This window comes from Novosphingobium sp., assembly GCF_032093395.1.
Classification (GTDB): domain Bacteria; phylum Pseudomonadota; class Alphaproteobacteria; order Sphingomonadales; family Sphingomonadaceae; genus Novosphingobium.
Window position 1 is genome coordinate 29707 of the sequence record NZ_DAMDBA010000013.1, and the last position, 54575, is coordinate 84281.

Consider the following 54575-nt stretch of genomic DNA (forward strand, 5'->3'; position numbering starts at 1 on the left):
CTTTCCGTGTCTCCCGTCACGGGTCGTTCCGGTTCGGAACTGTCGCCGGAACCGCTCTGCGAACCGTCTTCCGGCCCCTCGGATCCGGAGCCGGAATTTCCGTCATTGCCGCCGCCCCAGGGGCTCTGGCGTCCGCTCATGGCGAGACCGTGGGGCGAGTTTGCATCACCGATTGCTTTCATGGCTTTATCTATAGGTGCGGTATCCGCACAAAAACAGTGCCTCTCTTGCCCTTTTTCTCCGACTGCTTCACCTGAACCCCAAATTCTTCCTGAGGCGTGCCGGCATTTGGCACCGCCAGCTTTGGAAAAGGACGCGATGACCATTTCGGACGCCGATCGACTGAAAGCCCTCCTGCCGGCCGAGGTGGCGGGGCGGATCCAGTCGCTGCGGGTTGCCGACGGCAAGGTGAGCGTGGTGATCGATGCCACCGGCCTGTCCGTGCAGGATCGCGCGGGGCTGGAGCAGCTCGTCTCGGGCGCGCTCGATGGCCAGCCGGGCGTCGACGACGTGCGCGTGGCGGTCATGGCGGAGAAGCCGGTGCGGCGCATCCTGGCGGTGGGATCGGGCAAGGGCGGGGTCGGCAAGTCGACGCTGGCGGCCAATCTCGCCGTGGCGCTTTCGCGCATGGGGCGCAAGGTCGGGCTGGTCGATGCGGATATCTACGGACCCTCGCAGGCCCGCCTGCTCGGCACCGAGGGGCAGCGGCCGGTAGCGCACGAGAGCCGGCTGGTTCCGGTCGCCAGTGCTTTCGGCGTGCCGGTGCTGTCGATGGCCAACCTGCTGGAGCCGGGGCAGGCGATCGCCTGGCGTGGGCCGATGGTGGCGGGCGCGCTCACCAAGATGCTCGAAGGCCATTGGGACAATGCCGAAGTCGTCGTGGTGGACCTTCCGCCCGGCACCGGTGACGTGCAGCTGACCATGCTTCAGAAGTTCAAGCCGGCTGGCGCGGTCATCGTCTCCACGCCGCAGGATCTGGCGCTTATGGACGCCACGCGCGCGGTGGAGCTGTTCGAGAAGAGCGGCGTGCCGGTGGTGGGCGTCGTCGAGAACATGGCCGGCTATGCCTGCCCCCATTGCGGCGAGGTGAGCGATCCCTTCGGCATCGGCGGTGCCGAAGCGGCGGCGCGGGACATGGGGCAGACGTTCCTCGGCCGCATCCCGCTGGACATCGCCATTCGGCGCGACAGCGATGCCGGCAAGCCGCCCGCCGCCGGAGAAGGCCCTCAAGCCGAGGCTTTCGCCGCGCTTGCCGCTAAGGTTTCGGACTGGTTGGACAGCCACTGATGCCGCTTCCGCGCCCCTCCGTTTCCAGGAGGGGAATCCTGATCGGCGCGCTGGCGGGCGGCGGTCTTGCGGTGGGCTATCTGGTGCGTCCGCGCCGCTTTCCGCTTCCGCTCGAACCCGGCCGCGACGAATATGCCTTCGGCGCCTGGATCAAGATCGCGGCCGATGGCGTGGTCAGCGTCGCGGTGCCGCAAGTCGAGATGGGGCAGGGGGTGACCACGCTGCTGCCGCAGATCGTCGCCCACGAACTCGGCGCCGACTGGCGGCAGGTGGCGGTGGAGCCCGCCCCAGTCAGTGCGCTTTATGCCAACACCGTGCTGGCTGCGAAGTGGGCGCCGCTCTGGATGCCGTTCGCGTCCGGTCTTGCCGGGGCGCCCGAGGGCATGATCGCGCGGCGCTGGGCCGAGGATCGCCGCTTCAACGTCACGGCCGACGGGACTTCCGTCGCCGCCTATGAGGGACCGGCCCGCGCCGCCGCCGCTTCCGCGCGCGCGCTGTTGGTCCAGGCGGCAGCGGCGCGCTGGAACGTCGCGCCCGAGACGTGCGAAGTGGCCGCCGGGCTCGTCACGCATGGCGAAAAGCGGCTGAACTTCGGCCCGCTGGCAAGCGAGGCGGCAGGCTTCTCGCCGCCGGATCCGCCGCCGCTGCGTCCCGAGCCGATGGCCGAGAAGCCGGGCGAATTCGTCCCCGGCGCACCCTTGCGCTATCCCCGCCTGGACCTGCCCTCGAAAGTGGACGGATCGTGGACTTTCGCAGGCGACGTTCGCCTGCCGGACATGCTGCGCGCGGCGATCCGCCATGCGCCGCTCGGCAAGGCCAGTGTCTCGGGATACGACGGAAACGCCGGCAAGGGCCTGCGCGGCTTCGCGCGCTTCGTCCAGGGGCCGGACTGGGTGGCGGCGCTGGCGCAGGACTGGTGGACGGCGGAAACCGCACTCACCCGTGCCGCACCGCGCTTTCGCGTCGCGCGCGGCAGCGACAGCGGCGAGATCGACACGGCGCTGGACGAGGCCATGGCGCATGGCTCGCCCACGCGCATCCATCTGGCGGGAGACAAGGCCGCCGTCGAGGGCGCCATGCCCGTGCAGATCCGCTATGAAGTGGCCCCGGCCCTCCACGCGTCGATCGAGACCGCCTGCGCCACTGCGCGCTACAATGGCGGCCGCCTCGAACTCTGGATCGGCACCCAGGCGCCCGAAGCCGCCCGTACCGCCGCGGCAGAGGCGCTCGGGATCCATGCGGGCGACGTCGTGCTCTATCCCATGCCGATCGGCGGCAGTTTCGACCGGCGGCTGGAATGCGCCCACGCCGTGCAAGTCGCGATTCTGGCGAAGGAGGCGGGGCGTCCCGTGCAATTGACGGTTTCGCGACGGCAGGAGCACTTCGCCACCTTTCCCCGCGCGCCTGCGGTGGCCGTTATGGCCGCGCGGCCCGATCCCGAGGGAAGACCCCTCGCCTGGCGCGCCCGCATCGCCGCACCGGCTACCGCCCGCGAGTTCGGACGGCGCTTCTTCTTGGGCGATGCGCCGTTCGATGCGCTCGATGCCGTGGCCGAGGCCGACGATCCGATGGCGGTGGAAGGCGCGATTCCCGCCTATGCCGTGCCCAATCTGGCCGTCGATCACATCCCCGCCGCGATCGGCCTGCCGACCGCCCGGATGCGCGGCAATGCGCATGGTTACACCGCCTTCTTCAACGAGAGCTTCGTGGACGAACTGGCGCACCGGGCCGGGCGCGAGCCGCTCTCGTTCCGCATGGCGATGCTCGGCCACGATCCCCGCCTTGCCGAGTGCCTCCAGCGCGCGGCCAGTCTCTCGCAGTGGGGCGGAGGCGGCAACAACAGCGGCCAAGGCCTTGCTTGCCATGTCATCGGGGAAGCGCGCATCGCCGTGGTTGCCGGCGCCAGGCGGGACGAGAACGGGGTACGGGTGGACAAGCTGAGCGCCGTCGCCGACATCGGCCGCATCGTGAATCTGGACGTGGCGCGCCAGCAGATCGAGGGCGGCTTGGTCTTCGGGCTCGGGCTGGCGCTGGGGTGCAGTGCCAGTTACGCGGGCGGACGTCCGGACGGCGAGCGCCTGTCCGACCTTGCCCTGCCCACCCTGGCCGATTGCCCGGCGATCGAGGTGGAGTTCATCGACAGCACGGCCGATCCTGCTGACCCCGGCGAAATCGGGGTCGCGGTTGTCGCGCCCGCCGTCGCCAATGCGCTTTACTCGGCAACCGGGCTGCGTTTCCGCCGTTTGCCGCTTTTTGCCGAGGATATGTAATGTCTCCCAGTACTCAGCCGTCCCTGTCCGGCGGGATCGGCGTCCTTCTCGTGAACCTCGGCACGCCGGACGCGCCGACACCGTCCGCCGTCCGTCGCTATCTTGCCGAATTCCTCTCGGACCGCCGCGTCGTGGAGATCCCCGCGATCGCCTGGCAGCCGATCCTGCGCGGCGTCATCCTGCGGACCCGCCCTGCCAAGTCGGCCCACGCCTACAGGCAGGTCTGGACCGAGGAAGGCTCGCCGCTCGCCGCGATCACGCGGGCCCAGGGCGCACGCCTGCAAGAGCGCTTGGGCGCGCGGGCCAAGGTGGATTGGGCCATGCGCTACGGCAATCCTTCGATCCCCTCGCGGCTGGAGGCGATGACGCAGGCCGGGTGCGACCGCATCCTGGTGGCGCCGCTCTATCCGCAATATTCGGGCGCAACCACGGCTTCGGTGATGGACAAGCTGGGCGATGCGCTCGCCACGATGCGCGCGCAACCCGCGATCCGCACCCTGCCGCCCTATTTCAGCGATCCCGCCTATATCGGCGCGCTGGAAAGCGATCTCCTGCACCAGGTCGAGGCGCTGGACTTCGTGCCCGAGCTGCTGCTGCTTTCCTATCACGGCATGCCGCAGCGTACCGCCGACCTGGGCGATCCCTATCACCGGCATTGCCGGGAAACCTCGCGGCTGTTGAGCGAGCGCCTCGCGAAAGCCAGGCCGGACCTGCGCATCGAGACGAGCTTCCAGTCGCGTTTCGGCCGCGCCAAGTGGCTGGAGCCTTCGACCGAGGACGTCCTGGCGGCAGAAGCGAAAGCCGGGACGCGCCGTATCGCGGTGGCGGCGCCGGGATTCTCGGCCGACTGCGTGGAGACGCTGGAGGAATTGGCAATTCGGGGCCGGGAGGTTTTCGAGGAGGCCGGGGGGCAGAAGATCGCGGTGCTCGCCTGCCTGAACGATCATGCGGCCGGGATGGAGATGCTCGAAACACTGGTAACCCGCGAGATTTCGGGCTGGTAACAAGGTTTTAACCATCGATTGCGTTGACTTCGAAGGCCTACGTTATACCCCTGATGCAGTTGTCGAAGCAGGGGTGGGCGATCATGCAGGGCGCGGAAATCGCCGATTTCTCCTATGGAGTTTCATCCAGCGCGTCTGGTGCCAGGGCGGTGTCGCTGTCGATCTTCGTGGACAGGCCGCCCTTGCGTGCCACGATGCGGGAAGATGCGATCGCCGCCGGAGTGGAGGTCGCCCATGCGGCGCCGCTCAGGGAATTGATGGAGAACGAGGGGCGGCCGCTGGCCGATGTCGTTCTCCTCGATTGCCCGATCGTGGATGCGCAAGCCATGGCTGCGCTGGCGCGGCTGGACCTGCGGGCTGCCAGTGGCGAGACGCGGCTGATCGTGTCCACGTCGGTCGATGCGCTGGACGATGTCTTCGCCTGCATGGACATGTCGTCGCCGCTCCTTTTGGTTGACCCCAATCGTGCCGAGCGTGTCATGGCGCTGGGGCAGACGCTGGCAGGCTTCCCGGCCGCTCGCCTGAGAGAACTGTCCGACGACGATCGGCTGATGCTGCTGCGCCTTACCGAGCAGGTCGGGCAGATCGCGGGACACATCGACCGGCTGGCGCCGCGAGAGACGACGGCGGTCATGGAGCCGCGCAATTCGGTGGAGGGGCGGCCGGTGGAAAAGCGGGCCGTGCCGCTGGCAAAGTCTGCCAGCCTGCCTGAAGCGCGCCTGATTCGCCGCGTCATCCGCCAAAGGCAGTTGCGCGCGCGCTTCATCGAAGGCGAGTTTTTCGCCGATCCCGCCTGGGACATGTTGCTGGACCTTGCCGCCGCGCGCGTGGAAGGCAAGCGGGTTGCCGTAACCTCGCTTTGCATCGCCTCCGGCGTACCGCCGACCACGGCCTTGCGCTGGATCGGCGCCCTGGTTCAGGCCGGGCTGTTCCAACGCGTCTGCGATGAAAACGACCGTCGCCGGGCCTTCATCGAACTCACCGAAAACGCCGCAGACAGGATCGCCCGCTATTTCGACGAAATCTCCTCGCTAGGGGCGATCGTCCTTTAATCGTGACGTCAGGGTGTCGGAGAAAGGTGGACGGTGGTGCCGGCTACAGGATTCGAACCCGTGGCCCCCTGATTACAAATCAGGTGCTCTACCAACTGAGCTAAGCCGGCCCGGCGCATCGAAAGATCAAGATGCGCGAAACAAGTCCGGCGCCCTTACCGCGAGGGAGGGGCGCCGGTCCAGTTGCTTTTGTGAAATATCTACTCAGAAAATCGCGTGGGGCGCGTCTTCCTTCATCATTGCCTGGCGCACGAGCGGGATTGGCGGGCCGCCGTGGCTCAGGAACTGGTCGTGGAACGGCTTCCAGGCCGCGCGGCCTCCGCGTGAGGCGGTCCAGTCGTCGCGCAGCTTGCGGATCATCAACTTGCCGAGGGTATAGTTGAGGTAGGCCGGATCGTAAGTGCCGCGCGCGGCCTGCTGCTCTGCGGTGCCTTCGTCCTGATAGCATTCGTCCATGAACATGCGCTTGGACTGTTCCTGCGTCATGCCGCGCGCGTGGAGGCCGATGGCCGAGAGATAGCGGCAGTTGCGCAGCAGCGAGTTCGAAAGCTGGCCGACATGGACGCCCGCATCGCCGTTTCCGAGGCCTGCGTCCCACATCATCTCCTCGGCATAGTGCGCCCAGCCTTCCGCATAGGCATAGCCGACCCAGAGACGGCCCACCCAGGAAGGCGAGCGGTTCGAGTGGAGGAATTGCAGGAAGTGACCCGGCATGACCTCATGGACCGACGTGAACAGCAGGTCGTTCTTTCCGGGGATGTAATCCTGCTGCATCTGCTGCGACCAGGAGGGATCGGGCGGCGAGATATAGTAGACCGAGGGGATGCCCTTCTCCAGCGGCCCGGCGGGATCGATATAGGCCGAGTTCTGGCGGTTGTAGGGCGGGCTTTCCTCGACCAGCGCCTGCTCGGTGCCAGGGATCGTGGCGATGTCGTGCTGGCGCACGAAGGCGGTCAGCTCGGGGATCTGGAGGCGCGCGGCGGCGACGGGGCCGCCTTCCGGCTTGTCGGCGCGCATCTTGTCGAAGCAGCCCTGAATGTCCTTGCCGGGCGCATATTCGGCGCAGGCGGCCTTGAGCAGGTCCTGGTTGCGCTTGAGATCGGCGCGGCCCACGGCTTCGAGTTCGCCGAGCGGGGCATCGACGGCCTCGGTGGCGGCCAGCATGCGCGAGAAGCGCTCAGGCCCCATGGCGAAGTCCTGCGTCGGCGTGGCCTTGGCGAGCCAGTCCGAAAGGTCCTGCATGGCCTTGGCCGCGCTTTCCGAACTGGCCTTGAACTCGGCCTGGAGCTTCGCGTCCTTCACGTCGGCAAAAGCGGTGCGGGCATCGCCGCGATAATAATCGGCAAAGCCCGAGAATCCTGCGGTGCCGAGCTTGATGAAGCTGGCGGGCATGGCCGTCTTCAGATTGCCGCGAATCTGCGCGGCGGCGGTGGGCACGGCCTTGAAGAAGGCGATCATCGCCTTCATGCGCGTCGGCTTGTCGGCATAGGCGCGGCTGACGTAGACGTTCGGATCGAGGCCGCTCTCGATGTAGTAGCCGGGGTTGTTGTGCGGCTTGTCGGCGTCTTCCAGCCAGAACAGCTGGCCCTTGGCGACCTGGACGAGATAGTCGCGCTCGAACCCGTCCTCGGCGGAGAGGCCGGTGAAGGCCCCGGCGTCGGCGATCACTTTCTTCAGGAACGCGCCGCGTGCCTTGAGGCCGGCCGGGCTCCAGTCGGGCAGCTTGCCGTCGAACTGGTGCGCGCCCTGGTAGACGGCGAAGGAGGGATCCTGCGCCATCCAGGCTTCGATCGTACCGTTGACGAAGGCCTTCCACGGCGTGGCGGGCTTGCCGAGGGCGACCGATACGGCCGTAGGCGGTAAGGTGGCGGGCTTCGCTTGCGCGCTTTGGGTACCAAGACCGAGAGCAAGGCAGGCGATTCCTGCCAGCAACGCGTGTTTCATAGGCTGAATTGTCCCTGTCGATCATCTTGGGGGCACGTCGTTCATCGCCCCGATGGCGATGGTTCTGGGCTATGCCGCGCCGAAGGTCCAGCCCTCGGTCCGGGCCAGTTCGGGTGTCAGATCAAGGGGTTTCCACAGGTCCGCGCGCGGCGCGGCGGTGCGCATCCAGGCGGCGGTGAGCAGGGCGTCGGCGCTATGGTCGTCGATCGGGCCGGTGCCGCCGATCGCCGGGGCGCCCAGCACGGAAAGGGCGGCGTCGAGCGCCGCATGGTCGGTGATCTTGGCGCGGCTTGCAGTCCGTCCGGCGGCGACCGCGGCGAGGGTGGTATAGATCTCGGTCACCACCGATCCGCTTTCCGGTAGAGGATCGATCGGCCAGACCGGCAGCGCGCCGCCGAGCCGGTGCAGCAGCCGCATGCCGGTAAGGCTGGACTTGCCGACTTGCGCCGCGCCCACGAGGTTGAAGTTGGAGTAGGGCTTGCACCCTGCACGGGCCTGCGCTTCCTCGGTCACGCGCATGCGCCCGCGCCGGTGGAGCGCGGCGGGGAGATGGAAGCGGGCGCCTTCCCGGCCGCCGTGGCGGCGGAAGTAGGCGCTGAGTTCGGGGTGATCGACGAAGCTGGCGGCGGCCAAGTGCTCGTCCTGCGTGCAGACCGCATCGACCAGTGCCCAGAGCGCGCGGGCATCCGGCGGGCTGTCCGGCCAATCCGGGAAGAAGGCCCCGGCATCCGCGAAAGGCAGCGATATGCCGAGGTCGAGCCCGACCAGTGTATCTTCGGGCAATCCATCCAGCAGCAGGTGCAGCACATCCTCGCGCGACCAGTGGGGGTGGGTGGTCGGGCGAAGCAGGCGCGGGGCGCCGTCGAGGCTGCAAAGGGCGACGGCGATGCCCTTCTGGCGCGGGCCGAGCGCCCCCGACCAGTCGATCGCCATGAAATGCCGGAACCGGGGCATCGCTTCGCGCTATTCCTCGCGCCGCTCGGCCCGCTTGCGATCCCACCATTCGATGCGCTTGCGGATTTCCCGCTCGAAACCGCGTTCCACGGGGTCGTAGAAAGTCTGCGGGGTCATCTCCTCGGGCCAGTAGTCGTCGCCCGAGAAGCCGTCTGGCGCGTCGTGGTCGTAGGCGTAGTCCTTGCCGTAGCCGATATCCTTCATCAGCTTGGTCGGGGCATTGAGGATATTGGCGGGCGGCATGAGCGATCCCGTCTCTCGCGCGGAGCGGGTGGCGGCCTTGTACGCCATGTAGGCCGCATTCGATTTCGGCGCGGTGGCGACATAGAGGCAGGCCTGGGCGATCGCCAGTTCGCCTTCGGGTGAGCCGAGGAACTCGTAGGCCTGCTTGGCGGCAAGGCACTGGGCGAGCGCCTGCGGGTCGGCCAACCCGATGTCCTCGCTCGCCATGCGTACCAGGCGGCGCAGGAGGAACAGCGGTTCCTCCCCCGCGGTCAGCATGCGCGAGAGATAATAGAGCGCGGCCTGCGGGTCCGATCCGCGCACAGCCTTATGCAGGGCGGAGATCAGGTTGTAGTGGCCGTCGCGGTCCTTGTCGTAGACCGCGACGCGGCGTTGCAGGAACTGGCCGAGCCCTGCCGGGTCGAGCGGCTCTGCGATCCGCGCGGCATAGAGCGTCTCCGCCTGGTTGAGCAGAAAGCGTCCGTCGCCGTCTGCCGAGGCGACAAGCGCCGCGCGGGCATTGTCATCCAGCGGCAGCGGGCCTTCGAGGGCTTCGGCCTTGTCCAGCAGGCCGCCGAGCGCTTCCGGGCCGAGGCGATGCAGGATCAGCACTTGCGCACGGCTGAGCAGAGCGGCGTTGAGCGCGAAGCTGGGATTTTCCGTGGTCGCGCCGACCAGGGTGACAGTACCGCGCTCGACGAACGGCAGGAAGCCGTCCTGCTGGGCGCGGTTGAAGCGGTGGATCTCGTCCACGAAGAGCAGCGTGCGCTGCCCTGCGCGTGCCGCGAGATCGGCTTCGGCGAAAGCTTTCTTGAGATCGGCCACGCCCGAGAACACGGCCGACACGGCGGTGAAGCGCATGCCCACCGCGTCCGCCAGCAGGCGCGCGGTGCTGGTCTTGCCGGTGCCGGGCGGGCCCCAGAGGATCATCGAGGAGAGGCGGCCCGCTGCCACCATGCGCCCGATCGGGCCTTCCGGGCCGGTCAGGTGCTCCTGCCCTACCACGTCGTCCAGCGTGCGCGGGCGCAGGCGGTCCGCCAGCGGGGCATCCTCGCGCGGTTCGCCGGGGGCGGAGGAGGGCGGCAGGTCATCGGCAAAAAGGTCGGCCATGGCCACTATCTAGCTATTGTTCCGAGGAATTGCATCGGTTCCGGGGCAGGCGTATCCTGCAAGGCCGTAAACGGAAGGCAGGGAGGGTAAGCGATGGCCGGAACCTTGGGAGTGAGAACCCCACGGCATCTATGGATCGTCGGGGTGCTGGCGCTGGTGTGGAACGCCTTCGGATGCACCGATTTCTCGATGACCGTCACGCGCAATCCCGAATGGCTCGCACCCCTCTCGCCCGAGATGATCGACTGGCTGGACGCAGCGCCGAGCTGGACGATCGTCACCTGGGCGCTGGGCGTATGGGGCGGGCTGGCGGGTTCGCTGCTGCTACTCCTGCGTTCGCGCTGGCGGTGGCGGCCTTTACCATCTCGCTGCTGGGGCTGGCGGTGAACCAGATCTACCCGTTCGTATCGGAAGTACCGGCGATGCTGACCAGCCCGGCCAGCATCGGCATAACGCTGGTGATCTGGGCCGTGGCCTTGTTCCTGCTCTGGTATGCGGTGCGGCTGCGCAATGCAGGCGTACTGCGGTAAGGTAAGGCGCGCGGGGCCGGCCCATACCACCACGTCATCCTGAACTTGTTTCAGGATCCATCTTGCCGATCCCACCGCCGTCGATGGTCAGAAATGGATCCTGAAACAAGTTCAGGATGACGGCGTGTGGGATTGAAATGGTCTGGCGGCGAAGCTGCTTCAGCCCCGCGAACGCTGTCGGACGAGGCGCACATATGTGTCCGCCACAGCCTGGTTGATTCGATCCCAGCTGAAGTCGAGCGCGCGGGCTTCTCCAGCCAGGCCGTGCGCGGCGCGCAGTTCCGCGTTTTCGATGTAGGCCTTCAAGGCTTCGGCGAACTGGTGGATGGCGCCCGGAGGAATCAGGCGGCCGGAAACGTGGTCGTCGACCAGGCTCTGGCTGCCGGTGGCGGCGGCGGCGATCACAGGCAAGCGGCAGGCCATCGCTTCCAGCGTGACGTTGCCGAAGGTTTCGGTGACCGAGGGGTTGAACAGCATGTCCATGCTGGCCACCGCGCGGGCAAGCTCGGCGCCCTGCTGGAAGCCGACGAAGGCGGCCTGCGGCAGGCGAGCCTGGAACCATTCGCGCGCCGGTCCTTCGCCGACGACGAGCACGCGATGCGCAACACCCCGGCGGGTGAGGTCGTCCAGCGTGTCTGAAAAGACGTCGAGGCCTTTCTCCATGACCAGGCGGCCGAGGAAGCCCACGACCACTTCATGGTCGGAGATTCCCTGGGCGCGGCGCCAGGCGAGGTCGCGGCGGTCTGGGTGGAAGATTTCGCGATCGACGCCGCGCGACCAGATCGACACATCGTAGTTCATGCGCTGCTCGCGCAGAAGCTGGGCCATCGATTCCGAAGGCGCCACCAGCGCATCGCAACGACGGTAGAAGCGGCGCAGGATCGCCTCGATCACCGGCTCGCCCCAGGCCATGTTGTAATAGCGCAAGTAGGTCTCGAACCGGGTATGCACCGAAGCGAGCACCGGCAATCCGCGCGCGCGCGCCCAGGTCACGGCCTGGTGCCCGACCGGATCGGGCGAGGAGACGTGGACCACGTTCGGCGCGAAAGCCTTGAGATCGCGGCGCGCCTTCATCGAGATCGCCAGCGGAACGCGATATTCGGGACGGTTCGGGATCGGCAGCGAATGGATGCCGATCAGATCGCCGGTGGGTTCGAAGGCCGGGTTCTTCACTACGGGCGCATAGACCCGAACTTGCGCGCCCTGACGCAGAAGATAGCCGACAAGGCGATTGAGCGCCTGGTTGGCACCGTCACGGACATAGTTGTAGTTGCCCGAAAACAGGGCGATGCGCAGGTCGGCGGTTTGCATGGTGGGCGCCCCATAGCCTTCCCCGCCGCAAATGGCGAGTAGGCTTCATGGCCGGTTGCTGGTTCCTGCGGAAAACCGCCGATCGCAATGCTGTCCCCGGCGCGGGATAGCGCGCCGGGGAAGCCTGGTTAGCGGCGCCAGTCTCGACGACGGTCGTCCCGGCGCCGATCGTCGCGCCTGCGATCGTCGCGCCAGCGGTCACGACCGCGGTCCCAGCGGTCGCGGCCACGATCCCAACGGTTCCGGTCGCCCCTCCAGCCCCGGCGATCGTCCCGCCAGGCATGGCGGCCGTCGCGCCAGCGGTCGCGACCGTTCCAGCGGTCCCGATAGTAAGGCGCATAGTACCGGTCGTAGTAGCGATCCCGGTAGTACCGGTTAGGCGCGCCGTCATAGTAGTAGTAATAGCCGGGTCGGTCGCGAACGGTCACGTATCGGCGCGAATCGTAATACCCGCGATCGTAGTATCGGTCGTCGTCGCGATCGGCCAGAGCCGCGCCGAGAGCGAGGCCGATCACGCCCGCGCCGATGGCGATGGCCGCGTCGTTTCCGCCTCTGTCGTAGTAGTCTCGCGCCATGGCCGGCGCGGAAGCGGTCAGGGCCGAGGCCGCAAGCGCTGTCGCAAGCCCGAAGGACTTCCAGTTCAATTTGATCATATCGCACTCCTTTCCGGGCCAACCAAGTTACGGCGGAGTCGGTGGGCACGTTGGAGGTTCAAAATCCGCCCCTAGGGGTGAACTTGGCGTGAATTCGGCCTTTCCTGCGACGAACCGTCTATCGCATGAAAAATGCCGATGAAACAAAGACGCCCGGCCGTTAGGCCGGGCGTCTCCAGCAGGCCGGAGAGGGGTTTTTCCGGTCTGCCTCGGTGGTTCGTCTCGATCAGTAGCCGCGGCGGAAGTCACCGCGATCGCGGTCGTATCCACGGCGATAGTCGCCGCGCTGGTAACGGTCGTAGTCGTCGCGGTTATGGCGTCCGCCGTCGCGGTCCCAGTACCAGCCGTCGCGATACTGCCAGCTGCTGTCGTAGGCGGAGCCGTAGCTGCTCCCATAATAGCGATCGTCCCGATAGCGATCGCGGTTATTGTTCGAAGCGAGGATCGCGCCCAGGGCCACGCCGATCACCCCGGCGCCGATAGCGACGGCGGCTGTGTTGTCGTTGTTGCGATAGTGGTCGCGCGCCATCGCGGGGGTGGCGCTTGCCAGCGCCGTTGCGGCGAGGGCAGTGGCGATCGCGGTGTTGCGGAAGAATGTCATAGTCGAAACTCCTTGCTGGGCAGGGGCTCCGGTGGGGCCGGGGTCTCGTCCCTTGTTGAAGTTCTTCTACGCTGGTGAGGCTGAACCGGATCGAAGCGCGATGAGCAGATTTCGTTCAGGTTTGTATAGGATTGTATGAATGATCCTGCGTCGATCCTCCGCCTATCTGCTATTCGGCTTCGGTTCGTCGCAGAAAAGGAAACAAAATCCACTGGTTGAACTTCACGCAGAGCCAAGCATGAATTTGACAGGGATATTACCATGAAAACTGCCCGCCTTCTTTCGTCGGCAATCGGCCTTGCCGTTGCCGTCGTTGCGGTTCCGGCCATGGCGCAGGACGATACGGCGCCGATCGCCGTCGACACCCCCGCGCGCGACAGCCACTTCGACGGACCTTATGTTCAGGCATTCGGCGGCCTTTCGACGCGGGGCAACGACAGCGGAGACGGCCTGCGCTTCGATACCGACGGTGACGGTCGGTACGACAATACGGTGAACACCGCCGCAGGGGCGAATGCCTTCGCTCCCGGCTTCTGCAACGGACGCGCACTGGGCTCGACCCCTGACGGCGGTTGCCGCAGCGACAAGGACGGCGCCGAATACGGCGTACGCTTCGGTTACGACAAGCGCATGGGCAACTTCGTGCTCGGCGGCCTGGTGGAAGGCGTAAAGAGCGAGGCCAAGGATGCCACGTCCGGCTTCAGCAGCACGCCCGCCAGCTACGTCATCCAGCGCCAGCTCGACTACGGCCTCAATGCCCGCCTGCGCGCCGGCTACACCCCCGGCGGCGGCGCGCTGTTCTATGTGACGGGCGGCGGCGGTGTCGCCAAGATCGACCACACCTTCCTGACCACCAACACCGCCAACTCGTTCGATCCGCAGCGGAACAACAAGCTGGTCTGGGGCTGGCAGGCAGGCGGCGGCGGCGAAATCATGGTCGCCCGCAACGTCAGCCTGGGCCTCGAATACCTCTACAACCGCTACAACGACAACAAGTATAGCGTCGAAGTCGGTCCCGGCACGGCGCCGGCAACCAATCCATTCCTGATCGATTCGGGCTCGACGAGCATCAAGGGATCGAACAAGAACTTTTCGTATCACTCGCTGCGCGCGACGGTCGGCTTCCAGTTCTGATCCCGACCATACCCTGATTGGGAGAGGGCCAAAAACGGCTCCAGTACACGAGAAAGGGGCGGCAACCTTGTGGTTGCCGCCCCTTTTTTTATCCGGGCCCGTTTATCCGGATCGGCCGATGGCGCCGAAGCGCCGGAAGGATCAGTCCTTCTTGCGGCTCTGCTTCTTGCGCTCGTTCGGGTCGAGGAAGGCCTTGCGCAGACGGATCGACTGCGGGGTCACTTCGACCATTTCGTCGTCGTCGATATAGGCGATCGCCTGCTCCAGCGTCATGACGCGGGGCGGGGTGAGGCGGATGGCGTCGTCCTTGCCGGTCGAACGGAAGTTCGTCAGCTGCTTCGACTTCATCGGGTTCACTTCGAGATCGTCGGGCTTGGCGTTTTCGCCGATGATCATGCCCTCGTAGATCTTTTCCTGCGGCTTCACGAACAGGATGCCGCGGTCTTCGAGGCTGTTCAGCGCGTAGCCGACGGCTTCACCGGTGCCGTTCGAAATCAACACGCCGTTCTGGCGGCCTTCGATCGGACCCTTGTGCGCGTCGTACTTCTCGAACAGGCGGTTCATGATGCCGGTGCCGCGGGTGTCCGACAGGAACTCGCCGTGGTAGCCGATCAGGCCGCGCGAAGGGGCCGAGAAGGTGATGCGGGTCTTGCCGGCGCCCGAAGGACGCATGTCGGTAAGCTCGGCCTTGCGGCGCTGCATCTTCTCGACGACGGTGCCCGAGAATTCGTCGTCCACGTCGATCACGACGGTTTCGTACGGCTCGGTGCGGCCACCCTTCTCGTCGGTGCCGAACAGCACGCGCGGGCGGCTGATGCCCAGTTCGAAGCCTTCGCGGCGCATCGTTTCGATGACGACGCCCAGCTGAAGTTCGCCGCGACCGGCCACTTCGAAGCTGTCGCGGTCGGCCGATTCGGTGACGCGGATGGCAACGTTGGTTTCCGCTTCGCGCATCAGGCGGTCGCGGATCATGCGGCTGGTCACCTTGTCGCCTTCACGGCCCGCGAGCGGCGAGTCGTTGACGGCAAAGCGCATCGCCAGGGTCGGCGGATCGATCGGCTGGGCCTTGATCGGCACCGAAACCGAGGGATCGGCGATGGTGTTCGAAACGGTCGCCTTTTCGAGGCCGGCCAGCGCGATGATGTCACCGGCGCGGGCTTCTTCCACGGGAACGCGATCGAGGCCGCGGAACGACAGCACCTTGGTGGCACGGCCGACTTCGATCACCTTGCCGTCGGCGTCGATGGCGCGGATCGGGTCGTTGACCTTCAGCGTGCCGGTCTGGACGCGGCCGGTGAGGACGCGGCCCATGAAGTTGTCACGGTCGAGCAGGGTGGCAAGGAACGAGAACGGCGCGTCCTGGTCGAGGTTCGGCGCGGGGACGTGCTCGACGATCTTTTCGAACAGCGGGGTCAGGTTGCCTTCGCGGGCATCCGGATCGTAGCTGGCGTAGCCGTTGCGGCCCGAAGCGTAGAGGGTCGGGAAGTCGAGCTGCTCGTCGTTGGCGTCGAGGCTGACGAAGAGGTCGAACACTTCGTCCAGCACTTCGGCGTGACGGCCGTCGGGACGGTCGATCTTGTTGACGACGACGATCGGCTTCAGGCCGAGGCCGAGCGCCTTGCCGGTGACGAACTTGGTCTGCGGCATCGCGCCTTCCGACGAGTCGACCAGCAGGACGACGCCGTCGACCATCGAGAGGATGCGTTCCACTTCGGCGCCGAAGTCGGCGTGACCGGGTGTGTCGACGATGTTGATGCGGTAGCCGTTCCACTCGATCGAGGTCGGCTTCGCAAGGATGGTGATCCCGCGTTCCTTTTCGAGGTCGTTCGAGTCCATGGCGCGTTCTTCGATGCGCTGGTTTTCACGGAAGGTGCCGGACTGGCGGAAAAGCTGGTCGACGAGGGTGGTCTTGCCGTGGTCGACGTGCGCAATGATTGCGATATTGCGCAAGGGAAGCGGGGCTGACATGCAGTGCCTATCGGTTCGAGGAGTTGGCCAGCAGCGCATGCTGCGCCGCAAAATTGGCGCGCCCTTAACCGATCCCGGCAAATTCGGCAAGCGCGCAAGGCGTTCCGTGCAATTGTGGCACTTGTGTCACATCCGGAAGATGCTTTCGAATTAGCCGTTTGATTGCCTGCAAGAGTGATTGTTCCCCTCGCATTATTCTCTTAGTGTCGGCTGCGTAATCAAGGGCGAGACGGTGACTCGAGAAGTGCACCGCCGCCGGGAGAGGATGCTCAAGGCTTTTCCAACGGGTTTTCCCGTCGGTCGGCTTCGTCATCCACAGGATCGATATCCAGCTGCGCCGTCATGGTGCGGCGGCGCGTTACCGGCGCACAGCCGGAGCGCGACAATGCGGAGCCGGCGGCAGGGGAGGAGACGCAGGAACCGCAAACTTAGCCAGGGACGCGCAGGGTTTCCCGCGCGTCCCTTTTCCTTGCGCGTTTTCCTTGAAAAATGCCCCGCGGGGCATTTTAGAGCGGCACCGGCCCGCGCCCCCACCCTACCACCCGCAGGATAGTACCGTTGGGTGGTAGGGTGGGGGCGCCAGAAACCAATTGGGGCCGGTGCCGCAAAATTCGCCTGCGGCGAATTTCCAAACTGCTTTCGTCCCTTTTCCTTTTTCCCGTCTTGCCGGAACATTTCCGCGCCTTGCCCGCTTCGCTTCGCGGCCTATACTCGCGCCATCGAGCAAGGCATTGAGCAAGAGGGGAAAAGACGATGTTCGAATATATGATCCTGCCGTTCAAGCGCTACGCGGACTTCAAGGGGCGTTCGTTGCGGATCGAATACTGGGGTTTCGCCCTGCTGAACTTCATCGTTTTCGCGGTTATCCTGGGCATTTCGATGGCTTTGGGGCTTTCCTTCGGCGCATTCCAGCAGCTGGAACAAGGCGGTGATCCCTCGGCTCTGTTCGGCGCGGGCTTCTTCGTTCTCGTCGGTCTTGCGGGCATCTACAGCCTTGCCGTGTTCATTCCCAGCATCGCGGTGGCGGTGCGCCGCTTCCACGACCGCGACATGAGCGGCTGGTGGTATTTGGGCCTGATCGTCCTCGGCGTGATTCCCTTCGTCGGCTGGATCGCGACGATCGCCTCCTTCGTCATCACTTGCCTGCCCGGCACCCCCGGCCCCAACCGTTTCGGCATGGACCCGCGCGACCCCACCGGTGCGGAAGTCTTCGCTTAAGTTCCGGGCTTAGAGCGGTTTCCGATCCGGTGCACCGGATCAACCGCTCTAAGTTTCTGGTTTGCCGCATTTTCCGAGTCATCAGGTGATTCCACCTGATTAGAAAATGCTCTAAAGCTCCCGCAATGCCCTTGCCGGCTTCGCGCGCAACAGCGGCAGCGAACCGGCGAGGGCAAACGTCAGGATCAGCACGATCCCGGCGCCGAGCACGGCCAGGATGCGTGGCCAATCGGGCAACCAGTCGAACTCGAACAGCTTGACGATCACCGCCCAGGCCATGGCGCTGCCCGCGCCCAGCGCGACCAGGGCGAGCACCATGGCGATCAGCCCGTACTCCGCCACCTGAAGCAGCAGGAGCTGGCCCCGGCTGGCGCCCAGCACGCGCAAAATCACGTTGTCGTAAGTGCGGCTGGCGCGCGCCGCCGCGATCGCGCCGAACAGCACCGCAAGGCCCGCCAGCACGGCCACCGAGGCGGCAGCGAGAATGGCCAGAGTCATCTGGTCCAGCAGATCGCGCGCATCGCGCAGCACTGTGCCGGTTTCGATCACCGAGCTTGACGGGAAGGCGCGTGCGAGGCGCGGCAGCAGCCCACCTGAAGCCTTTCCGTCCGGACCCTCGATGGTCGCTGCCAGATTGTGCGGCGCATCCGCCAGCGCGCTGGGCGAGAACACCAGCACGAAGTTGAAGCCCAGCGTGTCCCAGTCGATCCGGCGCAGCGCGGCAATCCTTGCGGTGCGCTCCACCCCGAGCAGGCCGACCGTCAGGTAGTCTCCCACCTTCAGGCCCACCGTCTGCGCGAACTTTTCGTCCACCGAAACGAGCGCCTCTCCCCTGTGGTCGGCAGGCCACCAGCGGCCGGAGGTGACGGTGCTGCCTTCCGGCACCTTGGCCGAATAAGTCAGGCCACGCTCGCCCTTGAGGGCCCAGGCGTCCTCGGGAATTTCCTTCAGGTCCGATACGCGGGTCATGCGGTCCTTCGGGCCATAGGCGAGGATGCGGCCGCGCATGTTCGGCACCGTCCGCACGATCGCGCCGGGCATCTCGCGTCCGGCGATCTGGCGCAGTTCGCCGGCCTTGTCCTTCGGAACGTCGAGCAGGAAGAAGGCCGGGGCGCGGGCCGGCACGGTCTTGCGGATATTGGCATCAAGGCTCGTCTGGACGGCGGCGATCAGCACGAAGGCGGACAGGCCGAAGCCCAGCGCCGTCACCAAGGCGCCGGTTTGCGCGCCGGGACGATGGAGGTTGGCGAGGCCTGCGCGCAGCATGGGGTCGCGCGGGCGGGGCAGGCGCGCGGCAAGGTGACGGATGCCCAGCCCGATCAGCGCCAGCAAGGCGAGCATCAGCGCGGCGCCGGCCAGGAAGCCTAGTGTCACCAGCGGCTGGGCGGCGTTGAGCAGCGCCAGGGCGACCACGGCGGCGAGGCCGAGGCCCACGGGCAGCAGCCATGCCCGGCGTTTCGCGGCCAACGGCGCCACTTGCGCGCGCATCAGGGCCATGGCCGGGAAGCTGCGCGCCCTTGCAAGCGGCGGCGCCGCGAAGATCAGCGCCACCAGCAGTCCATAGGCCGCAGCCGTCGCCAGCGCGGCAGGGGATATCGTGAATCCCGTATCGACCGGAAGCAGCGATCCCAGCGCCTGCGCCAGCAGCGGCGTTACCAGCACGCCTGCCACGAGCCCGGCGACACTTCCGACAAGCGCCGCCGCGCCCACTTGCAGCAGATAGATCCGCGCGATGTCGCGGCTCGTGGCGCCGAGCACCTTGAGCGTCGCGATCGAGGTCCGCCGCGCTTCCAGATAAGACGATACCCCGCCGCCGATGCCGATCCCGGCGATGACCAGCGCCGCCAGGCCCACCAGCGCAAGGAACTGACCCATCCGGCCGACGAAGCGCTGCGTGGAAGGCGATGCCGCGTTGCGGGTGCGGGCGTCGAAGGCATCGTCGCCGAAGCGCTTCTTGAGCGCATCGACCACGGTCTCCGGATCGCGAACCGGATCGGCAAAGCGCACGCGGGTGGCGCTGCGATACATGGCGCCCGGCTGGGTCAGCCCCGCGCGCTCGGGCAAGTCGAGCGTCGAAATCGCGGTGTCGCCCAGCGCGAAGCCTTCGGAGAGCTTTTCCGGATCGCTGGCGATCACGCCGCCGACGCGCTGGTCCACGCCGCCGAGGGACACGGTATCGCCCGGTCTCACTTCCAGCCGCGCCGCCGTCCCTTCCGACAGCCAGACCACGCCTTGCGGTGGAGCGCCGACCCGGCGACCGTCCTTGAGTTCCAGGCGGCCATAAAGCGGCCAATGCACGTCCACCGCCTTCAGCGCCACGGGTGCCGTGAGGTCGCCCTTGCGCGCAATGGCCTGCAAGCGCAGTCCTGCCGAAACCTTGCCATAGCGGGCGAGCGCGGAGATTTCCTTTGCCGACAGGCTGCGTTGCCAAGTCTTGAGTTCGATGTCGCCGCCCAGCACCTCCCGCCCGCGAGTCGTCAATTCGCGCTCGATCGAGCCTGTCAGCGTACCGATGGCGGCCAGCGCGCCGACGCCCAGGAACAGGCAGACCAGCAGCAGGCGCAGGCCCTTGAACCGCGCCGAAAGATCGCGCCGGGCCAGTTTCCAGGCGGTACGCCAGGGAAGGGAGGCGCTGGGAAAGGAGCCGGCGGGAAGCGTCGAAGCAGGCGATTGCTCAGGCAAGTCGGTCGCTCGCGATCCGGCCATCGGCCAGGGTCACCACGCGCTCGCAGTGATGGGCAAGGCTTTCGTCATGGGTGATGATGAGCAGGGTCGCCCCCGCTTCTGCGCGGCGGGTGAACAGCAGGTCGACGATCGTGGCGCCGGTGGCGGCATCGAGATTGCCGGTCGGTTCGTCGGCGAAGACCAGCGAGGGGCGCGGCGCCAGCGCGCGGGCGATCGCCACGCGCTGCTGTTCGCCGCCGGAAAGCTGCGCGGGATAGTGCGAAAGGCGATGGCCGAGGCCCACGGCGGCCAGTTCCGCCTCGGCCCGCTCACGGGCGTCGGCCATTCCGGCCAGCTCCAGCGGGGTCGCCACGTTCTCGACCGCGGTCATCGTCGGCAGGAGATGGAATGCCTGGAGCACCACGCCGATCCGCCCGCGTCGCGCGCGGGCCAGCGCATCCTCGTCCATGGCCGCAAAATCTTCTCCGGCAACGCTCAGCGAGCCTGAACTCGCCCGCTCCAGTCCGGAAAGAACCGACATCAGCGAGGACTTGCCCGAGCCGGAGGGGCCGAGCAGCGCCACGGTCTGGCCCCGGGGCACGACGAGGTCGATCCCCTTGAGGATTTCGACCGCGCTGTCGCCGCTGCCGAGGGTGAGACGCAGGTCCTGCGCGAGAATTGACGGGGCGGGGGGCTGGGAAGGATCGTTCACAGGCCCCATATGGCGAGGCGAAACCCCGTTTTTCAAGGAGAAAGCCTTGCGCGCTCATGCGAAAGTCCTGCTGGTTCCCGCGCTGCTGCTGCCAGTCCTGCTCGGCGCCTGCGGCGGCAGTGAAAATGGGGGAGCAGATAGAGCGGCATCGACTGCCTCGGAGCAGACGCAGAACGCCGTCGATGCCCCGCCCGCGATTCCCGTCATGGGGCCGGAGCGGCCGATTCTGGCCTTCGGAGATTCCCTGCTGGCAGGCTACGGCCTCGACGACGGCGAAAGCTACCCCGACCGGCTCGAACAGGCGCTGAGAGCGCGCGGGGTGAATGCGAAGATCGCCAATGCCGGCGTTTCCGGAGATACCACGGCGGCGGGGTTGGAGCGGCTGGACTTCACGTTGAAGAGCCAGTCCCCGAAACCGGAGCTTGCGATCGTCAGCCTGGGCGGCAACGACATGCTGCGTTCGCTGCCGCCTGCGGAGACGCGCCGAAACCTGGAGGACGTGCTGAAGCGGCTGAAGGGCGATAACATTCGCATCGTCCTGCTGGGCATGATGGCTGCACCCAATCTGGGCAAGGACTATGCGGAAAAGTTTAATCCGATCTACCCCCAGCTCGCCCAGAAATACGGGGCAACGCTGGTGCCGTTCTTCCTTCAGCCGGTGATCGACAAGCCGGATCTGATGCAGCAGGACCACGTCCACCCGACCGCGCTGGGCATCGACGCGATCGTCAGCGCCACGGTGGACGACGTGGTGGAGGCGCTTCCTAACTTAAGCGGCGGACCGAACCCGAGCTGACCTCCCAGACGGCCGCCTCCTTGGCGATGGCATCGAACGGCGCAATTTCCGTGCCGGTCAGCCAGACTTGCGCCGAGCCTGCCCGCAGGCGATCGAACAGGGCCTCGCGTCGCAGCGGGTCGAGATGGGCGGCCACTTCGTCCAGCAGCAGCAGGCGCGGGCGCTGCTCCGCGCCGCCTTCCAGAAGCTGCGAGTGGGCCAGCGTGATCGCGATCAGCATCGCCTTCTGCTCGCCGGTCGAGCAGTCGGCGGCGGGCTGGCCCTTCCCTGACAGAGTGACGCGGATCTCGTCGCGATGCGGTCCGGTCAGGGTGCGCTGTGCTGCGCGCTCGCGCGCGCGGCCTTCGCGAAGCGCGCGGATGAGAGCCTCGGCTTCGATCGGCCCGCCCGGCTGATAGGCGAGCGAAGGCCGCGCGAACGGCGATTCCGGCAAGGCGGCAAGAGTGTGCTCCAGCTTTTCGACCAGATCGGCACGGGCCATGGCGACCATCGATCCGGCCTCGGCAAGTTGCATTTCGATCGCATCGAGCCAGCGGGGGTCGGGGGGCATGTCGTCCGAGAGCAGGCGATTGCGTTCGCGCAGCGCATTCTCCAGGCGCGTCGCATTGCCGGCGTGATCGGGGCGGACGGCCAGCACCAGCCGGTCCAGGAACCGGCGCCGCGCGCCGGCGCCCTCCACGAAGAGCCGGTCCATCGCCGGGGTCAGCCAGCCGATAGACATCCATTCCGCCAGCCGCACGGCGGGCGCTTCGGCTCCGTTGATCTGGACCAACCGCCGTCCCGGACGTTCGGGCAGAACGCCGGTGCCGAGTTGCACCGGCTCTTCACCCTCCACGAGAAGCGCGGCGCTGACCGCGAAGCCGCCGTCGAACTGTTGGCCCGGCATGTCGCCCAGCCCGGCGCGGCGCAGTCCCCGTCCGGGCGAAAGCAGCGATATGGCTTCGAGCACGTTCGTCTTGCCCGCGCCGTTTTCGCCGACCAGGAGATTGAACTGCGCCGTGCCGTCCACCGCAGTTTCGCGATGGTTGCGGAAACGGGACAGGAGGATGCGATCGAGCATGGTCGGCGCGGACCTAACGGGGTGGGCCGGTCATGCCAAGCCGAAGGCGCGGTTTATTCTTAAGTGGCAGCCGGTCTGCCCGTCTTCGCGAAAGGCGAGAAGTCCACGTTGCTGTCGAACACGTCCACGCCCTCGCGCCGCTTGAGCCAGCCGACGACGGCGTAAGTCAGGGGCGTAAGCACGACTTCCCATCCGGTCTTGATCAGCCATTGCGTCAACGCCAGCAGGGCGATCGAATGCGGCGTGAATCCGGCGACGCCAAGGAAGGCGAGCGGGTAGAACAGCGCGCTGTCCACGCCCTGGCCGAACACCGTCGACCCGATGGTGCGGGTCCACAAGTGCTTGCCGCGGGTCCAGACTTTCATCCGCGCCAGCACGAAGGAATTGATGAATTCGCCGGCCCAGAACGCGCAGACGGAAGCGAAGACGATACGCGGGGTCTGCCCGAAGATCGCATAGTAGGCGGCCTGGTTCGGCGCCGTCACCTGCTGGCCGGCGACCGTGTAGGTTGCCGAGGCGAGCGCCCATTCGGGATTGGCGGGAATCCCGACCACCACCACGCTCATCAGCACCATGAACAGCAGCGCGAAGAAGCCCACCCAGATGCAGCGGCGGGCGTTGGCATAGCCGTAGACCTCGGTCAGCACGTCGCCGATGATGTAGGAGACGGGGAAGAACAGCACCCCCGCGCCGAACGTGACCGGGCCGACCAGCGGAAAATCGACTTGCGCCTGCTTGGCCGCGCCGATCAGGTTGGAGAGCAGCAGGATGACGACAAAGGCGACCAGCATGTAGTCGAAATAGCGGAAGTGGCGTCGCGCACCGGCCAGGCCGTCGATGCGGGCAAGGCTGCCGGGAGTATCCGGCCCGGAAGAACCGGAGCCGGAAAAATCGGGGCCGATAAGGTCTGCTTCGCTCATCGGCTGTGCGTAACCCGTCGCCGCAACGCCGCAAAGCACAACTTGCGACGTCCATGCGGTTTGCGCGAGCGGCGAACCGCGCTATGGGAGGCGCGACGCGCGCCCGTAGCTCAGCTGGATAGAGCACGAGCCTTCTAAGCTTGGGGTCACAGGTTCGAACCCTGTCGGGCGCGCCACATCCTACTGTTCTTTCGGTTTTTGCATGGTCGCGGCTCGGTTGCGGGTTTTGCCGAGGAGCGCGAGAGCCTAAGGGAGGGCGCATGAATCGCTTTCTCGCCCGGCTGAACATCGATCCCTACCTCCTGATGCTGCTCGCGACCGTCGGATTGGCCTCCGTGCTGCCGGCGCGGGGGATATGGGCGGGACTCGCCGGCGGTGTGACCGACGCCGCCATCGCGCTGCTGTTTTTCCTGCACGGCGCAAAGCTTTCGCGTGAGGCGATCCTCGAAGGCGCGCGAGCGTGGAAGCTGCACCTGACGGTCGGCTGCCTGACCTTCGTGATCTTCCCCCTGCTGGGGCTTGGCATCAGGGCGATTCCCGGACTGGAGCCCTCGCTGGGCACGGGCATGTTGTTCCTCACCCTGCTGCCTTCCACCGTACAGTCCTCGATCGCCTTCACCGCGATAGCAGGCGGGAACGTGGCGGCGGCGGTGTGCAGCGCCTCGTTCTCCAACCTTGCCGGGATCTTCGTCACGCCCGTGCTGACGGCGCTGTTCATCACCGGCAGAGCGCAGGGCTTCTCGACCGATCCGATCGTTTCGATATCGCTGCAACTGCTGTTGCCTTTCGTGACCGGGCATCTGCTGCGGCCCTGGATCGGCGGCTTCGTGCAACGCCACAAGAAAGTGATCGGCTATACCGATCGCGGCTCGATCCTGCTGGTGGTCTATACGGCATTCGGCGCCGCCGTGCTGGAAGGGCTGTGGCAGAAGGTGACCCCGGCGGAGCTGGCGCTGATCGCGGTTCTTTCGCTTGCGCTGCTGGCTGCCATCATGGTGATCGGCAATGTGCTGGGCCGTCTGCTGGGCTTCCGCCACGAGGATCGTCTGGTGATCCTGTTCTGCGGCTCCAAAAAAAGCCTGGCCACCGGCGTCCCGCTGGCGGGCGTGCTGTTCCCGGCGGCGCAAGTTGGCGCCGTGATCCTGCCGCTGATGTTCTTCCACCAGATCCAGCTGATGGTCTGCGCCGTGCTGGCCAAACGACTGGCCCGGAAGCAGGATGAAGCGCCGGCTGTCGAAGGGGCGATTTAAGAGTTGATCAACCGGTTTGCTGCATAACCGGACCATGGACCGCCCCTTCCTCCAGCGCCGATCTCGCCGACAGCCGGTTTCGCTGGCGGCGCAATGCCGCACGGCCAGCGGCTTGCGCGATCGGGGCGAGATTTCCGACATCACCGCCGAAGGCTGCTGCCTCCACATGGCCGAGCCGTTCTTCCGCGTGGGCATGCGCGTGCTGATTCGCCCTCAAGGGCTGGAAGGCCTCACCGGCATCGTCCGCTGGATCAGCGGAGACTTCGCGGGCATCGAGTTCGACCGCCCGCTCTACGCGCCCGTGGTGGACCATCTCGTTCGGCTCCACGCGACGTTCACGCCGGATCGGCGGGCGGTCGGTTAGAGCCGATTTTCGAAATTCGCGGAATGCGAATTTCGCGGCACCAGCCCGCGCGCCCACCCGACCACCATTGGTAGTATCCTGCGGGTGGTCGGGTGGGGGCGTGGGCTGGTGCCGCAATGAAAATGCCGAAGGCATTTTTCAGACGAAGCGCTACTTCGCCCAGGCGTTATTTTCCGGTGTAGGGAGCAATAGTCTCGCACCCGGTCATCGGCCACGTATCCTCCCGGCAAAGACACGCACGGCGAAAAGCCGGCACTTCGCCATCCGGGAGAGAACCATGGCACATGCAGCCGGCGACACGCCGGATATTCCGAATCACCCTCTGGCCATTCGCATGGGTGTCATCGCCGGGGTGGCGCACAACCTGATCATCGGCACCATCATGGGATCCTTTGGGATCATGTTGGCTTCCGTAGAGCAGCGGCTCGGTGTCAGTGCGGAGGCTGCTGCTGCCGGTATCCCCCTGGTGCTGGTGGGTTCATCGATACTGGCTCCTTTCGTGGGCGTGCTGATCGCGAAAATATCCCTGCGGTTGCTGCTGCTGGCCGGATCGGTCCTGGCGGCGGGCGGATATGTCCTGTTGGCCTTCACCCAAAGCTACGCGCTTTATCTGGTTGCCTATGGGCTGTTCTTCGGACCTGCCCTGAGCCTCGCCGGATCGATCGGACCCGCCACGCTGGTAACGCGTTGGTTCCACGGCAATCGCGGGCTCGCGCTCGGCATCGTTCACCTGCCGGTGGTGATCGCGATCATGCCGTGGCTGCTGCATAGCATGCTGGATGGCATCGCGCCGACCACGCTCTACCTGACCATCGGCCTCGTCACCGCCGCGATCCTGATTCCGCTCAGCCTGATGGCAATCGACCATCCGCCCGGCAGGGAGACCGAAGCCCCGGTTTCCGCTGACCGGCGCACCTCGGACGGATCGCTCAGTGTCGCCCAATTGCTCGCCGCGCCCCGGTTTTGGGCACTCTGCCTGGCGGCGGTAGCCAGCATGACAAGTTCCATCATGCTTGGCTCGCTGTTGGTGCCCATGGGGGAATCCTGGGGCTTTACGCGCGCAGAATCGGCGCAGCTCCAGTCGATCATGTCGCTCGCCGGGTTTGCCGGGTCGATCATCTTCGGATGGTTGGCAGACAAGCTGGGCGGCGGTCGCTCGCTGGCGCTTATCGGTTTCAACTGCGCGATGCTCTGGGCGGTGTTGCTGCTTCATCCATCGTTTGCCGTTGCGGCCATCGTCGTGGGCCTGATCGGCATGCACGGTGTCGGTGCGATTCCCACGCTGGGTCGCGGTCTTTCGGACACCTTCGGGCAGGCCAGCTACAGCCGTGGCTTCGGGTTGAACACGTTGATCGGCCTGCCCTTCATCGCCTCGGCCGTGATCGGATCGGCCAAGGCCTTCACGCTCACCGGCAGCTACGACCCGGCGATCAAGGCGATGACGGTATTCTTCGTACTGGCTATCGTACTGGGCTTGTTCGCGGCGACCGGTCCCAAGTTGGAAGGGCCGGACGCCGTTCCCGAGCCGGAACCGGCCTGACCTGACCTTCCGGCCAAGGCCGATCGCGGATCAGCCGCGATCGGCCTTGGCCTTGAGCTGCCCGCGCACCGGATAGCCATGGCCATCCGGGATCAGCAGCCATTCCTCGCCATCGACCTTCTCGATCCGAGGATGGATGCGTTCCACCGGGTGACGGCGAATATCGGCAAGCGCCTCCTCGTGGCTGGCGAAGCGGGCAAGCCGCTCCAGATTGCGGCGCGTTGGAAAGATCACCGCAATCTCGCCCCGGTCCGCCATGTCGAGCGCCTGCGCGGCGCTGGTCCAGAACAGCCGGGTGTTTTCGGTGGCGTCCACGGTCACGTCCACGGCGCCGGTGCCCAGGTCGGCTACGAAGAACCGCGTATCGAACCCCTTGTCCCACGGTGGGCACCAATGGGCATAGAGCACAAGCCGTCCGGGCGCGAGCGTCCAGCCGAAATGCCCAAGCACCGGGGCGAGAGCACCCTGCTCCAGCAACATGAGGCGCGCGCGAGCCGCTTCCGCAGCGCTGACGGGCTGGTGGGTTGCTACCATCAGACCGGTTTCTTCCAGAGTCTCGCGAATGGCCGCTATCCTTGCGGCGGCCAGTTCGATGGGCTCATCCGGTAGGAGCGCGGCGGCCAGCTCACGATCGGCAGGATCGACGCGGCCGCCGGGAAAGACTGCCGCACCGCCCGCAAAGCGCATTTCACGGGCGCGTTGGACCATCAACAGTTCTGGAGGCCCACCGTCGGCAGCGTTGCGGAAGATCACGAGAGTGGCTGCGGGCACGACCTGCGGGCCGTCCGCGGGCATGGGATCGTTGCTGGGAGCGTAGAGGGTCATGGCGCGAGTTTGCGTGCCCCACCGGGAGAGGCAAGCGTAATCGTGCGTCTGGACGGAGCGATCCGCAACCTATCGCGCCTGTCGGTATGTTTTACAGTTTGGTGGGCGGAATGCTTGAGCGTCCTCGGAAAACCGCGAAATTTGGCGCTATCCCGCAATTGGCACGCCTCGTGCTTATAGGATAAACGTACCCTCGAGTATTCTCGATCGAGACGGGGCCGAATGTCTCCCGGCCCCGTCTCCCCGAGCCACTTCCATTCACGCCGTCACGAAAAAGCGCCCGAGGTTCCCCCCGGACGCTTCAGAATTGCCTGCGATGGAGCCGATCAGCCCTGGGTGGCAAGGCCGGTGTCGATGAAGAGCTGGTGCAGCTCGCCTGCTTCGTACATCTCCATCATGATGTCGCTGCCGCCAACGAATTCGCCCTTCACGTAGAGCTGGGGGATCGTGGGCCAATCCGAATATGCCTTGATGCCCTGGCGGATTTCCATGTCCTGAAGCACGTCTACGCTTTCATACGGCGCGCCAAGCTGTTCGAGGATGGCGATCGCACGGCTGGAGAAGCCGCACTGTGGGAACAGCGGGGTGCCCTTCATGAACAGGACGATGTCGTTGTTCTTTACAATCGCGTCGATACGGGCGTTGACGTCGGACATTTCGCTAAAACCTTCAGAATGTGCCGACATTAGTTGGGGACGGCGGTGGTGAGTTGCAAGGCGTGGAGCACGCCGCCCATGCGGCCGCCCAGCGCTTCGTAGACCATCTTGTGCTGGGCCACGCGAGGCTTGCCCGCGAAGGCGGCGCTGGTGACGCGCGCGGCATAGTGGTCGCCGTCTCCGGCAAGATCGGTGATCTCCACTTCCGCGTCGGGCAGCGCAGCGCGGATCATGGCTTCGATTTCACTGGCAGGCATCGCCATGGTGACGTTCCTTCCTAAATTCAGCCGAGGAAGGCGCGGCGCGCCTCGACCTGCTTTTGTTCAAGAGCGACGCGGATTTCGGGTTCCGAGGCATCGACGCCGGCCGCGATCAGGTCGCCCAGCAGCTTGCGGATCACGTCCTCGTCACCGGCTTCCTCGAAGTCGGCCTGAACCACCGCCTTGGCATAGGCTTCGGTTTCGGCCTGAGAAAGGCCCATGCGCGCGGCGGCCCATTCGCCCAGCAGACGGTTGCGGCGCGCCTGGATGCGGAACTGGGTGTCTGCATCATGCACGAACTTGGCCTCTTCGCCGCGTTCGCGATCCTGGAAACTCGTCATCGGATACCCTCGGATTAGGACTTCATCCTGCCGATAGGGGGCGAAGCGAGCGGGGGCAATGGAGATTTGTCCGTCGTCCCGGACTTGATCCGGGACCGCTGGCAGTTCTTGAGGCGGTAGCTTGCTTGAGAGCGCCCTGCCGCGAGGTGGACTGTTCACGGCCAGCGGTCCCGGATCAAGTCCGGGACGACGGGGTATCAGGATGGGTTTTCAGGCCGTCGCGGGTGTCTTTGCCAGGAACGGCAGGGCGTCGCGCGCCTTCGCTTCATGGGCCGCGATCGCATCGCCCTGGGCCATGGTCAGTCCCACTTCGTCCAGACCTCCCAGCAGGCAGTGCTTGCGGAAGGGGTCGATCTCGAAGCTGTAGCGATCCTGGAACCGGGTGGTGACGGTCTGCGTCTCCAGATCGATCTCGATCGGATCGGTCTGCGCCACTTCCATCAGACGGTCGATCGCGTCCTGCGGCAGCGCCACGGTAAGGATGCCGTTCTTGAAGGCGTTGCCCGAGAAGATGTCCGAGAAACTGGGCGCGATCACGCTGGTCACGCCCATGTCGAGGAGGGCCCAGGCGGCATGTTCGCGGCTGGAGCCGCAGCCGAAGTTGTCGCCCGCGATCAGGATCGGCGCGCCCGAGAACTCAGGGTTCTCGAACACGTTGCCCTCTTCCTTCTTCACCGCTTCGAACGCGCCCTTGCCGAGGCCTTCGCGGGTGATGGTCTTGAGCCAGTGCGCCGGGATGATGACGTCGGTGTCGACGTTCTTGCGGCCGAACGGGATGGCCCGTCCGGCAACGTGGGAGATCGCCTTCATCAGTCGGTCTCGGGCGCCTGTTCGGGGTGCAGCGGCTTTTCGTTCTGGCGCGCCTTGCGGCGCTTCACGAACAGCATCGCTGCGGCGATAGCGGCAGACCCGACGGCGGCGCCGGCGGCGAGGGCGGCCTTGCTGGCCAGGTTGTTTTCCGAATCGTTCGACATGTCGTGCTTATCCTACCAGTTCGCGCACATCGGTGAGCCTGCCGGTGACCGCGGCGGCGGCGGCCATGGCGGGGCTCATCAGGTGGGTTCGGCTGCCGGGGCCCTGGCGGCCGGTGAAGTTGCGGTTGCTGGTCGAGGCGCAGCGCTCCCCGGCCGGAACCTTGTCGGGATTCATGGCGAGGCAGGCCGAGCAGCCCGGTTCGCGCCATTCGAGGCCCGCTTCGACGATGATCTTGTCCAGCCCCTCGGCCTCGGCCTGCGCCTTGACCAGGCCCGAGCCGGGGACGACGATCGCCCATTTGACGTTATCGGCCTTGTGACGGCCCTTGAGCACGGCCGCGGCGGCGCGGATGTCCTCGATGCGGCTGTTGGTGCACGAGCCGATGAAGACGTTCTGCACTTCCACGTCGGTGAGGCGGGTGCCGGGCGTCAGGCCCATGTAGTCGAGGCTGACCTTGACCGCGTCGCGCTTGGAAGCGTCGGCGAAGTCTTCCGGCGCCGGGACCACGCCGCCGATCGCAGACGTGTCCTCGGGGCTGGTGCCCCAGGTGACGGTCGGCTGGATATCCTCGGCGCGGATCGAGACGGTCTTGTCGAACGTCGCGCCCTGGTCGGTCGCGAGGCTGTTCCACCAGGCCACGGCCTTGTCCCAGTCCTCGCCCCTGGGTGCATAAGGGCGGCCTTCGACATAGGCGATGGTGGTTTCGTCCGGGGCGATCAGGCCGGCGCGGGCGCCGCCTTCGATGGCCATGTTGCAGACGGTCAGACGGCCTTCTACGGACATCTCCTCGAAGACGTTGCCGCGGAACTCGATGACGTAGCCGGTGCCGCCGGCAGTGCCGATCACGCCGATGATGTGCAGGACCACGTCCTTGGGGGTAACCCCGGCGCCGAGCTGTCCATCGACGCGAACCTCGAAGCTCTTCGACTGCTTGAGCAGCAGGGTCTGCGTAGCGAGGACGTGTTCGACCTCGCTGGTGCCGATGCCGAAGGCCAGCGCGCCGATACCGCCGTGGCAGGCGGTGTGGCTGTCACCGCAGACGATCGTGGCGCCGGGCAGCGAGAAGCCCTGCTCGGGGCCGACGACGTGGACGATGCCCTGTTCGGCGTCGGTGGCGTCGATATAGCGCACGCCGAATTCCGGCGCGTTGCGCTTCAGCGCGGCCAGCTGCTGGGCGCTTTCGGGATCGGTGATGGGCAGGACGCGTCCTTCGGTGTCCTTGCGCGCGGTGGTCGGCAGGTTGTGGTCGGGAACCGCGAGGGTAAGATCGGGACGGCGCACCGGACGACCGGCCACGCGTAGGCTTTCGAAAGCCTGCGGGCTCGTCACTTCGTGCACGAGGTGACGGTCGATATAGATGAGGCTGGTTCCGTCGTCTCGCGTGTCGACGACGTGGGCGTCCCAGATCTTCTGGTAGAGGGTGCGCGGTTTCGTGGTCATGGTGAAAGGGCGATTAGGCGCGCCGGACCCGCAATTCAAGGGGAACCGGCGCGCCTTTTCGCGCAACATTATTCGCTATGCGGTCAACGGGAGCTTTCCGCGATCAGTCGCGTCGCCTGTCATGCCGCTATCAGCGGTGCGGGTTGTCATGCCGCTATCAGCGGCGCCCCGTTGTCGTGCCGCTATCAGCGGCGGTGGCCGTTGCGGTCGTTCCGCTCGGCGTGCAGCGCGGCGTGGACGCGGTCGATCCGGTTCTGAAGGGTCTGGACCTCGCGGCTGGTCAGTCCGCCCCGCGCATAAGTGGCATGGAGACGCTGGATTTGTGTCGCTTCGTTGCGCAGGCGTTGGGCTTCGCGCTGGCTGATAGTGCGGCGAGCGGCGGCGCGGTCGATCTGATTGCGCAAGCCTGAGATGTCGGCGCGGATGCGGGCTTCGCGATTCGGCGTGATGCGGGCAGCTTCGCGGTGAGGCGCAGCGGCTTCGGCAATGCCCGGCGCGACGGCCGAGAAGCCCAACGCAGCAACCAGAGCGGGAGCGATGAAACGGGCGATCTTGCGCATGGGACTTTTCCTTCTGTTTACCGGCGTTTGTTCCGTGCATTCAGATTTAGGAGGTCCAACATGAACGGCAGAAGACTCACAGGTCACAGTCCTGTCGGCATTTGTAACTAAGTGTCGCGAGGTGAAATCGGTAGATCGACCTTGCGACCCGACGGGAGAGGGCGCCTGAAAGATAAGAGGAATGCAGGGCAGCCGTGTACCACCCTGCGTCGTCACGGCTGCATCTGCATTCCCACTTTCGTGCCACGCGATCGATATGGCACTGACTGCCTGACATTTGCCGTCGAGGAGGCTAGAAGGCGTCCATGTCCTTCCTCTCCGCCGCCCTTGTTCCGGCCCTGATCGTGCTTGCCTCCGCCGCCGCCATGGAGTTCGTGGCCTGGGCCAGTCACAAGTATATCATGCATGGCTTCGGCTGGGCCTGGCATCGCGATCATCACGAGCCGCATAACAATCTCCTCGAAAAGAACGATCTCTACGCGCTGGTCGGCGCGGCGATTAGCATTTCGATGTTCGCGGTGGGCTCACCCTTGGTCATGGGCCCGGAAGCCTGGGAGCCGGGAACCTGGATCGGCCTGGGCGTGCTGCTCTATGGCGTCATCTATACGCTGATCCACGATGGTCTGGTCCACCAGCGCTACTTCAAGTGGGTGCCCAAGCGCGGCTATGCCAAGCGGCTGGTGCAGGCGCACCGGCTCCACCATGCGACGATCGGCAAGGAGGGCGGGGTGAGCTTCGGCTTCGTGGTCGCGCGCGATCCGGCGGTACTCAAGCGGGAACTGCGGCAGCAGCGGGAGCAGGGCATCGCCGTGCTGCGCGAGGCGGTGGAGTAGAACCTCGCCGGAGTAAAAGAGTTCGTCGTCCCGGACTTGATCCGGGACCGCTGGCAGTTCTTGAGGCGCGAGGTAGCGCTAGAGCGCCCTGCCGAGAGTTGGGTGATGCGAGGCCAGCGGTCCCGGATCAAGTCCGGGACGACGTTTTACTCCGCCCGCGCTACTCCGCCCGCGTCCATATCCACGGACCGATCGCTGCCAGCACGCCCACGGGGATCAGCACCCAGGGCCAGCCCACGGTGAACCAGGTGAAAGGTATCGAGGCGCTCATCGCCAGGATCGCGGAAACTTTGCCCTTGCGGCTGATCGCCCGCCGGTCGCGCCATTCGCGCAAGTTGTGGCCGTAATGAGGGTGGTTATAGAGCCGCTCCGCCCATTCCGGATGGCTCTTGCCGAAGCACCAGGCCGCCAGCAGGTAGAACACCACAGTGGGCATCACCGGCAGGAAGATGCCGATCGTACCGAGGGCGACGAAGAACAGCCCCGCCGCCATCCATGCGTGGCGGCTGAGGTGCTTCATGCGGTTCCTGCGGCCCCGGCGCTTCCCGCGCCTTGCGCATAACGCGCCGCCGTCTCGCGGATCAGCGCGATCATGTTCGGTACGCCCTGGGTGCGGTTGGACGAAAGCTGGTTCTTGAGGTCGAACGGCTCCAGCGCGGCGGCGATGTCGGTCCGTGCCACTTCGGCGGCGGGTTTGTCCTGCACGGCGGAGATCACCAGCGAGACGATGCCCTTGGTGATCGCCGCGTTGCTGTCTGCCAGGAAGTGCAGCGTGCCGTCGTCCTGCGCCATCGGATAGACCCAGACGCTGGCCGAGCAGCCGCGCACCTTGGTGGCGTCCGTCTTCAACGCGTCGGGCATGGGATCGAGTTCGGCGCCCAGGCCGATCAGCAGGCGATAGCGTTCATCGCCTTCGGAAAACTCGTATTCTTCGCGGATGTCGTCGAGGCTGCGCATGCCCATGCCATTTAAGCGCGGCGCGGGCGAGGGCAAGGGGAAGTTGCCGAGTGCGTTGCTTCTGGCATCCGATCCTGTCAGGGATTCGCCCATGAGCGCACATCCTTTCTTTTCCATGCACGAACATGGCTTCGTGCGGGTCGCCACGTCCACGCCCAAGGTCCGCACCGCCGATGTCGCCTTCAACCGCGACGCCGTGCTGGCAGAGGCGCGGCGCGCGCATGAGGCGCATGTAGACCTGCTGGTCTTCCCGGAACTGTGCCTCTCCTCCTACGCCATCGACGACCTGCACTTGCAGGCCGCCATGATCGAGGCGGTGGAAGCCGCCGTGGCCGAGATCGTGCGGGCGAGCGCGGATCTGTCGCCGGTGCTGCTGGTCGGCGCGGCGCTGCCGCACAAGGGCCGGCTCTACAACTGCGCGCTGGCCATAGCGCACGGGCGGCTGCTGGGGGTGGTGCCCAAGTCCTACCTGCCCAACTACCGCGAGTTCTACGAGAAGCGCTGGTTCGCCAGCGGCAAGGCGGTGAAGGGCCAGGCCATCCGCGTGAACGGGCAGGACGTGCCCTTCGGTGTCGATCTGGTCTTCGCTTCGGAAGTGCTGCCGAACTTCCGCTTCTTCGTCGAAATCTGCGAGGATATCTGGGCCGCGACGCCGCCCAGTTCGCTGGGCGCGCTCGCCGGGGCGACGGTGCTGTGCAACCTTTCGGCTTCCAACATCGTGATCGGCAAGTCGGACGAGCGCCACATGCTCTGCCGCTCGCAGTCGGCACGCGCCGCGGCCGCTTACGTCTACTCCGCCGCCGGACATGGCGAGAGCACGACCGACCTCGCCTGGGACGGGCAGGGCATGATCTACGAACTGGGCGACCTTCTGGCCGAATCGGAACGCTTTTCGCTCCATCCCGAACTCTGCGTGGCCGACGTGGACGTGGACCGCATCGTCATGGATCGCATGCGCCTGCCCACCTTCAACGACGCCGCGGAAGCTGCGGGCAAGCCGGAGGAGACGTTCCGCACCGTGCCGTTCCGTCATGCTCCGGCGGGCGGCGAGATCGGACTTGTCCGCCCGATCTCGCGCTTCCCTTTCGTGCCCTCGCGCGCCGACAAGCTCGATGCCGACTGCTACGAGGCGTTCAACATCCAGGTCGACGGCCTGATGCGCCGCATCGAGGCGACCGGGGCGAAGTCGATGGTGATCGGCATTTCGGGCGGGCTCGATTCGACCCACGCCCTGATCGTCGCGGCCCGTGCCTGCGACCGGCTGGGCCTGCCGCGCACCTTCATTCGCGGCTACACGATGCCCGGTTTCGCCACCAGCGAGGGTACCAAGGCCAACGCCTGGAAGCTGATGCGGGCGGTAGGGATCTTGGCGGAAGAAATCGACATCCGCCCCACGGCGACGACGATGCTCCAGGACATCGGCCACGCTTTCTCGAACGGCGAGCCGGTCTATGACGTGACCTTCGAGAACGTGCAGGCGGGCCTGCGCACCGATTACCTGTTCCGCCTCGCCAATCAGAACGACGGCTTCGTGATCGGCACCGGCGACTTGTCGGAACTCGCGCTCGGCTGGTGCACTTATGGTGTCGGCGACCAGATGAGCCACTACACGGTCAATGCGGGCGTGCCCAAAACGCTGATCCAGTACCTGATCCGCTGGTGCGCCACGACCGATCAGTTCGGCGCCGAGACCGAGCAGGTGCTGCTCGCCATCCTCGGCACCGAGATCTCGCCCGAACTGGTACCAGCCGGGGCGGACGGCGCGATCCAGAGCACCGAGGCGAAGATCGGGCCCTACGAGCTCAACGACTTCTTCCTGCACCACATCGTGCGGTTCGGGCAGAAGCCGTCCAAAGTGGCCTTCCTGGCGCTCCACGCCTGGCGCGAGACTGCGAAGGGCACCTGGCCTGCCGGTTTCCCCGAGGATCGCAAGAACGAATACGACCTCGCGACGATCCGTTCGTGGCTTGAGAAGTTCCTGCGCCGCTTCTTCGCCTTCAGTCAGTTCAAGCGCTCGGCGATCCCGAACGGCCCGAAGGTGTCTTCCGGTGGCGCGCTCAGCCCACGAGGAGACTGGCGCGCGCCGTCCGATGCCGGCGCGGCGGTGTGGCTGGCGGAACTGGATGCGCGGGTGCCGTAAAAGGCGGCCCGTGGATGCCGTCGTCCCGGACTTGATCCGGGACCGCTGGCAGTTCTTTAGGCGATAGCTTGCTTGGATGAGCCCTGCCGTGAAGTGGGCTGTTCTCGGCCAGCGGTCCCGGATCAGGTCCGGGACGACGTATATTCAATCCCGTAGCGCTTCGATCTCTCGCGCCAGATCCTTTTCGCGGCGTTCGTCGGTGGCGATGCGTTCGAGCACGGCGATGCGCTTGCGCAAATTCTCGATCTCGCCTTCAAGCTCGTGTTCGCGCTCGCCATGGCCTTCCAGGCGGAAGCCGGGCTTCTCGCCGCGCAGCTTCTGCGCGCGCAGCCAGGTTATCGAGGCGATCGCGAAGATAACGACGACGGCAGTCCAGAAACTCATTGCGTCACCTCATGACCTATTCCGTTGCGGGCCTCGCGCAGGCCCTCGATCTGGCGGGCTACATCATAACCCTGATCGGTGACAATCCGCTCCACGCTGGCGAGACGGTCCTTGATCGAGCCGATCTCGGCGCGAAGCTGCGCGTTTTCCTGAGTGAGCAGTTGCACGCGGGCATGGGCCTCGGCGTCTTCCTTGGGATAGACCGCCTTGCCCCAGGAATTCTCCAGCGGGTAGCCGTGGCGCATCCGCAGCCAGTTGTTGAAGATCCATCCGCCGATGCCGAGCGCCGTGGCGGTGACCAGCACGGGCGAGAGCACTTCCAGCGTCGCATAGTCGATGGCCATGTCAGTTCACCTTCGCCTGTTCGCCGGCTTCCACCTCGCGCGTGTCGCGCAGGGCCTCGATCTGGAGGGCGGTGTTATAGCCGCCATCGGTGATGATGCGTTCCAGCACGCGCACGCGCTCTTCGAGTTCGCGGGAGTGGGAGGCGTATTGCGCGGCCTTTTCGGCGGTGGCCTGAACCTGAAGTTCGGCCATGCGGCGCTGGTGCCGCGTCCAGATCGCGAAGCCCGCGATGATGAACGGCGCCAGCGGAATGAGAAGGGCGAGGTTTTCCATCGAGGTCGTGTCCCTGTTACCCGATTTGCGGATCAGCGCAGGCTGTCGATTTCCGCGGCGAGGCGCGAATTGCTGCTGGTGTAGTGGGCTTCCATTTCGGCGACGCGGCGGTCGATGTCCGAGAGTTCCCCGCGCAGGCGACCGGAACGGTTCGGTGCTGCACGCATCAGCCCGAAGCCCTGGCGCCCCGCTTGCCGTACGCGGCGACGCTCCATGCGGCGCAGCAGGCGCTCTTCCTCGGCTTCGCTGTAGAGGCTCATCGGCCGCTTGTCCGCCATGAGGGCGACCGCGATGTAGATCGGGATCGTCACGAAGGAGACGAAGAAGGTGAGCAGCACGGCCGCGATGCGGATCCAGAGCGTATCGACGCCGGTATAGTCGGCGATGCCGGAGCAGACGCCGGCCAGCTTGGCGTTCGACTTGTCGAGATAGAATTGTCCGCGTGACACTGGTTGTTCCCTTTCCCTGGGAACGCGCCGACCGAAGCCGGGCGTTTCTTTTCGACTGGTCGGATCGAGAGGATCCGCGTTCCCGGTCATGGCCCTTTGCGGGCGGCCTGCACCTGCCGGGATTTCAGGTGGGCCGCCGTTATTCCGATGCGTTCCTGTCCGCGTTCATGGCGCGCTTCATCTCGGCAAGTTCGGCATCGATCGTATCGCCGTCCTGAAGCGCGGCGATTTCCTCGGCGAGCGTCGGCTGGCGGCTGTCGCCCAGGCTCATCGCCTCGGCGCGGCCTTCGGCATAGTCGACGCGCCGCTCGAGCTGGTCGAAGCGTACCAGGGCCTCGTCCACGCGCTCGCTCGACAGCAGGGTGCGCAGTTTGACGCGATTCTCGGCGCTCTGCAAGCGAGCGGCGATCGAGGACTGGCGGCTGCGGGCTTCGCGCAGGCGGTTCTGCAGCTTCTCGATGTCCTCCTCGTAGGCACGTAGGGCGTCGTCGAGCACGGCGATCTCGGAGCGAAGCTGATCGGCCATGTCGGCCGCCTTCTTCTTTTCGAGCAGGGCGGCGCGGGCGAGGTCTTCGCGGTCTTTGCTGAGCGCGAGCTGGGCCTTGTCGCCCCAGTCGTGCTGAAGCTGGTCCAGCTTGCCCACGTGGCGGCGGAGTTCCTTCTGGTCGGCGATGGTACGCGCGCTGCTGGTGCGCACTTCGACCAGGGTTTCCTCCATCTCCAGGATGATGAGGCGGATCATCTTTCCGGGATCTTCGGCCTTGTCCAACATGTCGTTGAAGTTGGCGGCGATGATGTCGCGGGTGCGGGAGAAGATACCCATCCTGGCATTTCCTTTGATCGAGGAGGGATTGAACTTGCGGGCCTGGCTGAAGCGAAAGGTGCTTTCGTTCTGGCTGGCGGTAAACGGGCGGGCGCGGCCGCTCTGGAAGGGCGGGACATCCTGCGCCGACCCTTGCAGGATTTCGATTTCGGCGTCGAGCCTGCTCACTGGAGGGGCGCTCCGCAAACGGGAGCGGCGTGGGCCGGCGGCGCGATCCGGTCGCTCATGGCGACGAGGTTGAGCGTGCCCATCGCCAGCACGGCGGCGATGATCGCCCAGTCGAGCTTGCTGCGCTCGCGGGTCGCGCCGGGCTGCTTGGCCTGATGGCTGCTGGCTACGAAGCTGGCGTTCTGGAAGGACATCGTGGTGTTCCTCTGTCGGATCTCGTGAATTTGCCCAAGTCATCGCAAGGGCCGTGCCAAACAGCATAACTGGCAGTTTTCCGATGTTTCAGAGACTTGGGGGTCGCGTACTGAAAAGATGAATTGCCAATGAATGGGAAATTTCGCTAATATTTGGGAATGGAGAGAGATGTTCAGTTCATCGGTCAGTCCACGGCCTTTCTCGACGCGGTGGAGCGTGCCAGCCGCGCGGCTCCGGTGCGACGTCCGGTGTTGGTGATCGGCGAGCGTGGGACCGGCAAGGAATTGATCGCCCAGCGCCTCCATCACCTCTCGCCGCGTTGGGGGGAGCCGCTCATCACCATGAACTGTGCGGCCTTGCCCGAAACCCTGATCGAGGCGGAATTGTTCGGGCACGAGGCCGGGGCCTTTACGGGCGCGGTGCGGGCGCGGGCCGGACGGTTCGAGGAGGCGGACCGGGGCACGCTGTTCCTCGATGAGCTGGGCACGCTGTCGATGGCGGCGCAGGAGCGGCTGCTGCGCGCGATCGAATATGGCGAGATCGCGCGGATCGGTGCCTCCCGCCCGGTCCAGGTGGATGTGCGGGTGGTCGCGGCCACCAATGCCGACCTGCCCCGCATGGCGGATGAAGGCACCTTCCGCGCCGATCTGCTCGACCGGTTGAGCTTCGAAGTGATCAATCTCCCCCCGCTGCGGGCGCGGGAGGGGGACGTCTACGAGCTTGCCGATTACTACGGACGGCGCATGGCGACGGAACTGGAGTGGGACACCTGGCCGGGCTTCTCCCCCGAGGCTCTCCTGGTGCTGGAGGCGCACGACTGGCCGGGCAATGTCCGCGAATTGCGCAATGTCGTGGAGCGTGCCGTCTATCGCTGGGCCAACGAATATGCGCCGATTGCGGAGATCGTTTTCGATCCGTTCGAAAATCCGTGGCGGACGGCTGCGGCGCGGGAGGTGGCGGTGCCGGAGGTGGCGGCTCCGGCTTCCCCGTCCACGCCGATCCCGGCAGCGCAGTTTAAAGGCGCGGACCGAGAGGCAGGGGCGAGCCTGCGGGCGTCGGTGGACGCTTACGAGCGGCGACTTCTGCTGGAGTCGCTCGACCGGCACCGCTGGAACCAGCGCCGCGCGGCGGCCGCCATGGGGCTTTCCTATGATCAGCTACGGCATTGCATCAAGAAACACCGCCTGTCCGAAGGCAGCCGGGCTTCCGAGAACAGCTCTGCGTCCTAGTTCCCGCGATGGACAGTTGGTGAACGACAAGCATTAAGGGCTCACTCAGTATGTTCCCTTTGTGGTTATCCTTCGATTTTCCCTAGAGAGATTTGCCGTTATAGTGCACGGGAGGCGCTAATGAGGGCCGATGTGCAAGAGATAGCCGACATTTCCGAAGCGACAGGGTTGTTGGAAAACTTGACGCCGAAGCAGGTCGAAGTCCTCGACCGGCTGCTGATGCATCGCACCACCAAGGAAATCGCGCGCGAACTGGGTATTGCGCCCAACACCGTGGACCAGCGCATCAATGCCGTCCGCGACAAGTGGAACACGCAGAATCGCAAGGATACGGCCCGTCTTTACGGGCAGCTTCTGGAGCTATGTGGCAAACCCACATATGGCTTTTCCCGTATCGACGCCGCAGCCGGAGAAGGGGAAGACGGTGATCAGGATCTGACGGTCGATCCGGTCTTCGTTCTTTCCGATGCGCGCCCCATGGCACGGCACCCGGATTGGTTCGATGCCAGGATCGCCGAGCCGTCGGGCCTGGAGGCATTCGATGCGAAGTTCGGAAGGGCAGGGCGCGTAGCGGCGGTTTTCCTGCTGGCATTGACCATGGCGGTGACCCTTGCGGCCACCCTGGCCATTGCCGAGGCGCTGGGAAAACTGCTCTAGCGGTCCGCTCCTTTCATCCCGCGGATGCCTTCGATCTCTGATTTTCGGCGTCGGCTCGGTGAAGTCGCGCCGCTGAATGACCTGGAGGGCGAAAAGATGACACCCGATATCGTCGGAATGCGGATCACCCGGAGCATCCAGTCGGTCGAGAAGGACATGGACGAGCTTCTGGCCAAGGCCAGCGAGCTGATGGCGGAAATCGCCCGCGGCCGTGTCGCGATCGTCGATACGGCGCATAGCACCCAGCGGCCGATGGCGCGCGTGGCGGCCATGCAGCGGAGCCTGATCGAGGCGCGCTCGGAACTCGTTCGAGCCCATAGCGACCTGTCGAAGCTGGCCGAGACGATGGATATCCCGGTTCGCTGCCCCGACAAGGCGGTGCTGGTTGACGAGGATCTGGACGGGCAGCGTCTCGTCGAGGCCGCCTGACGGAGAAAACGATTTGGGCGTGCCGGAACAGACGGCTTTCTTCCTGCTGCTGATCGTCGCGGTATCGCTGGCGTTCTGGCGGGGCGGTGCCCCCGAACGCTGGGGCGCGGCGATCATCGTGGCGATGGTCCTGCTGCAAGTCGGCGGAGAGAGCCTGTTCCCCAGCGGTTTCACCAGTGTCGATCCGCTTTCGCTGATGACCGATGTGGTGGGGACGGTCGGATTCGGCGTCCTTGCTCTCCAGGCGCGAAGGGTATGGCCTCTATGGGCAACATCGTTGCAGCTCTTGAGTCTGAGCGCGCATTTCGCCCGCTGGGCGGATATCGACATCCCGCCGATCGTCTACGCGGTGATGCGGGGTACGCCCACGTTTCTGGCGCTTCTGGCGATCGTTGTCGGCACGATACTGCACGTCTCGCGCAGGCGGCGGCTTGGCAACGATCCCTCATGGCAGGACTGGTCCCGGGTTGCTGTCGCATCCGGCCGCTCTCCCGCCGCCTTCTAGAGACGCTGGTCACCCACCTGGGGTGTCTGAGATGTGAGGTAATGCTGGAACTGCCCTTCGACGCGGAGGGGCGCCTTGCTGGCCAAGTGGCCTGCACCACTGGCGGCGTGGCCGCGATACGGGCCGGATATCGGCCGCTTTTGCAACGTGCTCTAGAGCAGAAGGCAGCCGGCCTGGTGCTTGTGCACAACCATCCTTCCGGCGATCCGCAGCCCAGCAGGGCGGACGTGATCGCCACGCGCCGACTGTCCGCCTTGTGCGAAGCGGCGCGAATCGAGCTCCTCGACCACATCGTGGTCGGAGGACGCAGCGCGGTCTCCATGCGACGGGCCGGGCTGATGAGTCGCGCCGTGGCGTGACTCCGAACCTTTCCGGTGGGAGGCCCTCCCTCCGCCGGACGCAGGCCGGGCGAGCCCCCCCCCACCCGAACACTCGCCCGGCCTGCTTTTTTCTGGGCTTACGCCCAGGCAAAACGGCCCTCCGGCCGTTTTGAGCGGCACCGGCCCACGCCCCCACCCGACCTCCCACTCAGTGTATCCTAGATGGGAGGTCGGGTGGGGGCGTGGGCCGGTGCCGACAAGCCTTCGACGGATGTCGAAGGCGCACCCAACGAAGACTCTGGGCTGGTGCCGCACAAAAACGGGCGGACGCCCGTTTTTGCCCGACCGTGAGGTCGGACAAGGGACTCCGCAAAGCTCACAAGGGTTGTGGCGGACGCCTGAGCCGCCAACTCCGCCCTTTCGGTAACAACCCCCAACTCTCTCTCTTGCAATTTACCGGCGACAGGCCTATTTGCGCCTCATCCCGACATTGGTGAAACAAGGTTCGGGCTGGCGCCGGAAGGGGCCGGCACGAAACTGCGTTGCCAGAGGCTCGATTTTTACCGGAGAAACGGCTTGGCCGACATTGCGCGCATTACCGAAGTTATCGAACCCGAGGTCAAGGCCCTTGGATTCGATCTGGTGCGCGTGCGAATCTTCGGCAAGAGCGAAGTCGGCGACGATGAGATCGCGCTTCAGATCATGGCCGAAAATCCGGCAACCGGTCAGCTCGTGATCGAGGATTGCGTGAAGCTTTCCCACCGCATTTCCGATCGCATGGATGCTCTGGAAGAAGCCGGCGAAACGTTGATCGAAGAAGCCTATCGCCTGGAAGTCAGCTCGCCCGGCATCGACCGGCCTCTGACACGGTCGAAGGATTTCGCCAACTGGGCAGGGCACGAGATCAAAGTGAACCTCACCGCACCCGTGGACGGTAACCGCAAGGGCCTGACTGGTGAACTGGTGGGCATCGATGGCGATCAGATTACCGTCGACGACAAGAAATCCGGCCGAGTGACTTTCCCACTCGGCGACATTCATTCCGCAAGGCTGGTCCTCACGGACAAGCTGATCGCAGCAACCCGCCCGCTGGACGTCAGCGGGGCCGACGAGATTGTCGAGGAACAGGAAGACTAAGCCATGGCCAGTGCGATTTCCGCCAACCGCGCCGAGCTGCTCGCGATCGCGAACTCCGTCGCTTCGGAGAAGATGATCGACAAGTCGATCGTCATCGAGGCGATGGAAGAAGCCATCCAGAAGTCGGCCCGCAACCGTTACGGTGCGGAAAACGACATTCGCGCCAAGCTCGACCCGCGCACCGGCGATTTGCGCCTGTGGCGCGTCGTCGAAGTGGTCGAAGAAGTTGAGGACTATTTCAAGCAGGTTGACCTCAAGCAGGCCGACAAGCTTCAGAAGGGCGCGCAGCTCGGCGACTTCATCGTCGATCCGCTGCCGCCGGTGGACCTCGGTCGCATCGACGCGCAGTCGGCCAAGCAGGTGATCTTCCAGAAGGTCCGCGATGCCGAGCGCGATCGCCAGTACGAGGAATTCAAGGATCGCGCGGGTGAAGTGATCACCGGCGTGATCAAGTCGGTCGAATTCGGCCACGTCATCGTCAATCTCGGCCGCGCCGAGGGCGTGATCCGCCGCGACCAGCAGATTCCCCGCGAAGCCGCCCGCGTCGGCGAGCGCGTTCGCGCGCTGGTCCTGCGTGTCGAGCGCCAGAACCGCGGTCCGCAGATCTTCCTCAGCCGCGCGCATCCGGACTTCATGAAGAAGCTGTTCGCGCAGGAAGTGCCGGAAATCTACGACGGCGTGATCGAGATCAAGGCTGCTGCCCGCGATCCGGGCTCGCGCGCGAAGATCGGCGTGATCAGCCATGACAACTCGATCGACCCGGTCGGCGCCTGCGTGGGCATGAAGGGCAGCCGCGTGCAGGCCGTCGTGCAGGAAATGCAGGGCGAGAAGATCGACATCATTCCCTGGAGCGAGGACACCGCGACTTTCGTCGTCAACGCGCTCCAGCCTGCCACCGTCAGCCGCGTCGTCATCGACGAGGAAGAAAGCCGCATCGAAGTCGTCGTGCCCGATGACCAGCTTTCGCTGGCGATCGGCCGCCGCGGCCAGAACGTGCGCCTCGCCTCGCAGCTGACCGCCTCGCAGATCGACATCATGACCGAGGCCGAAGCTTCGGAAAAGCGCCAGAAGGAATTCACCGAGCGCTCGAAGATGTTCGAGGAAGAGCTGGACGTCGACGAGACGCTTTCGCAGCTGCTGGTGGCCGAAGGCTTCAGCGAGCTTGAGGAAGTCGCCTATATCGACGCGACCGAACTGGCCGCGATCGAAGGCTTCGACGAAGAACTCGCCGAGGAACTTCAGAGCCGCGCCCAGGAAGCGCTCGACCGCCGCGAGGAAGCGAGCCGCGAAGAACGTCGCGCCCTCGGCGTCGAGGATGCGCTGGCCGAACTGCCGCACCTTACCGAGGCGATGCTGGTGGTACTCGGCAAGGCAGGCATCAAGACGCTCGACGACCTGGCGGACCTCGCCACCGACGAGCTGATCGCCAAGAAGCGTACCGAACAGCGTCGCCGCGACGGTTCGGTGAACAAGCGCGCTCGTGACGAAGACAAGGGCGGCGTGCTCGGCGAGTACGGCCTGAACGAAGAGCAGGGTAACGAAATCATCATGGCCGCGCGTGCGCACTGGTTCGACGACCTCGAAGAGGCCGAGCCGCAGACCGAGGAGGCCGCCGATGCGGAATCCTCGCAATGAGCGCGTAAGCTCCGACATCGACGGCACCGGGCCGGAGAGGAAATGTATCCTCTCCGGAGAAACCGGTGCGCGTGAAGACTACATCCGTCTGGCGATCTCGCCGGACGGATTGGTCCTTCCCGACATCCACGCGCGTGCCCCCGGGCGCGGCGCGTGGATCGGCGTTTGTCGCAAGACACTTGAAAATGCGCTCGAGAAGGGCAAATTAAAGGGAGCGATGGCGCGCGCCTATAAAGGTGCGCAGCTTACGATCCCCGAAGACCTCACCGATCGGATCGAACAGGCGCTGATCCGCGCCCTGACCGACCGGATGGGCCTCGAACTGAAATCGGGTAAGCTTCTCATGGGTTCCGACCGGATCGCGCAGAACGCGCGTGAGGGCCGGGTCACATGGCTTGCCCATGCCGCCGATGCGAGCGAAGACGGCTCGCGCAAGCTCGACCAGGCCTGGAGAGTCGGGAGCGAGGCGGAAGGAAGCGGTCTGAAGGGCATACGCTTGCCTCTGGACCGGGAGACGCTGTCTGTGGCATTGGGCCGCGACAACGTCGTTCACCTGGCGCTTAACGATCGCGGCTCGGCCAATCGAGTCGCGGCGCAGTTGCAGCGCCTTTTGCATTTCCAGGGGCAACCCCGCGCCGAAATGGACGGGGACGGTATGGATGGTGGCACCGGGCCGGCGCATAGCGCGGCGCCCGCGGCGACGAATTGAGACTGAAGGGCACGACGAAAGATATGAGCGAGACCGACAACAAACCGACCCTGGGCCGCAAGCCATTGGGGCTTAAGCGTTCCGTGGAAGCCGGTGAGGTCAAGCAGACCTTCAGCCACGGCCGCACCAACAAGGTGGTGGTCGAAGTGAAGCGCCGCAAGGTGCTCGGCAAGCCGGGTTCGGAAGGCGCCGTCGAGGCTGCGCCCGCGACTCAGGCTGCCGAACCGGCACCCCAGGCAGCACCGGCTCAGCCGGTAGCCCAGCCCGCGCCGCCCCGCCCCGCCCCGCCGCCTCGCAAGCCGATTCCATCGAACGAGACGCCGCAGGAGCGAGTCGCCCGTCTTCAGCGCGAGGCCGAGGAAGCCCGTCTCGCCGCGCTTGAGGAAGCGAATCGCCGTGAGCACGAACAGAAGGTTCGTGCCATGGAAGAAGAAAAGCGTCGCGCCGAAGACAATCGCGCCCAGGAAAGCAAGCGCCTCGAAGAGGAAGCGGCCAAGGCTAGCGAGGCCGAAGTTCAGGTTGCACAGGAAACTGCTGCGCCCGCTCCGGTGCAGGACGCGTCGGCAGAAGCCCCGGTCCCGGTGGCCGAAGCTGCCGCACCCGCGCCCGAAGCACCGGCTGAGGAAACCGCTGCACCGGTCGCCAAGGCTGCCGAGCCTGCGAAGCCGGTACCTGCCGCGCCCGTGGCCGCCCCGGCGCCCGCGCCGCGTCGTTTCACGCCCGTTGCGCGTCCCCAGCCTATTCGCAAGCCCGAGCCTGCGGCCCCGGCACCTGCTGCCAGCGCAACCGGCAGCAACGCGCCTGCCGCGAATACCGGCGGTTCCGCTGCTGCGTCCGGCAGTGGCAACGCTGGCGGTAATGCGGCAGGTAATGCCGGTGGTTCGGGCGCGCCCAAGGCTCCGGCCGCTGCCAAGAAGGGCGCTCCGCCGCCGCGCAGCACGCCTGAGCGTGATCGCAAGGGTGGCGATCGCCGCCAGTCGGGCAAGCTGACGGTCAACCGTGCACTCAACGACGACGAGGGCGCTCGCGCCCGTTCGCTTGCCGCGCTCAAGCGTGCTCGCGAAAAGGAGCGCCGCGCACACTTCGGCGGCCAGTCGCAGCAGCGTGAGAAGCAGGTTCGCGACGTGATCGTCCCCGAGGCGATCACCGTGCAGGAATTGGCGAACCGCATGGCCGAAAAGGGCGCCGACCTGGTGAAGGCGATGTTCAAGATGGGCATGATGGTCACCGTCAACCAGACGATCGACCAGGACACTGCCGAACTGCTCGTCACCGAATTCGGTCACAACATCCAGCGCGTTTCGGAAAGCGACGTCGATATCGACACCTCGACCGACGTCGATGCACCCGAAACCCTGAAGCCGCGCCCCCCGGTCGTCGCCATCATGGGCCACGTCGACCACGGCAAGACCTCGCTGCTCGATGCCCTGCGCGGCACCGACGTGGTGAAGGGCGAAGCCGGCGGCATCACGCAGCACATGGGCGCCTACCAGATCAAGACCAAGGGCGGCGATCTCGTCACCTTCCTTGATACCCCAGGCCACGCCGCCTTCACGCAGATGCGTATGCGCGGTGCCAATGTGACCGACATCGTGATCCTGGTGGTGGCCGCGGACGACGGCATCATGCCGCAGACGATCGAGGCCATCAATCACACCAAGGCCGCCGGCGTGCCGATGATCGTGGCGATCAACAAGATCGACAAGCACGAAGCCAACGCCCAGCGCGTCCGCGAGCGTCTGCTGGAGCACGAAGTCGTCGTCGAGGCGATGTCGGGCGACGTGCAGGATGTCGAAATCTCGGCCAAGACCGGCGTCGGTCTCGACGAGCTGATCGAGAAGATCCTGCTTCAGGCCGAACTCATGGAACTGAAGGCCAACCCCGACCGCGAGGCCGAGGCGACCGTGATCGAAGCCAAGCTCGACAAGGGTAAGGGCCCGCTGGCGACCGTTCTGGTCAATCGCGGAACCCTGAAGGTCGGCGACATCCTGGTCGTCGGCACCGAGAGTGGCCGCGTGCGCGCCATGCTGGACGACAAGGGCCGCCAGGTGAAAACCGCTCCGCCCTCGATGCCGGTGGAAGTCCTCGGTATCGGTGGCGTGCCGATGGCCGGTGACAAGCTGACCGTCGTCGAAAGCGAGCAGCGTGCCCGCGAGGTTTCGTCCTACCGTCAGGAACAGGCGACCGCCAAGCGCACCGCGACGGCGCCCGCCAGCATCGACACGATGTTCTCGGCGCTGGCTGCCAAGCAGAACGTCATCGAGTACCCGATCGTGGTCAAGGCGGACGTGCAGGGTTCGGTGGAAGCGATCAACACCGCGCTCCACAACCTCTCGAACGACGAGATCAAGGTCCGCATCCTGCAGTCGGGCGTCGGTGCCATCACCGAGACCGACGTTGCCCTGGCTGCGGCTTCGGGCGCGCCGATCGTCGGCTTCAACGTCCGCCCGAACGCCAAGGCGCGCGAGCAGGTTGCGAAGACCAAGACGCCGATGATGTACTACGACGTCATCTACGAGCTGACCGCCGAGGTTGCGAAGCAGATGGCCGGCATCTGGGGTCCGGAGCGCATCGAAACCGTCGTCGGCCGCGCCGAGGTCAAGCAGGTCTTCCCGGCAGGCAAGCGCGACAAGGCCGCCGGTCTGCTGGTGGTCGAAGGCTTCATCCGCAAGGGTCTCAGCGCGCGTCTCACCCGCAACGATGTTATCGTTTCGGCCACGACGATCTCCTCGCTGCGTCGCTTCAAGGACGATATCGACGAAGTGCGCGCCGGTCTGGAATGCGGCGTGGTGCTGGCCGACACGAACGACATCAAGGCGGGCGACCACCTCGAAGTCTTCGAAGTCAGCCACCGCGAGCGTACCGTCGGCTAAGGCTGCCGCTCCAACACGAACGAAGGGCCATCGCCGGAGCAATCCGGCGGTGGCCTTCTTCGTTGATCAGATGTCACGAATTTAACCAGAATTCCGTGCGATCGCGCGTCTATGGCTTTCCCGTCGCAACGGCGACGGAAAGGACGGTGATGTCATGTGAGCACGGAAATCGTGGTAATGCTGGTTCTCGGCGCTGCGACCTTTCTGGTCGCGCTTCTGCAACTGGTCGTGAAGCTCATCGAGCTGAACCGCCGGTAAGACGCCGATAGTCGGTAAGGAGGCTGGCGCTGCAACGTCAGTCTCCGATAATGCCTAGACCGGAAGAAAACGGGCCCGGATGCTGCAACACCCAGGCCCGGACGGTGATGTGAAAACGTCTACCGTGGTAGGCCGATCATACTTCACCAGCCGGAATTTTCAAGATGACCCGCTATTGCGCCTTTTTCGAATCCATGACCGTCGGCGGCGATCGCCTGTCGATGGCGGACCTGCGCTACGCTTTCGAGCGCGAGGAACTGGAGAATGCCGAGACCGTGATCTCCAGCGGCAATGTCCTGTTCGACTACGAGGAGCGGCCGAGCGAGGGTTTGGAAGACCTGCTGGCATACCTGATGCGCGACCGGTTCGACATGAAGACGTTCGTGGCGGTCAGAACCCGTGAGGAAATCCGCGCCGCCGTGGAGGAGAATCCTTTCGCGGGCGAAAGCGGCGACACTTTCGTCCATACGGTGCTGCTGGGCAGCCAGCCTTCGGCGGAGCAGTTCGATCGGCTCGTGGCGGATCACGGGCGAGTGGGCATGGAAAGGCTGGCGCTCGGTACGCGGAGCCTCTTCGTCGATTTTGGCGCGCCCATGAGCGAGAGCGTGCTGACCATGGACTTCATCGAAAAGCGCCTGAGCTGCAGGGGCACGGCGCGCAACGTGCGGTCGCTCGCGCGGATCGTCCAGAAGATGTGAAAAAGGGTTAGGCGCCCCGCCAAGCGCCTCACCCTCTTCAGTCCGGCATCGACTTCAGCGGAACATGCCCGAGGTCACGGCGGCGACGATGCCGCTGGTCACGCCGACGAGCAGCATGTCGTTGCCCGAACGGACATAGCGATAGCCCTTAGGCGGTGCCTTCACATTGCGGTACTTGCGATAATCGACCACCTGATAGTGGGTGGCGCGGCTGCGGTCGAACTTCTCGCCCTTGCGGAACTGCGGCCCCTTGCCGGATTTTTGGTGCCCGGGCTGTTCTCGCCTGTCCGGAGAATGGCTCTGGCTTTGCGAATGGCCGGGTGCTGCCATGGCGGGCGTGGCGATCACGGGCGCGATCAGCGCGGCGGCGAGCAGGGTGGCGGTGAATTTCCTCATTCTCGAAGGCTCCTTGAAGCGTCTGTTGCTGGTTGGTTGCCGAGGCTAAACCACAGAAAGAGACGCCGGAGCCGTAATCAATTGTTGCAAATTGTCGTCGTCCGCCCACATGGACAAGCCATGGTACGCCAGCAAGTCACGCCCGAGCAGCACTCCGTCCGCCTTCTGAAGGTGGGCGAACAGGTGCGTCACGTCCTTTCCGAGGTCCTCACGCGCCAGCAGGTCCACGACGACACCTTGAGCGCCCATTCCGTTTCCGTGACCGAAGTGCGTATGAGCCCGGACTTGCGCATGGCCACGGTCTACGTGAAGCCGCTATTGGGCGAGGACGAGGAAGTCGTGCTCAAGGCGCTTCGCACGCATACGGCGTTCTTCCAGCGCGAAGTCGCCCAACGGCTGAAGCTGCGGTTCGCGGCCCGGATTCGCTTCCGCCCCGACGAGACTTTCGACGAGGCCAGCCGCATCGACGCTTTGCTCAGCGATCCGCGCGTGAAGCGCGACCTCGACGAGTAATCGGGGACGAGTAATCGGCCTCAACCTTCCTCGAAGGTCAGTGAGGCTCGATCCCACCTTCTGTTGGCCAGGTCTTCGGGGCTGATCCAGAACTGGTACAGGCCCATGTCGCCCCAGTTCCATTCCATCATGTCGTCATAGGCGAGTTGCAGCAGCAGGATGTCGCGGTGATGGTCCTCGCCCATGGCGCGGCGGTGGCCGCCGGGGCCGAAGATCTGGTGCTGGTGCAGGTTGGCGAGCCGATAGGCCGCATTGATGCGCGCCAGTTCCGCGTCGGAAATCTGCGCCAGCGCTTCCGGCGGGCCGGAAACGATCGCTCTGAGCGAGATTGCGGCCAGTTCCGCGAAGGTCTGCGGCACATGATGGCGCACCAGGTCCGCGCAGTCCCGATTGACATGCGCCAGCACATCCTCAAGCACCGTGCTTTCCTCGCTCGTCAGTGGCGCCCATGGATCGCGCTCTCGGGTGAACTCGTCCATCGCCTGGGCCACTTGCTCCAGGGCTGCATGCTGCATCCGGCAGGCGTAGAGCCGGGCGTCCTCGCGATCCACGGCGCGACGGGCGGCGTCCAGCCTCAGCGGCGTCGTATCCGGATCGGCGCCGAGCAGTTCGACGTCGTCACGGGCCCCACCGGTCCGGCTCTCGCGTCGGTCGATCTGGAGCGACGCTTCGTCGAGCGCGACATGGAACAGGTTGGCGAGATGGAGGGCGCCGTGCCACCAGATACGCTCGACCGGATCCTGCACCGTCAGCGGCCCGTTCCGCAGCGGATAGCGCTGGGCGAGCCGCTCGGTCATGGCCTGTTCGATGGCGGGCTCGTCCCCCGGTCGGTGAGGATCGTGCGACGCTTCCGGCAAGGCAAGGGACACGGCCTCCACCGGCCAAAACGGGAAGAAATCATGGCTCAGTCGCGAAGCGTGCCGGGGTAGCGGAAAGCCGCCTACCCCATGGGCAGGAGGCAGGTGCGCGGGGGGGCGGCTGAACTCGTGATCGCCGGCAGGCACCGGCACCACCGCGCCGGTGCCGACGAAGAACGCCAGCGATCCGGCTTCGGGCAGAGGGTTGCCGGGACAGGCGGCGGCGATCCGGGCAAGGTCGATCTGTGCGGCGAAGGGCAAAGGCGCGCCGTTGCGGTCACGCGGCCAGGGAATTCCGGCCAGCTTGGGAAGCCCGCCCAGCCAGCTGGTATCGTCGAACCAGTCCCGCGAGCGGGAGCGCGCCTTGCGTACCAGCACGACCGGACGGATCAGCAGGTCTTCGGGATCGACCATGGACGAATCCAAGCCGTGACGGCCGGACGCGACGCGATCGTTCCGCTCGGATGCCTGCTCCTCCGCCGATGGCTCGGGCCGCCATACCGGGCCTGGAAGCGACTCGCCATTCCGCTTCCCATCCGCTTTTCGCGCCACCAACAGCGTCAACCCGCAGAGCACCGCCCCCAGCAGCAGCGGGACGGCTATCGCGCCGCCGCGCCCCAGCAGCGAAACCAGCGCCGCCGCGGCACTATCGAGGAAGGTGGCGGTCTGGCGCCAGGGGCCGGTGGCGAATGGCGCGAAAGGTGCATCGATGACATATCCGGCAGCGGCTCCGGCGAGCGCGATGATCACGACCAGGGCGATCCATCTCTTCATGTCCATCTCCACGCCGCTCTGCCGGCATCCCCGTTCAGGACGCTCGGTACCGGCCAACGCGACACCAGTCGGAGAGGCCCTTCCACGGCTGTCCGGATTAGATAACGCCGCGCGGTTTCATTCAAGCGGGGACAATCGCCCAAGTCGCCGTGCGGGCCGGGGAAGGTCATGTTATCCCCAGTTCCGATGGCGAAACTCTATTTCTACTATGCCAGCATGAACGCCGGCAAATCGGCGACTTTGCTTCAGGCGAACTTCAACTACCACGAGCGCGGGATGCGCACGATGCTGTGGACCGCCGGGATCGACGATCGCAGCGATGCGCGAGGCCAGGATTTCGCGATCGAAAGCCGCATCGGCCTTCACGCGCCTGCGCATCGTTTCCAGCGCGATACCGATCTGGTGGCGCAAGTGCGGGCGGTCCATGCGGTGGAGCCGCTGTCCTGCGTTCTCGTCGACGAGGCGCAGTTTCTTACACCGGCGCAGGCCTGGCAGTGCGCGCATGTGGCGGACCGGGAGAACATCCCGGTACTCTGCTATGGGCTGCGCACCGATTTCCGGGGCGAGCTGTTTCCGGGGTCGGCGGTCCTCCTGGGAATTGCCGATGCGCTGATCGAGTTGAAGGCGGTGTGCCACTGCGGCAGGAAGGCGACGATGAACTTGCGCGTCGATGCAGCGGGAGCGGCCGTGCGCGAGGGCGCGCAGACCGAGATCGGCGGCAACGATCGCTACGTCGCGCTCTGCCGCAAGCATTTCGGGGAAGCCATGGAGCGGTAATGCACGCTTCTGCGCCTGCTCCATTGCGGCGGAGGTCGCCCACCCCTAGATCAGCGCCATGAACCAGACCCTGCTGCAAGCCGCGGCGCTCATCATTCCGCTCATCATCGCCATCGTCTTTCACGAGGTGGCGCACGGCTGGACGGCCCTGGCTCTGGGCGATCCGACCGCGCAGGAGCAGCGGCGCCTGTCGCTCAACCCGCTGCGCCATGTCGATCCCATGGGCACGATCGCGCTGCCGGGGTTCCTGGCGCTGACGGGTCTTCCGATCTTCGGATGGGCCAAGCCGGTGCCGGTCAACCGCTGGCGCCTGGCCGATCCGAAGCGCGGGATGATGGTGGTGGCCGCCGCAGGTCCGGGAACGAACCTCGTGCTGGCCGCGATCGGCGCCATGTTGCTCGGCCTGCTGGTGCGCTTCGCGGGCGAGGCGGAAGGGGCCGGTATTTCCTTCGCGGCAATGAACCTCAACAATTTCATCATGATCAACGTCTTCCTGGCGCTGTTCAACCTGCTGCCGATCCCGCCGTTCGACGGCTCGCATATCGTCGAGGGCCTGCTGCCGGAGAGGCTGGCGGAAGCCTATGCCCGGTTCCGGCCCTATGGCTTCCCGCTGCTGATCGTGCTGCTGCTGGTTGTGCCCTACTTCTTCCCGCAATGGGGCATCGTGCGGAAGCTGGTGCTGCCGCCGGTGATATGGGCGACCGACCATTACTACGCCCTGGCGCAGTTCGTGGCCGGGGCCTGAAGCTGCGGCGCCTGAAGTTGACATTTCCGCCGCGCGCGACTTGGGAAAACGTATGAATTCGACCGTTCCCGTTCGCCCGGCCCCGCATGGCTGGATCATCCTCGACAAACCGCTGGGCCTCGGCTCGACCCAGGCGGTCGCCGCCGTGAAGCGCAACTTGCGCGAGGCGGGCTACGGCAAGAAGGTGAAGGTCGGTCACGGCGGTACGCTCGATCCGCTGGCCACCGGCGTGCTGCCCGTCGCCCTGGGCGAGGCGACCAAGCTGGCCGGGCGGATGCTCGATGCCAGCAAGGTCTACGAGTTCACGGTTCGCTTCGGCGAGGAAACCGACACGCTCGATCTCGAGGGCAAGGTCATAGCCGCCAGCGAGGTGCGGCCAACGCTGGAGCAGGTGGAGGCGGTGCTTCCCCGGTTCACCGGCCCGATCGAACAGGTGCCGCCGATCTATTCCGCTCTGAAAGTGGACGGCGAGCGGGCCTACGATCTGGCGCGGGCCGGTCAGGACGTGGAGCTGAAGCCGCGCAATGTGACGATCCACGCGCTTTCCCCCCTCTCCTTCAGGGGAGGGGCCGGGGGTGGGGGCTCACCGGAAACGCAGCGTCTGGAGGATGTCCCCCACCCCAACCCCTCCCCTGGAGGGGAGGGGCTCGCGTTGACTGAAATCACTTTTCAGGCTCACGTTTCCAAGGGCACTTACATCCGTTCGCTCGCACGCGACATTGCGCAAGCCCTTGGAACCTGCGGAACCGTGACCATGTTGCGCCGCGTGAAGGCCGGCCCGTTCGACCTGTCACGGGCGATTTCGCTGGACAAATTGAACGAAATCGGCAAGGGCGCTGCGCTTGAACAGGTACTCTTGCCACTTGAGGTGGGGCTGGACGACATCCCGGCCATCGACCTCGATCCGGAGCAGGCAAGGGCGGTCCGCCAGGGCCGTGTTCTGACCGGATTGCCCCATGAAGACGGGCTCTGCTGGGCGCGGGAAGGGATCACTCCCGTCGCGCTCATGGAGCTTTCGGGCGGAGAAGCCCGCGTCGTCAGGGGATTCAACCTATCGGATGTCGCGGAGTAGAGTACATGTCGGTTACCGCTGAAAAGAAGCAGGACATCATTTCGGACAACGCACGCGTCACTGGCGACACGGGCAGCCCGGAAGTTCAGGTCGCGATCCTCACCGAGCGCATTCGCAACCTGACCGAGCACTTCAAGGCTCACCACAAGGACAACCACTCGCGTCGCGGTCTGCTGGCCATGGTCAACAAGCGCCGTTCGCTGCTGGACTACCTGAAGAAGAAGGACGTGGCGCGCTACAACGCCCTCATCCAGAAGCTCGGTCTGCGTAAGTAAGAACCGAGAAGACGGCCCGCTTCGGCGGGCCGTTTTGCATTTGTAACACTAGGCATGGTATGTGCCGCGCGTAATGGACACCCCGTCGTCCCGGACTTGATCCGGGACCGCTGGCAAGGTCACACAAGCTGTCGGCAGGGCGCTTTCACGCGAACGCGCTCCTAAAGATAGCCACCGGTCCCGGGTCACGTCCGGGACGACGAGTAACCGGGCATCTCCGCAATTCGGCAGGGAAGCCCAGGGGCGACGACAAAAGCCCCGCACCGGACCGGGACGGTATCCCCGGCAGTAAGCCCCGCATGGCAATAGGGCCTCGCGGGTCAAGGAAATCGAAAATGTTCGACGTCAAAACCGTAAGCATGGAGTGGGGCGGCAAGACCCTCACCCTCGAAACCGGCCGCGTGGCCCGTCAGGCCGACGGTGCGGTCCTCGCCACCTATGGCGAAACGGTCGTGCTCTGCGCGGTGACCGCCGCCAAGTCGGTGAAGGAAGGCCAGGACTTCTTCCCGCTGACCGTGCACTACCAGG

General features: G+C 65.6%; 60 protein-coding genes, 2 tRNA genes and 1 pseudogene (1 of these 63 running past the window's edge). 32 read left to right on the plus strand and 31 right to left on the minus strand.

The window, feature by feature from the left end:
• A pseudogene (locus tag RT424_RS07070) lies at window positions 1-182 on the minus strand (hypothetical protein); the annotation flags it as partial.
• Between the two features lie 136 nt (window positions 183-318).
• Between RT424_RS07070 and RT424_RS07075 the strand changes: the two are divergent.
• From RT424_RS07075 to RT424_RS07090, 4 genes are read left to right on the plus strand one after another with little or no spacing between them, the layout of a single operon-like run.
• Complete coding sequence (locus tag RT424_RS07075; protein ID WP_313435693.1) at window positions 319-1287, plus strand: Mrp/NBP35 family ATP-binding protein; 969 nt, start codon at window positions 319-321, stop codon at window positions 1285-1287.
• Window positions 1287-3557, plus strand: a complete 2271-nt coding sequence (locus RT424_RS07080; protein WP_313435695.1) for a molybdopterin cofactor-binding domain-containing protein — start codon at window positions 1287-1289, stop codon at window positions 3555-3557. The genes RT424_RS07075 and RT424_RS07080 overlap by 1 nt, the downstream gene beginning before the upstream one ends.
• A complete protein-coding gene (hemH, locus tag RT424_RS07085; protein WP_313435697.1) occupies window positions 3557-4561 on the plus strand; it encodes a ferrochelatase in 1005 nt (334 codons plus the stop codon). The genes RT424_RS07080 and hemH overlap by 1 nt, the downstream gene beginning before the upstream one ends.
• 53 nt (window positions 4562-4614) lie before the next feature.
• Entirely contained in the window at window positions 4615-5613 is a 999-nt protein-coding gene (locus tag RT424_RS07090) for a MarR family transcriptional regulator (RefSeq protein WP_313435699.1), read from the plus strand.
• A 34-nt stretch (window positions 5614-5647) separates the two neighbouring features.
• On the opposite strand, the gene RT424_RS07095 is transcribed toward RT424_RS07090, so the two are convergent.
• The 4 genes from RT424_RS07095 to RT424_RS07110 form a co-directional block, all read right to left on the minus strand.
• Window positions 5648-5723, minus strand: a tRNA-Thr gene (locus RT424_RS07095).
• Window positions 5724-5817: 94 nt separating this feature from the next.
• Window positions 5818-7557: a DUF885 domain-containing protein gene (locus RT424_RS07100; RefSeq protein WP_313435701.1), complete on the minus strand. Its 1740-nt coding sequence runs from the start codon at window positions 7555-7557 to the stop codon at window positions 5818-5820.
• Between the two features lie 69 nt (window positions 7558-7626).
• Complete coding sequence (locus tag RT424_RS07105) at window positions 7627-8511, minus strand: hypothetical protein (RefSeq protein WP_313435703.1); 885 nt, start codon at window positions 8509-8511, stop codon at window positions 7627-7629.
• A gap of 9 nt (window positions 8512-8520) precedes the next feature.
• On the minus strand, window positions 8521-9843 hold the full coding sequence (locus tag RT424_RS07110) for a replication-associated recombination protein A (RefSeq protein ID WP_313435705.1): 1323 nt from the start codon (window positions 9841-9843) through the stop codon (window positions 8521-8523).
• A 111-nt stretch (window positions 9844-9954) separates the two neighbouring features.
• Here RT424_RS07110 and RT424_RS07115 point away from each other — a divergent pair, with 111 nt between their 5' ends.
• Window positions 9955-10230, plus strand: coding sequence for a hypothetical protein (locus tag RT424_RS07115; protein ID WP_313435707.1), 276 nt, complete (start codon window positions 9955-9957; stop codon window positions 10228-10230).
• On the plus strand, window positions 10227-10373 hold the full coding sequence (locus RT424_RS07120) for a hypothetical protein (RefSeq protein WP_313435709.1): 147 nt from the start codon (window positions 10227-10229) through the stop codon (window positions 10371-10373). Before RT424_RS07115 ends, RT424_RS07120 begins: the two co-directional genes overlap by 4 nt.
• 159 nt (window positions 10374-10532) lie before the next feature.
• Here the strand turns inward: RT424_RS07120 and RT424_RS07125 are convergent, their stop codons facing one another.
• The 3 genes from RT424_RS07125 to RT424_RS07135 all read right to left on the minus strand — a co-directional run bounded on the left by RT424_RS07125 (window position 10533) and on the right by RT424_RS07135 (window position 12938).
• Window positions 10533-11684, minus strand: a complete 1152-nt coding sequence (locus RT424_RS07125; protein ID WP_313435711.1) for a glycosyltransferase family 1 protein — start codon at window positions 11682-11684, stop codon at window positions 10533-10535.
• 128 nt (window positions 11685-11812) lie between these two features.
• Window positions 11813-12337: a hypothetical protein gene (locus tag RT424_RS07130; RefSeq protein WP_313435713.1), complete on the minus strand. Its 525-nt coding sequence runs from the start codon at window positions 12335-12337 to the stop codon at window positions 11813-11815.
• Between the two features lie 226 nt (window positions 12338-12563).
• Window positions 12564-12938: a hypothetical protein gene (locus RT424_RS07135; protein WP_313435715.1), complete on the minus strand. Its 375-nt coding sequence runs from the start codon at window positions 12936-12938 to the stop codon at window positions 12564-12566.
• Window positions 12939-13199: 261 nt separating this feature from the next.
• On the opposite strand from RT424_RS07135, the gene RT424_RS07140 reads away from it, so the two are divergent.
• Window positions 13200-14072, plus strand: coding sequence for a hypothetical protein (locus RT424_RS07140; protein ID WP_313435717.1), 873 nt, complete (start codon window positions 13200-13202; stop codon window positions 14070-14072).
• Between the two features lie 141 nt (window positions 14073-14213).
• Here the strand turns inward: RT424_RS07140 and typA are convergent, their stop codons facing one another.
• Window positions 14214-16040: a translational GTPase TypA gene (gene typA, locus RT424_RS07145; protein ID WP_313435719.1), complete on the minus strand. Its 1827-nt coding sequence runs from the start codon at window positions 16038-16040 to the stop codon at window positions 14214-14216.
• Between the two features lie 753 nt (window positions 16041-16793).
• Here typA and RT424_RS07150 point away from each other — a divergent pair.
• Window positions 16794-17258 carry a DUF805 domain-containing protein gene (locus tag RT424_RS07150; RefSeq protein ID WP_313435721.1) on the plus strand — a complete coding sequence of 155 codons (465 nt, stop codon included), beginning with the start codon at window positions 16794-16796 and terminating at the stop codon, window positions 17256-17258.
• 111 nt (window positions 17259-17369) lie between these two features.
• Here RT424_RS07150 and RT424_RS07155 read toward each other — a convergent pair whose 3' ends face one another.
• Both RT424_RS07155 and RT424_RS07160 read right to left on the minus strand, forming a co-directional pair.
• The gene (locus tag RT424_RS07155) at window positions 17370-19964 is read right to left on the minus strand and encodes an FtsX-like permease family protein (RefSeq protein WP_313435723.1); all 2595 of its coding nucleotides are present in this window, start codon (window positions 19962-19964) and stop codon (window positions 17370-17372) included.
• Window positions 19933-20643 carry an ABC transporter ATP-binding protein gene (locus RT424_RS07160; RefSeq protein WP_404914642.1) on the minus strand — a complete coding sequence of 237 codons (711 nt, stop codon included), beginning with the start codon at window positions 20641-20643 and terminating at the stop codon, window positions 19933-19935. The genes RT424_RS07155 and RT424_RS07160 overlap by 32 nt, the downstream gene beginning before the upstream one ends.
• 37 nt (window positions 20644-20680) lie before the next feature.
• On the opposite strand from RT424_RS07160, the gene RT424_RS07165 reads away from it, so the two are divergent.
• Complete coding sequence (locus RT424_RS07165; protein WP_313435727.1) at window positions 20681-21430, plus strand: arylesterase; 750 nt, start codon at window positions 20681-20683, stop codon at window positions 21428-21430.
• On the opposite strand, the gene recF is transcribed toward RT424_RS07165, so the two are convergent.
• Both recF and RT424_RS07175 read right to left on the minus strand, forming a co-directional pair.
• Window positions 21399-22490, minus strand: coding sequence for a DNA replication/repair protein RecF (recF, locus tag RT424_RS07170; RefSeq protein ID WP_313435729.1), 1092 nt, complete (start codon window positions 22488-22490; stop codon window positions 21399-21401). The two genes, RT424_RS07165 and recF, sit on opposite strands and share 32 nt — an antisense overlap.
• Before the next feature lie 59 nt (window positions 22491-22549).
• Window positions 22550-23281, minus strand: a complete 732-nt coding sequence (locus RT424_RS07175) for a queuosine precursor transporter (RefSeq protein WP_409521450.1) — start codon at window positions 23279-23281, stop codon at window positions 22550-22552.
• A gap of 228 nt (window positions 23282-23509) precedes the next feature.
• Between RT424_RS07175 and RT424_RS07180 the strand changes: the two genes are divergently transcribed.
• From RT424_RS07180 to RT424_RS07195, 4 genes are all read left to right on the plus strand, one after another.
• A tRNA-Arg gene (locus tag RT424_RS07180) sits at window positions 23510-23586 on the plus strand.
• A gap of 84 nt (window positions 23587-23670) precedes the next feature.
• Entirely contained in the window at window positions 23671-24660 is a 990-nt protein-coding gene (locus RT424_RS07185; protein ID WP_313435733.1) for a bile acid:sodium symporter family protein, read from the plus strand.
• Window positions 24661-24694: 34 nt separating this feature from the next.
• On the plus strand, window positions 24695-25024 hold the full coding sequence (locus RT424_RS07190; protein WP_313435735.1) for a PilZ domain-containing protein: 330 nt from the start codon (window positions 24695-24697) through the stop codon (window positions 25022-25024).
• Between the two features lie 277 nt (window positions 25025-25301).
• On the plus strand, window positions 25302-26564 hold the full coding sequence (locus RT424_RS07195; RefSeq protein WP_313435737.1) for an MFS transporter: 1263 nt from the start codon (window positions 25302-25304) through the stop codon (window positions 26562-26564).
• A 30-nt stretch (window positions 26565-26594) separates the two neighbouring features.
• On the opposite strand, the gene RT424_RS07200 is transcribed toward RT424_RS07195, so the two are convergent.
• The 8 genes from RT424_RS07200 to RT424_RS07235 form a co-directional block, all read right to left on the minus strand.
• Entirely contained in the window at window positions 26595-27389 is a 795-nt protein-coding gene (locus RT424_RS07200; protein ID WP_313435739.1) for an NUDIX domain-containing protein, read from the minus strand.
• Window positions 27390-27715: 326 nt separating this feature from the next.
• Entirely contained in the window at window positions 27716-28045 is a 330-nt protein-coding gene (gene grxD / locus RT424_RS07205) for a Grx4 family monothiol glutaredoxin (protein WP_313435741.1), read from the minus strand.
• Between the two features lie 29 nt (window positions 28046-28074).
• Window positions 28075-28308 carry a BolA/IbaG family iron-sulfur metabolism protein gene (locus RT424_RS07210; RefSeq protein WP_086490235.1) on the minus strand — a complete coding sequence of 78 codons (234 nt, stop codon included), beginning with the start codon at window positions 28306-28308 and terminating at the stop codon, window positions 28075-28077.
• A 20-nt stretch (window positions 28309-28328) separates the two neighbouring features.
• The gene (locus tag RT424_RS07215) at window positions 28329-28646 is read right to left on the minus strand and encodes a DUF1476 domain-containing protein (protein ID WP_313435743.1); all 318 of its coding nucleotides are present in this window, start codon (window positions 28644-28646) and stop codon (window positions 28329-28331) included.
• 210 nt (window positions 28647-28856) lie between these two features.
• Entirely contained in the window at window positions 28857-29456 is a 600-nt protein-coding gene (gene leuD / locus RT424_RS07220) for a 3-isopropylmalate dehydratase small subunit (protein ID WP_313435745.1), read from the minus strand.
• Complete coding sequence (locus tag RT424_RS07225) at window positions 29456-29620, minus strand: hypothetical protein (RefSeq protein ID WP_313435747.1); 165 nt, start codon at window positions 29618-29620, stop codon at window positions 29456-29458. The genes leuD and RT424_RS07225 overlap by 1 nt, the downstream gene beginning before the upstream one ends.
• Window positions 29621-29627: 7 nt before the next feature.
• Window positions 29628-31061: a 3-isopropylmalate dehydratase large subunit gene (gene leuC / locus RT424_RS07230; RefSeq protein WP_313435749.1), complete on the minus strand. Its 1434-nt coding sequence runs from the start codon at window positions 31059-31061 to the stop codon at window positions 29628-29630.
• A 185-nt stretch (window positions 31062-31246) separates the two neighbouring features.
• Window positions 31247-31621 carry a hypothetical protein gene (locus RT424_RS07235; RefSeq protein WP_313435751.1) on the minus strand — a complete coding sequence of 125 codons (375 nt, stop codon included), beginning with the start codon at window positions 31619-31621 and terminating at the stop codon, window positions 31247-31249.
• 305 nt (window positions 31622-31926) lie between these two features.
• Here RT424_RS07235 and RT424_RS07240 point away from each other — a divergent pair, with 305 nt between their 5' ends.
• Window positions 31927-32454 carry a sterol desaturase family protein gene (locus RT424_RS07240; protein ID WP_313435753.1) on the plus strand — a complete coding sequence of 176 codons (528 nt, stop codon included), beginning with the start codon at window positions 31927-31929 and terminating at the stop codon, window positions 32452-32454.
• A 160-nt stretch (window positions 32455-32614) separates the two neighbouring features.
• On the opposite strand, the gene RT424_RS07245 is transcribed toward RT424_RS07240, so the two are convergent.
• Both RT424_RS07245 and RT424_RS07250 read right to left on the minus strand, forming a co-directional pair.
• Window positions 32615-32974 (minus strand): YbaN family protein, encoded by a 360-nt coding sequence (locus tag RT424_RS07245; protein ID WP_313435755.1) that lies wholly within the window; start codon window positions 32972-32974, stop codon window positions 32615-32617.
• Window positions 32971-33411 carry a SufE family protein gene (locus RT424_RS07250; protein WP_313435821.1) on the minus strand — a complete coding sequence of 147 codons (441 nt, stop codon included), beginning with the start codon at window positions 33409-33411 and terminating at the stop codon, window positions 32971-32973. Before RT424_RS07250 ends, RT424_RS07245 begins: the two co-directional genes overlap by 4 nt.
• Window positions 33412-33502: 91 nt before the next feature.
• Here RT424_RS07250 and RT424_RS07255 point away from each other — a divergent pair, with 91 nt between their 5' ends.
• The gene (locus tag RT424_RS07255) at window positions 33503-35551 is read left to right on the plus strand and encodes an NAD(+) synthase (RefSeq protein ID WP_313435757.1); all 2049 of its coding nucleotides are present in this window, start codon (window positions 33503-33505) and stop codon (window positions 35549-35551) included.
• Between the two features lie 144 nt (window positions 35552-35695).
• On the opposite strand, the gene RT424_RS07260 is transcribed toward RT424_RS07255, so the two are convergent.
• From RT424_RS07260 to RT424_RS07285, 6 genes are all read right to left on the minus strand, one after another.
• Complete coding sequence (locus RT424_RS07260; protein WP_313435759.1) at window positions 35696-35935, minus strand: hypothetical protein; 240 nt, start codon at window positions 35933-35935, stop codon at window positions 35696-35698.
• On the minus strand, window positions 35932-36279 hold the full coding sequence (locus tag RT424_RS07265; RefSeq protein WP_313435760.1) for a hypothetical protein: 348 nt from the start codon (window positions 36277-36279) through the stop codon (window positions 35932-35934). The genes RT424_RS07260 and RT424_RS07265 overlap by 4 nt, the downstream gene beginning before the upstream one ends.
• A gap of 1 nt (window position 36280) precedes the next feature.
• A complete protein-coding gene (locus RT424_RS07270; RefSeq protein ID WP_313435762.1) occupies window positions 36281-36553 on the minus strand; it encodes a hypothetical protein in 273 nt (90 codons plus the stop codon).
• A gap of 32 nt (window positions 36554-36585) precedes the next feature.
• Complete coding sequence (locus RT424_RS07275; RefSeq protein ID WP_313435764.1) at window positions 36586-37002, minus strand: PspC domain-containing protein; 417 nt, start codon at window positions 37000-37002, stop codon at window positions 36586-36588.
• 139 nt (window positions 37003-37141) lie between these two features.
• The gene (gene pspA, locus RT424_RS07280) at window positions 37142-37993 is read right to left on the minus strand and encodes a phage shock protein PspA (protein WP_313435766.1); all 852 of its coding nucleotides are present in this window, start codon (window positions 37991-37993) and stop codon (window positions 37142-37144) included.
• Entirely contained in the window at window positions 37990-38187 is a 198-nt protein-coding gene (locus RT424_RS07285; protein WP_313435768.1) for a hypothetical protein, read from the minus strand. The genes pspA and RT424_RS07285 overlap by 4 nt, the downstream gene beginning before the upstream one ends.
• A gap of 159 nt (window positions 38188-38346) precedes the next feature.
• Between RT424_RS07285 and pspF the strand changes: the two genes are divergently transcribed.
• The 11 genes from pspF to RT424_RS07335 all read left to right on the plus strand — a co-directional run bounded on the left by pspF (window position 38347) and on the right by RT424_RS07335 (window position 48638).
• The gene (pspF, locus tag RT424_RS07290; protein ID WP_313435770.1) at window positions 38347-39417 is read left to right on the plus strand and encodes a phage shock protein operon transcriptional activator; all 1071 of its coding nucleotides are present in this window, start codon (window positions 38347-38349) and stop codon (window positions 39415-39417) included.
• A 180-nt stretch (window positions 39418-39597) separates the two neighbouring features.
• Window positions 39598-40074 carry a LuxR C-terminal-related transcriptional regulator gene (locus RT424_RS07295; protein WP_313435772.1) on the plus strand — a complete coding sequence of 159 codons (477 nt, stop codon included), beginning with the start codon at window positions 39598-39600 and terminating at the stop codon, window positions 40072-40074.
• Window positions 40075-40170: 96 nt separating this feature from the next.
• Window positions 40171-40503, plus strand: a complete 333-nt coding sequence (locus RT424_RS07300) for a hypothetical protein (RefSeq protein WP_313435774.1) — start codon at window positions 40171-40173, stop codon at window positions 40501-40503.
• 19 nt (window positions 40504-40522) lie between these two features.
• A complete protein-coding gene (locus RT424_RS07305; protein ID WP_313435776.1) occupies window positions 40523-41008 on the plus strand; it encodes a hypothetical protein in 486 nt (161 codons plus the stop codon).
• Between the two features lie 41 nt (window positions 41009-41049).
• The gene (locus RT424_RS07310) at window positions 41050-41367 is read left to right on the plus strand and encodes a JAB domain-containing protein (protein ID WP_313435778.1); all 318 of its coding nucleotides are present in this window, start codon (window positions 41050-41052) and stop codon (window positions 41365-41367) included.
• Between the two features lie 537 nt (window positions 41368-41904).
• Window positions 41905-42465: a ribosome maturation protein RimP gene (gene rimP / locus RT424_RS07315; protein WP_313435780.1), complete on the plus strand. Its 561-nt coding sequence runs from the start codon at window positions 41905-41907 to the stop codon at window positions 42463-42465.
• A 3-nt stretch (window positions 42466-42468) separates the two neighbouring features.
• Window positions 42469-44100, plus strand: a complete 1632-nt coding sequence (gene nusA / locus RT424_RS07320) for a transcription termination factor NusA (RefSeq protein WP_313435782.1) — start codon at window positions 42469-42471, stop codon at window positions 44098-44100.
• A complete protein-coding gene (locus RT424_RS07325; RefSeq protein ID WP_313435784.1) occupies window positions 44081-44809 on the plus strand; it encodes a DUF448 domain-containing protein in 729 nt (242 codons plus the stop codon). Before nusA ends, RT424_RS07325 begins: the two co-directional genes overlap by 20 nt.
• Before the next feature lie 23 nt (window positions 44810-44832).
• Window positions 44833-47682 carry a translation initiation factor IF-2 gene (gene infB, locus RT424_RS07330; protein WP_313435786.1) on the plus strand — a complete coding sequence of 950 codons (2850 nt, stop codon included), beginning with the start codon at window positions 44833-44835 and terminating at the stop codon, window positions 47680-47682.
• 156 nt (window positions 47683-47838) lie between these two features.
• The gene (locus RT424_RS24520; protein WP_346426700.1) at window positions 47839-47940 is read left to right on the plus strand and encodes a putative holin-like toxin; all 102 of its coding nucleotides are present in this window, start codon (window positions 47839-47841) and stop codon (window positions 47938-47940) included.
• 164 nt (window positions 47941-48104) lie between these two features.
• The gene (locus RT424_RS07335; protein ID WP_313435788.1) at window positions 48105-48638 is read left to right on the plus strand and encodes a DUF1697 domain-containing protein; all 534 of its coding nucleotides are present in this window, start codon (window positions 48105-48107) and stop codon (window positions 48636-48638) included.
• Between the two features lie 54 nt (window positions 48639-48692).
• On the opposite strand, the gene RT424_RS07340 is transcribed toward RT424_RS07335, so the two are convergent.
• Window positions 48693-49034 carry an RcnB family protein gene (locus tag RT424_RS07340; RefSeq protein WP_313435790.1) on the minus strand — a complete coding sequence of 114 codons (342 nt, stop codon included), beginning with the start codon at window positions 49032-49034 and terminating at the stop codon, window positions 48693-48695.
• A gap of 120 nt (window positions 49035-49154) precedes the next feature.
• Between RT424_RS07340 and rbfA the strand changes: the two genes are divergently transcribed.
• Window positions 49155-49547 (plus strand): 30S ribosome-binding factor RbfA, encoded by a 393-nt coding sequence (rbfA, locus tag RT424_RS07345; protein ID WP_313435792.1) that lies wholly within the window; start codon window positions 49155-49157, stop codon window positions 49545-49547.
• A gap of 20 nt (window positions 49548-49567) precedes the next feature.
• Here the strand turns inward: rbfA and RT424_RS07350 are convergent, their stop codons facing one another.
• Window positions 49568-51178, minus strand: a complete 1611-nt coding sequence (locus RT424_RS07350) for a DUF1963 domain-containing protein (RefSeq protein WP_313435794.1) — start codon at window positions 51176-51178, stop codon at window positions 49568-49570.
• Window positions 51179-51364: 186 nt separating this feature from the next.
• Between RT424_RS07350 and RT424_RS07355 the strand changes: the two genes are divergently transcribed.
• From RT424_RS07355 to pnp, 5 genes are all read left to right on the plus strand, one after another.
• A complete protein-coding gene (locus tag RT424_RS07355) occupies window positions 51365-51955 on the plus strand; it encodes a thymidine kinase (RefSeq protein ID WP_313435796.1) in 591 nt (196 codons plus the stop codon).
• 58 nt (window positions 51956-52013) lie between these two features.
• Window positions 52014-52700: a site-2 protease family protein gene (locus tag RT424_RS07360; RefSeq protein WP_313435798.1), complete on the plus strand. Its 687-nt coding sequence runs from the start codon at window positions 52014-52016 to the stop codon at window positions 52698-52700.
• 52 nt (window positions 52701-52752) lie between these two features.
• A complete protein-coding gene (truB, locus tag RT424_RS07365; RefSeq protein WP_313435800.1) occupies window positions 52753-53772 on the plus strand; it encodes a tRNA pseudouridine(55) synthase TruB in 1020 nt (339 codons plus the stop codon).
• Window positions 53773-53777: 5 nt separating this feature from the next.
• Entirely contained in the window at window positions 53778-54047 is a 270-nt protein-coding gene (gene rpsO / locus RT424_RS07370; protein WP_313435802.1) for a 30S ribosomal protein S15, read from the plus strand.
• Between the two features lie 335 nt (window positions 54048-54382).
• On the plus strand, window positions 54383-54575 hold the beginning of the coding sequence (gene pnp, locus RT424_RS07375; RefSeq protein ID WP_313435804.1) for a polyribonucleotide nucleotidyltransferase. Its footprint extends 2132 nt past the window's final position; only the first 193 of its 2325 coding nucleotides appear in the window; the start codon lies at window positions 54383-54385; its stop codon lies off the right edge, out of view.

Excerpts from the sequence above, each read along its gene's own strand:
- RT424_RS07355 (WP_313435796.1), top strand. The coding sequence starts at position 51,365 with ATGGCGAAACTCTATTTCTACTATGCCAGCATGAACGCCGGCAAATCG.
- rpsO (WP_313435802.1), top strand. The coding sequence starts at position 53,778 with ATGTCGGTTACCGCTGAAAAGAAGCAGGACATCATTTCGGACAACGCA.
- RT424_RS07310 (WP_313435778.1), top strand. The coding sequence starts at position 41,050 with ATGCTGGAACTGCCCTTCGACGCGGAGGGGCGCCTTGCTGGCCAAGTG.
- RT424_RS07240 (WP_313435753.1), top strand. The coding sequence starts at position 31,927 with ATGTCCTTCCTCTCCGCCGCCCTTGTTCCGGCCCTGATCGTGCTTGCC.
- RT424_RS07195 (WP_313435737.1), top strand. The coding sequence starts at position 25,302 with ATGGCACATGCAGCCGGCGACACGCCGGATATTCCGAATCACCCTCTG.
- leuD (WP_313435745.1), bottom strand. The coding sequence starts at position 29,456 with ATGAAGGCGATCTCCCACGTTGCCGGACGGGCCATCCCGTTCGGCCGC.
- RT424_RS07150 (WP_313435721.1), top strand. The coding sequence starts at position 16,794 with ATGTTCGAATATATGATCCTGCCGTTCAAGCGCTACGCGGACTTCAAG.
- RT424_RS07225 (WP_313435747.1), bottom strand. The coding sequence starts at position 29,620 with ATGTCGAACGATTCGGAAAACAACCTGGCCAGCAAGGCCGCCCTCGCC.
- RT424_RS07250 (WP_313435821.1), bottom strand. The coding sequence starts at position 33,411 with ATGCGCAGCCTCGACGACATCCGCGAAGAATACGAGTTTTCCGAAGGC.
- RT424_RS07160 (WP_404914642.1), bottom strand. The coding sequence starts at position 20,643 with ATGGGGCCTGTGAACGATCCTTCCCAGCCCCCCGCCCCGTCAATTCTC.
- RT424_RS07110 (WP_313435705.1), bottom strand. The coding sequence starts at position 9,843 with ATGGCCGACCTTTTTGCCGATGACCTGCCGCCCTCCTCCGCCCCCGGC.
- RT424_RS07105 (WP_313435703.1), bottom strand. The coding sequence starts at position 8,511 with ATGCCCCGGTTCCGGCATTTCATGGCGATCGACTGGTCGGGGGCGCTC.
- RT424_RS07260 (WP_313435759.1), bottom strand. The coding sequence starts at position 35,935 with ATGAGTTTCTGGACTGCCGTCGTCGTTATCTTCGCGATCGCCTCGATA.
- RT424_RS07090 (WP_313435699.1), top strand. The coding sequence starts at position 4,615 with ATGCAGTTGTCGAAGCAGGGGTGGGCGATCATGCAGGGCGCGGAAATC.
- RT424_RS07075 (WP_313435693.1), top strand. The coding sequence starts at position 319 with ATGACCATTTCGGACGCCGATCGACTGAAAGCCCTCCTGCCGGCCGAG.
- RT424_RS07265 (WP_313435760.1), bottom strand. The coding sequence starts at position 36,279 with ATGGCCATCGACTATGCGACGCTGGAAGTGCTCTCGCCCGTGCTGGTC.
- truB (WP_313435800.1), top strand. The coding sequence starts at position 52,753 with ATGAATTCGACCGTTCCCGTTCGCCCGGCCCCGCATGGCTGGATCATC.
- RT424_RS07100 (WP_313435701.1), bottom strand. The coding sequence starts at position 7,557 with ATGAAACACGCGTTGCTGGCAGGAATCGCCTGCCTTGCTCTCGGTCTT.
- RT424_RS07335 (WP_313435788.1), top strand. The coding sequence starts at position 48,105 with ATGACCCGCTATTGCGCCTTTTTCGAATCCATGACCGTCGGCGGCGAT.
- RT424_RS07130 (WP_313435713.1), bottom strand. The coding sequence starts at position 12,337 with ATGATCAAATTGAACTGGAAGTCCTTCGGGCTTGCGACAGCGCTTGCG.
- RT424_RS07185 (WP_313435733.1), top strand. The coding sequence starts at position 23,671 with ATGAATCGCTTTCTCGCCCGGCTGAACATCGATCCCTACCTCCTGATG.
- recF (WP_313435729.1), bottom strand. The coding sequence starts at position 22,490 with ATGCTCGATCGCATCCTCCTGTCCCGTTTCCGCAACCATCGCGAAACT.
- RT424_RS07270 (WP_313435762.1), bottom strand. The coding sequence starts at position 36,553 with ATGGAAAACCTCGCCCTTCTCATTCCGCTGGCGCCGTTCATCATCGCG.
- RT424_RS07140 (WP_313435717.1), top strand. The coding sequence starts at position 13,200 with ATGAAAACTGCCCGCCTTCTTTCGTCGGCAATCGGCCTTGCCGTTGCC.
- RT424_RS07135 (WP_313435715.1), bottom strand. The coding sequence starts at position 12,938 with ATGACATTCTTCCGCAACACCGCGATCGCCACTGCCCTCGCCGCAACG.
- infB (WP_313435786.1), top strand. The coding sequence starts at position 44,833 with ATGAGCGAGACCGACAACAAACCGACCCTGGGCCGCAAGCCATTGGGG.
- nusA (WP_313435782.1), top strand. The coding sequence starts at position 42,469 with ATGGCCAGTGCGATTTCCGCCAACCGCGCCGAGCTGCTCGCGATCGCG.
- RT424_RS07340 (WP_313435790.1), bottom strand. The coding sequence starts at position 49,034 with ATGAGGAAATTCACCGCCACCCTGCTCGCCGCCGCGCTGATCGCGCCC.
- rbfA (WP_313435792.1), top strand. The coding sequence starts at position 49,155 with ATGGTACGCCAGCAAGTCACGCCCGAGCAGCACTCCGTCCGCCTTCTG.
- RT424_RS07155 (WP_313435723.1), bottom strand. The coding sequence starts at position 19,964 with ATGGCCGGATCGCGAGCGACCGACTTGCCTGAGCAATCGCCTGCTTCG.
- RT424_RS07285 (WP_313435768.1), bottom strand. The coding sequence starts at position 38,187 with ATGTCCTTCCAGAACGCCAGCTTCGTAGCCAGCAGCCATCAGGCCAAG.
- RT424_RS07175 (WP_409521450.1), bottom strand. The coding sequence starts at position 23,281 with ATGCTGGTCGCCTTTGTCGTCATCCTGCTGCTCTCCAACCTGATCGGC.
- RT424_RS07125 (WP_313435711.1), bottom strand. The coding sequence starts at position 11,684 with ATGCAAACCGCCGACCTGCGCATCGCCCTGTTTTCGGGCAACTACAAC.
- pspF (WP_313435770.1), top strand. The coding sequence starts at position 38,347 with ATGGAGAGAGATGTTCAGTTCATCGGTCAGTCCACGGCCTTTCTCGAC.
- RT424_RS07235 (WP_313435751.1), bottom strand. The coding sequence starts at position 31,621 with ATGCGCAAGATCGCCCGTTTCATCGCTCCCGCTCTGGTTGCTGCGTTG.
- grxD (WP_313435741.1), bottom strand. The coding sequence starts at position 28,045 with ATGTCCGACGTCAACGCCCGTATCGACGCGATTGTAAAGAACAACGAC.
- RT424_RS07200 (WP_313435739.1), bottom strand. The coding sequence starts at position 27,389 with ATGACCCTCTACGCTCCCAGCAACGATCCCATGCCCGCGGACGGCCCG.
- typA (WP_313435719.1), bottom strand. The coding sequence starts at position 16,040 with ATGTCAGCCCCGCTTCCCTTGCGCAATATCGCAATCATTGCGCACGTC.
- RT424_RS07215 (WP_313435743.1), bottom strand. The coding sequence starts at position 28,646 with ATGACGAGTTTCCAGGATCGCGAACGCGGCGAAGAGGCCAAGTTCGTG.
- RT424_RS07210 (WP_086490235.1), bottom strand. The coding sequence starts at position 28,308 with ATGGCGATGCCTGCCAGTGAAATCGAAGCCATGATCCGCGCTGCGCTG.
- RT424_RS07300 (WP_313435774.1), top strand. The coding sequence starts at position 40,171 with ATGACACCCGATATCGTCGGAATGCGGATCACCCGGAGCATCCAGTCG.
- RT424_RS07190 (WP_313435735.1), top strand. The coding sequence starts at position 24,695 with ATGGACCGCCCCTTCCTCCAGCGCCGATCTCGCCGACAGCCGGTTTCG.
- RT424_RS07245 (WP_313435755.1), bottom strand. The coding sequence starts at position 32,974 with ATGAAGCACCTCAGCCGCCACGCATGGATGGCGGCGGGGCTGTTCTTC.
- RT424_RS07325 (WP_313435784.1), top strand. The coding sequence starts at position 44,081 with ATGCGGAATCCTCGCAATGAGCGCGTAAGCTCCGACATCGACGGCACC.
- RT424_RS07255 (WP_313435757.1), top strand. The coding sequence starts at position 33,503 with ATGAGCGCACATCCTTTCTTTTCCATGCACGAACATGGCTTCGTGCGG.
- hemH (WP_313435697.1), top strand. The coding sequence starts at position 3,557 with ATGTCTCCCAGTACTCAGCCGTCCCTGTCCGGCGGGATCGGCGTCCTT.
- RT424_RS07350 (WP_313435794.1), bottom strand. The coding sequence starts at position 51,178 with ATGAAGAGATGGATCGCCCTGGTCGTGATCATCGCGCTCGCCGGAGCC.
- leuC (WP_313435749.1), bottom strand. The coding sequence starts at position 31,061 with ATGACCACGAAACCGCGCACCCTCTACCAGAAGATCTGGGACGCCCAC.
- RT424_RS07360 (WP_313435798.1), top strand. The coding sequence starts at position 52,014 with ATGAACCAGACCCTGCTGCAAGCCGCGGCGCTCATCATTCCGCTCATC.
- RT424_RS07080 (WP_313435695.1), top strand. The coding sequence starts at position 1,287 with ATGCCGCTTCCGCGCCCCTCCGTTTCCAGGAGGGGAATCCTGATCGGC.